Below are 57,002 nucleotides of genomic sequence, written 5' to 3' on the forward strand. Positions count from 1 at the left end.
AACACCGCGTGAAGGCTGTTGTCGTTCTCGTCCCGCTTCAACCGCTGCCCCGAAGTGCAGCCCGTCAAGCGGGGCGCGAATTATGCATAGATGCAATCGGTTTGAAAAGAGGCTGACACACATTTCTGTATCAGCCTGTTAAACGCAGGCGCCTGTTCAGCGAAATCGCCGCAGTGGCGCTACTCGACAGTCACCGACTTGGCCAGGTTGCGGGGCTTGTCGACATCGGTGCCGCGCGACAGGGCAGTGTGGTACGCCAGCAACTGCACCGGAATGGTGTGCACGATGGGGCTGAGCACGCCGACGTGTCGTGGCGTGCGGATCACATGTACGCCCTCGGAGGCGCTGAAGTTGCTGTCCGCATCGGTGAATACGAACAGTTCGCCGCCACGCGCGCGCACTTCCTGCATGTTCGACTTCACCTTCTCGAGCAGCGCATCCTTCGGTGCGATCACCACAACCGGCATGTCGGCGTCCACCAACGCCAAGGGACCATGCTTGAGCTCGCCGGCCGGATAGGCCTCGGCGTGGATGTAGGAGATCTCCTTGAGCTTGAGCGCGCCTTCCAGCGCGATCGGGTAATGCACGCCGCGACCCAGGAACAACGCGTGATGCTTGGGGGTGAACTTCTCCGCCCAGGAGGTGATCTGCGGCTCCAGATTGAGCGCGTGCTGCACGCTGCCGGGCAACTGGCGCAGATCTTCGATGTACGCGGCTTCCTGCTCTTCACTGAGGCGGCCATTGAGCTTGGCCAGCGTGACCGCAAGCGCGAACAAGCCGACGAGCTGCGTGGTGAACGCCTTGGTCGATGCCACGCCGATCTCCGCCCCGGCGCGGGTGTAGAAGACCAGACCACTGGCGCGCGGGATCGCGCTTTCGGGCACGTTACAGATCGACAGCGTGCGCGTATGCCCGAGCGACTTGGCGTACTTGAGCGCTTCCATCGTGTCGAGCGTTTCGCCCGACTGCGAGATTGTGACGATCAGGTGCTTCGGATTCGCGACCGCCTTTCGATAACGGTATTCGCTTGCGATCTCGACCGAGCACGGCAGGCCACTGATAGCCTCGATCCAGTAGCGCGCGACCGAGCCGGCATAGAAGCTGGTGCCACAGGCAAGGATCTGTACGCCTTCGACCTCGCGCAGCACGTCGCCTGCGTCTTTTCCGAACAGCGTGGGTTCGAAGGCCGCCGCGTCGATGATCGCCTCGATGGTGTCGGCCAGCGCGCGCGGCTGTTCGTGGATCTCCTTCTGCATGAAGTGGCGATAGGGGCCGAGCTCCAGCGAGGCCAGCGAGACGTCCGACAAATGCTCGTCGCGAGAGACACTCTGGCCATTGCCGTCATAGACCTGCACCGCGGCGCGGGTGAGGACGGCGGTGTCGCCTTCCTCGAGGAAGATCACGCGGCGCGTGGCCTGCAGAATTGCCGAGACATCGGAGGCGACGAAATTCTCGCCCTCGCCCAGGCCCACCAGCAGGGGGCAGCCCATGCGCGCGACGACCATCCGGTCGGGCTCGCGACGGTCGATGACCGCGAGCGCGTAAGCGCCTTCGAGTTCTGCGGTAGCCGCCTGCAGCGCCGCCAGCAGGTCCAGCCCCCGCAGCTGGTGGTGGTGGATCAGATGGGCGATGACCTCGGTGTCGGTCTGCGACTCGAACACATAGCCAAGTTCCATCAGGCGCTCGCGCTGCGCCTCGTGGTTCTCGATGATGCCGTTGTGCACCAGCGCCAGGGTGTCGTGACTGATGTGGGGATGCGCATTATGTTCCGTTACCCCCCCGTGCGTGGCCCAGCGCGTGTGGCCGATGCCGAGCGTCGCGTGGAAATCCTCGCTGGCGGCGGCGGCTTCCATCTCGGAGACGCGGCCGGTGCGACGCACTCGGCGCAGCCCGTGGTCGACGGCGACAGCGATGCCCGCCGAATCATAGCCACGGTATTCCAGCCGCTTGAGCCCTTCGATCAGGACCGGCACTACATTCCGCCCCGCGATCGCACCGACGATTCCACACATGAACGACAGACCTGCTGGAGAGTTACGGCGCATTGTAGGTCATCGCTGCTTGGAGGCCGGCGTCGAATCGGCGGGCCTGAAGCCAAAATGCTGCACTGTTCGCGTCCCCGCTCCGCACCTAGAATCGGGGCTCGGCAACACGAGGGGAATTGGGTGAGTGACTCGCTGCAGACCTTGATCGCTGCCGCTGGCCAGGCGGCGGCAGAGCGGCGCTGGGCGGACGCCGAACGCGCGTGGATGCAGGTCCGCATGGCGGACCCCGCGAACGTCCAGGCGCTGTACAGCTTGGCCGTTCATGCGCACCAGCGCGGCGCGGCCCAAGAGGCGATCGCACTGCTGCAGGCCGCGCGCAGCGCAGCGCCGCGCGATCCGATGATTGCGGCGACGCTTGCCGTGGTGCACCGCGACCTCGGTGACAGCGGGCAGGAATGGGCGGCCATCCAGGCATCGCTGTACCTCGATCCCTACTTCCTGCCCGGGCTGCTTGCCAAGGCGGAGTTCCTGCAGCGCCAGCGCCGCCCACGGGCCGCCGCGGCCGTGTTCCGGGATACGCTGAAGATCGCGCCGCCCGAACCGGAATGGCCACCGGTGCTGCGACGGCGCCTCACAGATGCGCATCAGGCGGTCGAGCGTGATGCAGCGGCGCTGGCAGACTTTCTCACTGGTCAGGTTGCGGGTGCCCGTGACGCTCTGGACCCCTTGCGGGCAGGCCGCTGGGACGAAGCGGTGGCGATCGCAGCAGGCCGGTCACGACCGCAACTGCCGCAATGCAACCAGCTGTACGTGCCGCGGCTCCCCGCCCTTCCGTTCTACGACCCCGCGATGTTCCCCTGGATTCCCGAGCTCGAGGCGCGGACTGACGCGATCCGCACGGAGCTGCAGTCGCTGGTGGCCGACCGCTTCCAGAGTTTCCAGCCTTACATCGCCTACCGGCCCGGCGAGCCGGTCAACCAGTGGCAGGCTCTCAATCACTCCCGGGACTGGAGTTCGTTCCACCTGTGGGCGCACGGGCAGCCTGTCGAGGCCAATCTCGCCCAGTGCCCGGTGACCGCCGAAGCCCTCAGAGGCGTCGAAAAGGCTCATCTCGCGGGGCTGTGCCCCAACGTGATGTTCTCGGCACTCGCCCCACACACACACATCCCCCCCCATCACGGCGAGACCAATGCGCGGCTGGTGGCCCACCTGCCCTTGGTCGTGCCGCCGGACTGCAGTTTCCGGGTGGGGTTCGATCATCGCAGTTGGGAGACCGGCAAGGTCTTGGTCTTCGACGACAGCATCGAGCACGAGGCCCGCAACGACAGCGATGCGCTGCGCGTGGTGCTGATCTTCGATGTCTGGAATCCGCTGTTGTCCAGCGAAGAGCGCGAGCTGGTCAGCACGCTGGCGGGCGCCCTACGCAACTATCGCAACAGCGCCGAAAACTGAGTCCACGAGGAACCTTACCCGTGCAGATCGACTCCGGCGGCGCGCAGCGCAGCCTCCAGCGGCGCCAAATGCGCACGATAGCGGCGCCATCGTCCGGACGCGTCGGTGTACAGGGGACGCCTGACCTGCCAGTAGCTCGCCGTCTTCACCGTTGTCGCGCGGGTATGGAACTGCAGGCAGGCGGGTGACCACGCCAGACCCAGGTGCGCAAGCAGGGGGCGCAGCGTGGCCTCAGGATTGACGACGAAGGCGTCGTAATCGAAAGACACGATGTCGTCAGGATACAGGGACCGCCAGTGCGCCACCAACCGCTGGTGGACCCCGATCTGGTGACCAATGCCCGCGAGCGTCGCAGCGTAAGGAAACGCGCGCGGGTTCAGGTGCTGCATGAAGATCGACAGTGCAACGTCGCGCGGGTCGCGGACGGTATGCACGATGCGTGCAGCGGGAAACAGCTGCTTGATCAGGCCGATCAACCGGTAGTTGTCGGGTCGCTTGTCGGTGGCCAGCCTGCAACCGGCACCTCCGTCGGGCAGGCGGGCGCAGAGCGCCGCGTGATACTGCGCCGCCAGCGCACCGCATCGCGCCGGGTCCAGCGACGCGGCCCGGGCGGGAAACGGTGCCAGCGCCTGCGCCGCCAGACGTGGCAGCAGATCCAGTTCGCCGACAGCGGCGACGTCCGGATGTGCACCCAGCACCTGTTCGAGCAGCGTGGAGCCGGAACGGAACATACCGCAGATGAAGAGCGGCTCGGGCGCATGCACGCCGGGCCGCGGCGGCGCCGGGGTCGGATACGCGGCGATCATGGCTTCTGCCTGCCGGTCCGCGACAGCCGGGTCGTACTGTCCATGCCCCCGATGCGCGGCCTGCTTGCCTGACGCGAACGACTCAAAGGCGGCATCCGTTGCGTCGAGCGTGTCCAGCGCACGGCCCAGGGACAGCCAGAGGGTGGCCCGGAGGCCGTCCGGCCGCGATGTCCCGGACCGCGCGGCCGCCCACAGGCGCGCCAGCAGGGGATCGTCCACATGCGAAGGTGGCACCAGATGCGTGAGCCGCGCGAGCGCCTCGCCCGCCGCCCCGGTCTGGTCATCGTGGTGCGCGAGCACCTGCCGATAGCGGGCGATTGCCGCGTCCCGATGGCCACGCTCTTCGTGCAGGTTGCCCCGATTAAGCAATGCGCCCGGATGCCGGGGATCCACCGTCAACGCCAGGTCGAGCGCCGCCTCGGCCGCCGCGTCGTCCCGGAGGTGGTCGGCAAGAATGACGGCCCGGTTGACATGGACTGTCGCCTCGTCGGCAACGCCGTATCGCAGCGCCTGCGCGTACGCCTGCAGGGCAGGGACATACGCGCCGCTGTGGCGCAGCGCGTATCCGAGGTTGAACCAGCCATCGGCGAACGTGGGCCGAAGCGCCAGCAACCGGTGGCAGGTGGCCGCGGCTGCAGCCCATCGCTGCTGCCGCAGCTCGATGTCCGCGCGCCGCCGCAACATTTCGAAGTCCCCCGTGTCCGCCTGCGCCAAGTGCCTGCCTGCCCGCGTCATCAAGTGCTTACTATGGAAGTATCGCCCGAGTGGATGCGCCGATGAAGAAGCGTGCAATGTCAGCGCGGATCGCCGTCCGCTTCCTCCTGCCGCTGGCCGGTATTCTGGCAGGGACAGCGCAGTCCGCCGATCCAGGCCATCCCTGCGCAGTGACGCCGGACCCGGCCAAGCGGCTCGCCTGTTATGACACCGCCTTCCCGCCCCCCCCTACCGTGCGCGAGGCGACGGCTGCCCAGGCCATACAGGAGTTCGGCCTGGCAACGCCCCCGCCGCCACTCCGCAACCCGGGGCAGCCAGAGCGCGAGGCGGATCCCGACCGGATCGATGCGCGCGTGGCCGAGGTGGTGCACGGCAGCGGAGGACGTCGCACTGTGGTGCTCGAGAACGGCCAACGCTGGACGGTCCAAGCAGGAACCATCGGTCCGATGTCGCCAGGCGATACGGTGCAGCTGCGCAAAGGAGCACTGGGCGCTTACCTGCTGCGTACCCAGGCAGGCGTCTCGCTGCGCGCCCGTCGTGTGCGCTAGGCCTTGACCCGGACCGGCACCGTTCACGCGCTGACCAGGGCACAGGCCGAGCGCGCCAACCGAGCGCATGCATTGCTGGCGCGGGGCGCCAAGGCCGAAGCGTTCGCAGTCGCGCGTGCACTGCTGCAGGAATCGCCGAACGCCCCAGATGCACACCAGCTGCTCGGCATGTGTCTGGCAGAGGCCGGCAAACCGTACGAGGCCGATATCGCCTTTTCGCGCGCGTGGTCGCTGGCACCGGACAACGAAGTGATCGCACTGAACGTGGCCGCGTGGCTGCGCCGTCGCGGCCGCCTTGAGGACGCGCTCCAGTTGCTGCGATCAGCGCCCGCCACAGCGCGCGTCGAGCGGCAACGCGGCGGGCTGCACTTGGAATACGAGGAGTGGGCCGCCGCGCGCGCGGCCTTCGAGAAGTCGCTAGTCCTCGACCCCCGGTCGGTCGAGGCCTGGCATGGCATGGCCAATGCCCTGCAGGGGACAGGCGCGCTCGAAGACGCCGATGCCGCGTTGCAGCGCGCGATCGAGCTCGATCCCGCTTACGCGCCGGCCTGGGTCAACCGCGGAGCGTTGCTGCGGCTGCTCGGTCGGATCGAGCCTGCACTGGCATGCTTCCAGCGCGCTGTGGCACTTGGCCATGACACACCGGAAACGGCGAACGCGGTCCACGGCGTGCTGCAGGATCTGGGACGCCCAGCCGACGCGCTCTCGGGCGCCCGCGCACTGATCGAACGGCATCCTGACTTCGTCCCCGGTCACGAATCGCTGGCCCACCTGCTGTGGGAGTACGGGGCGATGCGCTCACGCGGAGAAGATCCGCTCGGTGCATTCCGCGCCGCAGCGCTTGCGCGCCCCGGGCACCGGCCGATGCAGCTGGCATTCGTGCGCGCGCTCGTCCAGACCCAGCGGGTGGACGAGGCCCTCGCCTGGTTGCATTCGCTTCGGCGCCGCGCGCCGGAAGATCCAGTTCTCGACTGGCTGACCGCGGACGCCATGGACAGGCTGGGACATGACGGCGCGTCAGCCCTGTTCGCCGCCGCGCATCGACACCTGGGCAACCGGAGTACGGAGTTCCTCAACGCGCATGCGCGCCATGCGTTTCGGACCGGCCGCATGGAGCTGGCACGTGACTGCGCCCAGCGCGCGCTGCGGCTGGATCCCGCGAATCAGGAAGCCTGGGGACACCTAGGGATTGCCTGGCGGCTGGCAGGCGACGCGCGCGAACACTGGCTGTTCGACTACGCGCGGTTGATCGCGGACCTGGAGATCGAAACACCGCCGGGCTATGCCGACCTGGCGGCGTTCCTGTCCGCATTGCGGGTCACGCTCGATACACTGCACCTGACTGCGGGGCAACCGATGGGACAGAGCGTACGGAACGGATCGCAAACCCCGGGCCGTCTGTTCGGACGAGACGACGCTGTCCTGCGCGCAGCAGAATCCAGCCTGCGGGCCTCGGCTGAGGACTGGCTCGCGGGCCTGCCGCACGACCCACGCCACCCCTTCCTCCGCATCCAACAGCGGCGTGTCCGGATCGTCGGTGCATGGTCGGTCCGTCTCAACGCCTCGGGACGTCACGCCAACCATATCCACAACGAAGGCTGGATGAGCTCGGCGTTCTACGTGGCGCTGCCGCCTTCGGTGTGCGCCCCGGCCAGGCCATCGACCGCTGGCTGCCTGCAATTCGGTCAGCCGATGGACGAACTAGCACTCGATCTGCCACCACGACGCATCGTGCACCCCAAGCCTGGTCGTCTCGCGCTCTTTCCGTCCTACATGTGGCACGGCACCGTGCCATTCGACGACAGCGCGCCGCGCCTGACCATCGCCTTCGACATCCAGCCAGCCAGCTGACGCTGCCGGGGCCACGACGTCAGTCCACTGCGATACCCGCTTCCTGCAGCCGGCGGACCAGGGTCGCCAACCGTTCTGCATGCTTGCGGGAGTTGTGGACCGAACGCGTGTGTACCGGTTCCCGCACCTGCGCGGCACTGGCGGTCACGAATGCGGGTGTTCCGACGGGTGGATCCGACACGGCACCTGCGCGATGCGCCAGTCCGCACCACTCGAGGATGCGCCGCGTCTCGCCGCTGGCATCGGTGACCAGATCCTCGTAACGCACATCTAGGATCTCGCCCGGCATGACCTCGTGCCAGTGCGCCATCATCCGCCGGTAGCCGATGTAGTACTCGGCCAGTTCATCGAGATCGTAGGAGAAATGATAGGCGTTGAAGAACAGCGTCTTGAAGACCGCATAACAGCTGTCAAGCGGATCCCGCGAGAGATGGATGATCCTGGCATTCGGCAGCGCCTTGCGGATGAGTCCGCAATAGAGATAGTTGACCGGCATCTTGTCGATGAAGACGGCCCGGTCGGCTGCCGCACCGCGTACGCCCTGCAAGTAGTCGCGGCCCATTACATCGAAATCTATCCACAGGGAAGCCTCCGACGCCGACAGCCCGGCCTGCGTCTCGAGGACGCGCTGGGTATGGGACGCGACCAATTGCCTGAGATCCAGCGGCTCGCCAGCAGACTGCACATTCCCGGTCTGTACCAGCATGCGTTCGACCAGAGTGGTGCCGCTACGCGGCATTCCAACGATGAAGATGGGACTGTCCGCCGCGCTTCCGCTCGACAGCGCCGCCATCGTCTCGGTGCTGTAGCTTTCGCAAAGCGCATCGATGGCTGCGCGCTCCGTAGACACGTCGTACTGCAGCGTGGCGCGCTTGATCCTGGCACCCTTTCTCAGGGCAGCGAAGGATTTCTCGTCCTCCCCCAGATCTTCCAGCTCCTTGGCCAACGCGTAGAACGCCGCCGCCTGCCAGTCCGGTTTCTGAATGCCGGACGCGATGCGCCTAGCAATGTCGTCGACATGATGGCGATCGGGGCGCTGACGGCGGAGCGTCGCCCGCAAGTAGAGGGCGTGGCCCGCCTGCGGCACGAGTGCGAGCATGCGATCGAGATTGACCTCGGCAGCGTCGAAGTCGCCGGTGAAGAACTGCGCCACCGCCAGATCGTAGAGCAGACCGGGCACATCGCCGAGCAGCACCTGTGCCTGTTGATAGCGCGGTATCGCGGCCGCGGGCTGATTGCAGTTGACGATCATGCTGGCCGCCTGCCACACAGCCTGACCATCGCCGAGCGCGTGCGCCGCATCAGCGGCGTCATTGGCGACAGCCAAGGCCTCCTGCCTGCGTCGCATCTGGATCAGAAGTCCTGCCTTGCGGAGCTTGAGTGCAGCGTTGCCGGCGCTTGCCTCCACGGCCCGACCGGTCAGCACGAGCGCCTCCTCGAGCGCACCGGCGGCGAACTGCGTTTCGCTGGCGAACACCAGCACATGGACCTCGTCTGGATACGCGGCGACCAGATCCACGCCCAGCGCGACGGCGTCCTGCGTGTGTCCATCCCGAAGCATTGAATACCCCAGCTGCACGCGCTGGGACGGGCATTGCACCTGAGTTTCTTCGGGAATCCGAGATTGCGTTGCGTTCATGCACATCCTGTCATGACATCTGGAATAGAGCAGCACGGACGCGTTGCGTCCTTCACCTGCCGTCGTGGTTCGAGTCTAGCCAAAGCGCGGCATGCGCCGCAGGAGTTGAGCGCGAAAACAGAAAAGGGCGGCAGTTGCCCGCCGCCCTCCGGACTGCCGAGCGGTGGATCAGAATGCGAAAGTCAGGCTGCTGAAGATGTAGCGGCCCGCCTGATCGTAGCCACCCAGCGCATTGCCGTTGAGCGGCGTCAGGCTACCACCCACCATGGGCGGTGCCTTGTCGGCGATGTTGTTGACGCCTGCCGTCCAGGTGATGTTGTCGCCTAGCTGCAGGGAGCCCGAGACATCGATGTAGTTGAATGCCTTCTGCTTGCCCGGACCACTCAGGAAGTAGTCCCCGCTGAGGTCCTGTCCATCCGTGCCCCGGTAGTCCATCTCGCCGATGTAGCGCCAGCGCAGACCGATGGAATAACGGTCGAACGCGTAACGCGCACTGGCAATGTGCCGCCATTCGGGCGTCGAACACTGGGTGTTGATCAGGCCTTCGCAGCTGTAATCGGCAGAGGTGTCACCAGGCACCGGCTGGAACGAGCGTTCCAGGATGCGGCTGCCGGTGAAGGATGTCGACAGACTGCCCGGGCCCAAGTCCATGCGGTAGCCGGCAGTCAGGTCGATGCCGCGGAAACGACGGCCGCCGAAGTTGCCGTTGGTGTTGACCACCAGTCCTGAGGTTTCGGGATCGCTGCCGCGGAACAGGTCGCCGGTCACCGCATTTCGCTGGATGAAATCGCACATTGCATCCTGGCCGTTGGCGCACAGCGTGATGATGTTGAGCGCGCCCAGCGTGCCGATCTGCTCCTCAAGCTCAATGTCGTAGTAGTCGACGCTGACGTCGAGATTGTCGATCGGGGTGGCCGCAAACCCGATCGTCCAGGTATTGGCGGTTTCCGGGTTGAGGTTGGGATTGCCGCCGACGAGCTGGTTGTTCTGATTGGCGGCGTTGGCGGCGACGCTGCCGTACTGGTCCGGCCTGACACCGGTCCGCACGCACTGCTCCAGCGTGAACTCAGGGTCCGCGCCGGCGCAGGGATCGCTGCCACCCCACAGGGCGATCGACTGGTCGGAATACAGTTCATTGATGTTGGCACCGCGGATGGCGCGGTTGAAACCCGCGCGCACACGGAAACGGTTGTCGAGGAAGCTGGCGCCGAGGCCCGCCTTCCAGGTGTTGACGTTGCCGGAGGTGCTGTAGTCGGTGTAGCGGTAGCCGAGCTGCAGATCAAGGCTGTTCAGCGCCCCCGCGTCGGCCAGAAGCGGCACGTTGCCCTCAAGGAACAACTCGTCCACGTCGAAGCCGCCATCGAGGTTGGTGGTCGGTCCACCCAGACCGGTGAAGTTGCCGGTCTGCATGTTGCTGTCGGCGATGCGGCTGAAGCGTTCGCTACGCTTTTCCCAACCGACCACCGCGCTGATCGGGGTGTCGTTGGTCCACGGAAGACCGAAGCCAAGGTCACCCGTCGCGTAGACATTGAACACCTTCATGTCGGTTGCGTAATTGACGATGCCCACGCCCTGCAGGGCCTGCGCCTGTTCCGGGGTGATCGAGTCGGTCCAGACCTCGTAAGGAATGCAGCCGTCGAACGAACCCGTCGGGCAGCCGAGGATGCCGTCACGCACGCGTGTGGTGAGGAAGTCGTTCTGGTTTTCGGTCTTGACGCTGGTGCGGGCGTACTGCAAGGACGCGTCATAGGTCCAGCTGGACGAGAACACCGCGCCGCGGGTACCTGCCGTGATGCTGTAGTTGGTGGACTCTTCGTTGGTGATGCGCGGGCCGCCCTCGACGTTGCGCTTGGCGACATACACGGTGAATTCGTCGTCGACGATCCCGATATCCGAACACATGGAGCCGATGACATCGGTATCGCAGTTGACGGTGACATCCGTGAAGAAGGCACCGGACGCCGCGATCTGGGTGCTGCTCTTACGGTTGACGAACATCGTCTCGATGTAGGGCTCGAAGTATTCGTTGACCTCGTACTTCAAGCTGGTGCCGGCAGTGAAGCGGCTGTCGGGGCGCTGGTAATAGTTCACCGGCGCGTAGTTGTACAGCGTGGGGCCGTCCGGCACGAACCAGCCCGAGTCCGATGGCGACACGTAGGTGTACAGGCCCGAGCCCGGCGCGACGATGTAGAAGTTGCCCGGGTCCGCGGTCGGAGAGCCACCACAGGCCGTGCCTGTCGCGTTTAGGGCACACGAGGAGTAGTCGCGCTGGCCCTGCAGCATTGCGTCGTTCTTGCGCCAGGTCGCCCATGCCACGGCGTGACCGCCTGCGCCGAATGCACCGCCGATCGCGACATCGACATTCTTGGCGATGCCATCGAAGCCCGAACCGCCGGTTGGATAATCGAAGCCGGCCGTGTCCATCAAACCCTGGATGTAGCTGTCCTCGTTCTTGTGCTGGTAGGCCGAATAGCCGACATTCACGCTGACGCCTTCGAAGGTGTCATCGAGGATGAAGTTGACCACGCCCGCGATCGCGTCGGAGCCATATACCGCCGATGCACCGCCGGTCAGGATGTCCACCCGCTGCAGCAGCGCAGCCGGAATGATGCTGATGTCGGCGGTCTCGCCAAGGCCCTTGGGAATCCGGCGTCCGTTGACCAGTGCCAAGGTGCGGTTGGCACCCATGCCTCGCAGATCGACGGTCGCATAACCCTGCGACCCGTTGTTGGCGAAGTTGTCGAAATCCAGAGACAGCTGCGGGTACTGGTTGATCAGGTCTTCGACCGTCGTGGCGCCGGAATATTTGAACTCTTCTGCCGAGATCTCGGCGACCGGGCTTGACGCCGTCATCGTCTGGCTGCGGATGCGCGTGCCGGTAACGGTGATGGTGTCCAGGCTGGTGGCCTCAGGCGAGGATGCCGTGGACGTGTCCTGCGCCATCGCAGAGCCACTTGCGGCAACGGCGCCGCCAGTGACAAGTGCGAGGACGATCGCGTTACGCAGTTTCGTTTTCTTCGGGGTCATTAGCTATCTCTCTCCAGATGAAGGTGCAAACAAACTTCACAACACCGCAACCCACCCAAACCCAAACGCCAAGTTCTGTAAAGAATCCTGATGCTATGCCGCTTTGCACAAAAAATAAACAAATGCTTAACACATGAAACTATTTCCTGATTGCGACGCCGTGGGGGTCACAAAGACAAGCTCTGCTCAGCGAAAACAACCTAGGTGATTTCTCACAAACCTTTGAAATAGATGGAATTTTTAAGATTTTTCGCCGATCACAAGGCGGCCCGCTCGGCTAATGCCGCTAGCTCCCCCAGTTGTTCTTCTCCACTGCGCGTTTGAATTGATCTCCCGCCACAGCAGATAGGTTTCAGCTGATAGGCGGTCAACATCCGGGGCCCGCGACCGCACGCCGCCTGTCCGCTCGGACGTCCGCAGTCGGCCCGGACACTCGATACGGGTTGCAAATCAATTAAAATCAGTTACTTGCAGTTGGCACGGCTCATGCATTGACTGCCCTGTCTTCCGCAAGCGACTGCTGCCCATGTCCTCAGACATGCCCGACGCCCCTCCCCGCCGCGCCGCCGGCATTCACGACACATCCGCGCAGGACACCGCTCGGGCAGACACACGGCCGGGACGGTCGCGTTGGCTGCTCGCTGGCGGGGTCGGCTTCGCCCTGCTGCTGGCGGCTTGGGTCGTGTCGGGCTGGGCGGGCAGTGGCCGCTCTGTCGACGCGCAACGCCTGCGCTTCGCCGAGGTCACCCGCGGTGATCTGGTCCGCGACATCGCAGCCGAGGGCCGGGTCATCGCGGCCAACAGCCCGACGCTCTATGCGATCTCCGGCGGCATGCTCAACCTGAAGGTAGTGGCCGGTGATCGGGTCGAGCGCGGCCAGGCGCTAGCCGAGATCGACAGCCCGGAATTGCGCAGCAAGCTGGCACAGGAAGAAGCCACCCTCGCCAGCTACGAGGCCGAAGCCGGACGCGCCGCGCTCGACGCGCAACTGCGCCGCGCCGAAGCACGCAAGGTGCTTGACCAGGCGCAGGTCGACCGCACCGCGGCGGAACGCGATCTGCAGCGCTACCAACGCGCGTACGAGGGCGGCGCGGTGGCGCAGGTCGATCTGGCGCGCGCGCAGGACACCTTGAAGAAGACCGAGATCGGCGTGTCGTCCGCCACGGAAGACTTCGGCCTACAAGGGCGCGGCGCTGGCCTCGACACGCGTAACAAGCAACTGGTGGCCGAGCGCCAGCGCAGCGTGGTGATGGAAGTGCGTCGCCAGGTCGACGCGCTGACGCTGCGGGCGCCGTTCGACGGCATCGTCGGCCAGGTGCAGGCGGTGCAGAGCAGCAACGTCGCCGCGAACGCGCCGGTGCTGTCGGTCGTCGATCTGTCCGTTTTCGAGGTCGAGATCAAGGTGCCGGAAAGCTTCGCGCGCGATCTCGAGATCGGCATGCCGGCCGAACTGCGCAGCGTCGGCACGACGTATCCGGCGAAGGTCTCGGCGGTTTCCCCCGAGGTGGTCAATGGCGAGGTCGTCGCACGGCTGCGCTTCGACGCCAACAGCCAGCCGCCGGGCCTGCGCCAGAGCCAGCGCCTGACCGCGCGGATTCTGCTCGACACCCGCAAGGACGTGCTGATGGTGGCGCGCGGTCCGTTCCTCGATCAGGAAGGCGGCAGCGCGGCCTATGTGATGGATGGCAATACGGCGGTGCGCAGGCCGATCACGGCCGGCGCCAGCAGCCTGTCGGCGGTGGAAATTGTCGACGGCCTGCAACCCGGCGAACGCGTCGTCGTCGCCGGCACCGATCTTTTCGACAACGCGGACCGCATCCGCATCTCAGGACTCTGATCATGCACACACGCCTCGATTGCCCATTCCCCGTCGCCTGGACCGCCGACGAACTCGCCAGCGCGGTGCCGCGCCGGCTGTCGTCCGCATTCGACGCTGGCATTCCGTCCGACACATCGCCCGGCACGCACATGCCCGCGTTCGCACGCGCACGCCGGCGCACCGTCGACCACGGCCTGCCGAGCCTGTTCCGCGTCCGCTGAGCGAGACGCGCCCTTTCTCTTTCCAGTTCACGTCACAGGACACATTCCCATGCTCGACATGCGCCAGGTCGCCAAGGTCTACCGCACCGAACTCGTCGAAACCCATGCGTTGCGCTCGCTCGACCTGCATGTCGCCGAGGGCGAGTTCGTTGCCGTCACCGGTCCGTCCGGCTCGGGCAAGACGACCTTCCTCAACATCGCCGGCCTGCTGGAAACCTTCACCGGCGGCGAATACCGGATCGACGGTGTCGAGGTACGCGGGCTGGGCGACGATGCGCGCTCGAAGCTGCGCAACGAGAAGATCGGCTTCATCTTCCAGGGCTTCAACCTGATTCCCGATCTCAACCTGTTCGACAACGTCGACGTGCCGCTGCGCTATCGCGGTATGGCGGCGTCCGAGCGTCGCCTGCGCATCGAGGAATCGCTGTCGCTGGTGGGCCTGGGCTCGCGCATGAAGCACTTCCCGGCCGAACTGTCGGGCGGTCAGCAGCAGCGTGTGGCGATCGCGCGTGCGCTCGCAGGCAGCCCGCGTCTGCTGCTCGCCGATGAACCCACCGGCAACCTCGATTCGCAGATGGCGCGCAGCGTGCTGGAACTGCTCGAGGACATCAACGCACGCGGCACGACCATCGTAATGGTGACGCACGATCCGGAACTCGCCGCGCGCGCGCATCGCAATGTGCACATCGTCGACGGCATGGCGACCGACTTGCAGGCGCTGCACGCCTCACCTCTGTCCGGGGCCGCCTCGCGCGTTCCCGCAGACGCCTGAGGAGACCCGGCATGTTCGGTTATTACCTGCAGCTCGCGCTGCGCAGCTTCCGCAACAGCAAGGTGCTCACCGCGTTGATGGTGCTGGCGATCGCGCTGGGCATCGGCGCCAGCATGACCACGATCACGGTATTCCACGTGCTGTCGGGCGATCCGATTCCCGACAAGAGCGATCGTCTTTTCTATGTGCAGCTGGATGCGGCCAGCATGCACGGCTACGCATCCGCCGAAGAACCGGACCGGAACATCACCCGCTTCGACGCAGAAACCCTGCTGCGCGAGGCACGCGGCGCACGTCAGGCGATGATGAGCGGCGGGTTCGTCGCGGTGGCGCCAGACGATGCGCGTGCGCCCTTCTTCACCGATGCGCGCTACACATCAGCCGACTTCTTTCCGATGTTCGACGCGCCTCTGGTGCATGGCCGCGCCTGGACTGCGGAAGACGACGCTTCCCGCGCGCGCGTGGCGGTGATTTCGGCCGAGACCAACCAGAAAGTGTTCGGAGGCGGCGACAGCACCGGCAAAACCCTTCGCGTCAACGGTGCTGACTTCCGTGTCGTCGGCGTGCTCGGGCCCTGGATGCCGACGCCGCGGTTCTGGGATCTGTCGCTGGACAGGTTCAATTCAATCGAATCAGTGTTCGTCCCGTTCTCGACTGCGATCGAACAGAAGCTCTCGCGCATGGGCAGCATGAACTGCTGGGGCGACTCGGGTAGCGATCCGACTGCCCTCAATGCACCTTGCACCTGGGTCCAGTACTGGGTGGAACTGCCCGCGGCCACTGACGCCGGGGCCTATCGCGATTATCTGGCGAGCTATTCCGACCAGCAGCGCACGGCCGGACGCTTCGAGCGCCCGACCAATGTGCGTCTGCGCGATGTGCCGGCGCTGCTCGACCACCACCAGGTCGTCCCCAGCGACGTGCGTCTACAGCTGTGGCTTGCGATCGGCTTCTTGCTGGTGTGCCTGGTCAATACCGTCGGTCTGCTGCTCGCCAAAAGCCTGCGCCGTGCGACCGAGATTGGAGTGCGGCGCGCACTCGGCGCGTCGCGCCGCGCGATCTTCTCCCAGTTCCTGGTCGAAGCCGGCGCGATCGGCGTGGCCGGCGGCGTGGTGGGTCTGGGCCTCGCCCTGCTCGGCCTTTGGGCCGTACGCCAGAACCCGAGCAGTTACGCCGCGCTCGCCCAGCTCGACATGCCGATGCTGCTGACCACCTTCGCCCTGTCGATCGTCGCAAGCCTGCTGGCCGGCCTGCTGCCTGCATGGCGCGCCATGCAGGTGACGCCGGCGATCCAGCTCAAGTCGCAGTGACCCAGACTTCTTCGAGGACTTCCATGGACATTCGCCCCATCTTCTCGACACTGCGCCGGCACAAGACCGCAGCCGCATTGATCGTGATCGAGATCGCGCTCGCCTGCGCGATCATCTGTAACGCGATCTACCTCATTGATCGCCGGATCGACCATATGTCGCGCGCCAGCGGCACGGTCGAGGACCAGATCCTGCGCATCCAGATGCCGAGCATCGACGAAACCGCCAGCGTGGACCGCCGCGCCGCCGTCGAGCGCGATCTGGCCGCCCTGCGAACGCTCCCCGGCGTTCGCCACGTGGCGACGGTCACCCAGATCCCCTATGGCAACAGCAGCTCGACCAGCGGTGTACGACTCAGCCCCGATCAGCCCAACAACACCATCGTGGCCTCGGGTTACCTGGGCAGCGAGGATCTTCTCGATACGTTCGGTCTGCAGCTGGTGTCCGGACGCCGATTTAATCCGGACGAGTTTCTCAACATGGTCGACGTTGAAAAGGCTGGCGATTCGGCGCGCGTACCTGCCGTGATCGTCAACCGCGCGATGGCCGAGCGTCTGTTTCCGGGCGAGGATGCGATCGGCAAACATATCTACAGCTGGGGCAATGCACCGATTCCGATCGTCGGCGTGGTCGAAACCCTGGCAATGCCGACGGACGAAACCGGCCCGGGAAACGCGACGATGCTGCTGCCGATCCGTGACGATTACAACGGCATCAACTACGTGATCCGCACCGATCCCGCCCAGCGCCGCCAGGTCCTCGATGCCGCAGTCGCCACGCTCAAGCAGATCGATCCCAACCGCGTCGCCGTCAATGCCGACCTGATGTCCGACCTGCGCGAGACGTACTACCGCGAGGATCGCGCGATGGCGATGCTGCTGGTCGTGGTGTGTATCGCGCTGCTGGTCGTGACCGCGCTCGGCATCGTGGGCCTGGCCAGCTTCTGGGTGCAGCAGCGGACCAAGCAGATCGGCATCCGCCGCGCACTCGGCGCGACGCGCACCCAGATCCTGCGATACTTCCAGGTCGAGAACTTCCTGCTTGCCACGATCGGCATCGCGCTCGGCATGCTGCTGGCCTACGGACTCAATCAGCTGCTGATGTCGCGCTACGAGCTGGGCCGCCTGCCGCTGATGTATCTGCCGATCGGCGCCGTCGCGTTATGGGTGCTCGGGCAGATCGCGGTGTACTGGCCGGCCAGACGCGCGGCCTCGGTGCCGCCGGCCGTGGCGACGCGCAGCATCTGATCGCGCGCACCGACGTGTCGCCGGTTGCGTCTATCGCGGCCGCCGACGACCATGCCTTTCGCTCACGCACGTTCCAACCGGATGTCCAGCGCCTGATGCCCACGATCCTCGTCATCGACGACAACCCCGCCGTCGCCACCGCGCTGGAGGTGCTGTTCTCGTTGCACGACATCGCCTGCGAACACGCGGCGACACCCGAGGCCGGCATCGCCCGCTTGCAGGCGGGTGGGATCGACCTGGTGGTGCAGGACATGAATTTCCATGCCGACACCACGTCCGGCGACGAAGGCATCGCGCTGTTCCATGCGATCCGGCGTTTCGATCCGGATCTGCCGGTCGTCCTGCTGACCGCGTGGACGCGTCTGGAATCGGCGGTCGAACTGATCCGCTCCGGCGCTGCCGACTATTTGGGCAAGCCCTGGGACGATGGCAAGCTGCTCGCCACGGTCAACACACTGCTGGAGCTGTCGTCGACGCGCCGGGCGCTTGAAGCGCGCACGCGCGACGATCGCCGCCGCCGCGACGCACTCACGCAGGGCCGCGATCTGCGCGGTCTGGTCTGGGACGATCCGGCCAGCGAGACGACGCTGTCGCTGGCGCTGCAGGTCGCGCGTTCGAATCTGCCGGTGCTGATCACCGGACCGAATGGTGCCGGCAAGGAGAAGTATGCGGAGATCCTGCATGCGAACTCGGCCGTGCGCGAAGGCCCGTTCGTCGCCGTCAACTGCGGCGCATTGCCCCATGATCTGATCGAGGCCGAACTGTTCGGGGCCGAAGCCGGCGCCTACACAGGCGCAACCCGGGCCCGCGAAGGCAAGTTTGAAGCGGCTGACGGCGGCACGCTGTTCCTCGACGAGGTCGGCACGCTGCCGTCCGCCGGGCAGGTCAAGCTGCTCCGCGTGCTCGAGACCGGGCGTTTCGAACGGCTCGGTGGCAACCGCGAGCGCAGTGTGTCGGTGCGCGTGCTCAGCGCGACCAATGCCGATCTGCCGGCGATGATCGCCGACGGCCGGTTTCGCGAGGATCTCTATTACCGCCTCAACGGCATCGAATTGCGCCTGCCGCCGCTGGCGCAGCGTCCACGCGACATCCTCCCGCTGGCGCGGCACTTCCTCGATGGGCGCAGGCCGTTGTCGGCCGGTGCGGAGCGCGCCCTGCTGCAGCACGGCTGGCCGGGCAACGTGCGCGAACTGCGCAATGTGATCCAGCGGGCGGAACTGCTGGCGCGCGATGCGCAGATCGACGCGCGCGATCTCGCACTGCCAGCCGCAGCTGTTGCGACGGTCGACGTCGATGCCTACGAACCCGGCCGTGCGGAGATCGAGGCCGCACTCGCACGCAGTGGCGGCGTGCTGGCACAGGCCGCCACCGAACTCGGGCTGTCGCGCCAGGCGCTGTACCGCCGGCTCGACCGACTCGGCATCCGTCGCGACTGACATGCGCTGGCAACAGCGGCTGCCGTTGACGGGCGTGGTCATCGTGATCGCAGTGATGCATGTCGCGCTGAGCGCGGGAGCCGCGGTGTTGCTTCTGCGCTGGTGCCCGCCGTGGATGGCAGTTGCCGGCGCGACGCTGTGTGCATTGCCCTCGCTCGTGTGGTCGCTGCAGCGCGCGTTCGCGCCGTCGCATGCGCTGTTCCGTGCGCTCGCTGGCACCGTGGCGAGCTATCGCGACAGCGACTACGGCTTCGGCGTGTCGTGGCAGGGCAGTGGCGCACTGGGCGACCTGGTCGCTGCGCACAACGAACTGGGCGAGACGCTGCGCGCGCAACGCCTGTCACTGGTGCAGCGCGAACTGCTGCTCGACACGATGGTGCAGAACACGCCGGTCGCCATGCTGCTGCTCGATCCGGCGGATCGCGTCGTGCACGCAAACCTCGCCGCGCGTCGCGCACTGGGTGGCGGCCGCAAGCTGGAAGGCCAGGCATTCTCCAGCCTGCTTGCCGATGCGCCGCCTGCGCTGGCGGATGCGTTTGCGCGCGGCGGCGACGGACTGTTCACCATCGGCGATGGCGAGAACGAGGAGATCCACCATCTGTCGCGCCGGCATTTCCGGCTCAACGGGCGGCGCCACGAACTGCTGCTGCTGCGGCAGATGACCACCGAATTGCGGCGCCAGGAGGTGCAGACCTGGAAGAAGGTCATCCGGGTCATCAGCCACGAGCTCAACAATTCGCTGGCGCCCATCGCGTCACTGGCGCATTCGGGCGCCGAGCTGCTGCGTCGCGGCCAGACCGCGCGATTGCCCGACGCGTTGCGCACGATCGAGGAACGCGCGCGCCATCTGGAAGGCTTCATCCGCGGCTACGCGCATTTCGCCAAGCTGCCGGCGCCGCGTCGCGAACCGATCCGCTGGCGTGCGTTCCTCGACCAGCTGCGTTCGCAGGTGTCGTTCGTGGATGTCGGCCCCATCGACGATGCATTCACCGCGTCCTTCGACGCCGCCCAGGTCGAACAGGCGCTGTTGAATCTGCTGCGCAACGCCCACGAGACTGGTGGCGATCCCGATGCGGTCGCGGTCGGGCTGCGACGTGCCGTGGACGGCTGGCGGATCGACGTGCTCGATCGGGGGCCCGGCATGAACGAAGCGGTACTCGCCAACGCGCTGCTGCCGTTCTATTCGACCAAGCGCAACGGCACGGGTCTTGGTCTGGCACTCGCGCGCGAGATCGCGGAAGCACACGGCGGTCGCATCGCCCTGCTCAACCGCGAGGGTGGCGGGCTCTGCGTGTCGCTGGTGCTGCCGGACTGAGCCAGACGGCGGCCGCCGGCGCCGCGATGCGGCAGAATCGGAGATCCGGCTCCAGGCAACCTACCGATGCGGCTCCGATCCCTCGCCCCTGCACTGCTTGTGCTGTGTCTTGCCACTGCGCCTGGGTGGGCGCAGCGCGCCGGGAGTCTCGATGCGATCACCGCCCTGCTCAAGAGCCCGGAAGCGAAAGCCGTGTGGGCCGAACAGATGGAAGGCCGCCCGGCGCCCGATCACTTTGGCACCGGCGATCTTGCCGGCCTCCAGGCCGACGCGCTGCGCACCCTGCTGGTGCCCGGGATCCCCGCCGAGCGCATCGTGCTGCTCGGCGCGCGGCGCTGGCCGCAACATCCCGGCCACGTGGTCGCACTCGTCTGCTATCGCGACGACACCCCCACAACACATCCGCAGTGGCGAGCTGCGAAACCAATGAGACCGCGCAGGTACTTGGCGTCCTGCGCATCGACGCTGCAAGCGGTGCACAGCTCGTCGCGCGTTTGCGACTCGATATGGACGTGACTTGGCCGCTGCTGTCGTGGGGCGGCGGCCAGCAGCCGCTCCGTATGGAAGACGCCGGCGCGGCCGCGATGCCCGAACGCTGGGAGCGCTTCGATCTTGCCGCCTATCGACTGTCGGATGGACCACCCGCGCTTGGCCTGCGGGGCGGCTGGTCGGAAGGCTATGCCGGCGGCGGCGCGTTCTATTCGGCGCTGTATCTGTTCGAGCTGCACGGTGACACCCTGAAGCAGGTGTTCGGCGCGGACATGTCGATGTATCGCGACATCGCAGGCAACTGGAACGATGACGGCACCCGCGAGCACCACATCGAGGAATGGGCCGGGGTGCTCATCGTCGAACCCAGCACCCACCACGGCTACCGCGATCTGCGCCTGCGCGAGCGCGGCGGACGCGGTGGCGATCTCTACCGCTGGTCTCCGACGGCGGGTGGCTACCGCCGCGTGGAATGAGGCTCAGCGCTTCTTCGGCCGCTCCCAGCCCTCGACGACCGTCTGCCGCCCGCGCGCGACGGCGAGCTTGCCGTCCGGCACGTCATTGACGATCACCGAACCGGCTGCGGTCGTGGCGTCGTGGCCGATGCGCACCGGCGCGACCAGCGCGGCGTTGGAACCGATGAAGGCGTGATCGCCGATCACTGTCTTCGACTTGTTCACGCCGTCGTAGTTGCAGGTGATGGTGCCGGCGCCGATATTGCTGCCGGCGCCGATCTCGGCATCGCCCAGATACGTCAGGTGATTGGCCTTGCTGCCGACACCGAGTGTCGTGTTCTTGGTTTCGACGAAGTTGCCGATGTGCACGCCGTCGGCGAGCACGGTGCCGGGACGCAGACGCGCGAACGGACCAATGGTCACCGCACCTTCCGCGCGCACGCCTTCGAGGTCGCAATGCGCGCGCACTTCAGTGCCCCCACCCAGGCCCACGTTCTTCAGACGACAGAACGGACCGACGCGCACGCCGTCGCCGAGCGCCACCCGTCCTTCGAAGACCACGTCGACGTCAATCTCGACATCGCTGCCCACGATGACCTCACCGCGGATATCCACGCGCGCGGGATCGGCGAAGCGCGCACCGGCCACGCATAGCGCGCGCACCGCGCGCAGTTGCCACGCACGTTCGAGTTGCGACAGCTGCCAGGGATCATTCGCGCCTTCGGCCTCCAGCGGATCGTCGACCAGCACGATCTGCGCAGCGCTGTACTCGTCGGCGGCCATCGCGAATACGTCGGTCAGGTAGTACTCGCCTTGCGCGTTGTCCGACGACAGCCGCGCCAGCCACGCCTTGAGCGCGGTGGCTTCGGCGGCGAGGATGCCGGTGTTCACCAGATCGATGCGGCGCTGTTCGTCGCTCGCGTCCTTGTGCTCAACGATCGCACCGACGTGCCCCTCGGGATCACGCACGATGCGGCCGTAGCCCGTGGGATCCTCGAGCTGCGCGGCCAGCACCGCCAGCCTGCCCTCGATTGATACCAGATGCTGCAGCGTCTCCGCGCGCAACAGCGGCACGTCGCCGTAGAGCACCAGCACCTGCGCGCCGTCGGGCACATCGGGCATCGCCTGACGCACCGCGTGGCCGGTGCCGAGCTGCTCGCGCTGCTCCGACCAGTGCAGATCGGGCTGGTCGGCGAACGCGGCCTGCACCTGCTCGCCGCGATGGCCGTAGACGACATGGATCCCCGCAGGCTCCAGCGCACGCGCCGCTTCGATGACATGCCACAGCATCGGCCGCCCTGCGATCTTCTGCAGCACCTTGGGCAGCGACGATTTCATGCGCTTGCCCTCGCCTGCGGCGAGGATGACGACGTGCAGCGGTGCGCTCATGGGACTCGAAAAGCGTGACGGCGTTCGATGATAATGCACACTTCACGTCAGGATCGACGATGGCCCGCATCGAACCGAACATACATCCGGCTGCCGGGTCGCGCTGGAGGCTCGCATTGTGGCTGCTCGGGCCTGCGCTCGTTCTGTTCGGGCTTACGCTGCACGGTGTCTGGCGGTTACTGCCGTGGGAGCGCTTCGCGCTGTCGCTCGCGCTCGCCGCTATCGCAACGCTGGTCGCGTGGCCTCTTGCGCGCTTCGCGCGATGGCGCTGGGCGTCCGCGCTCACGACGGTGTGGTGCGCGGCGCTGGTGCTGTACGTAGGGCCCTTGCCGGTCCTGGCGGCCGCGCTGATCGCGACTGCCAGTCTGGCGCTGGGTCTTCGCTGGATTCCCGCCGAAGTGCCGGGGCGAATCGCGATCGCAGCGGTGTCTGGTTATGCGGTGATCGCTGGCATCGCGGGTTGGCTGGTCTCCCTGCCGCTCCATTTCGCGGTGGTGTGGCTGCTTGCATTGGGGCTTCCGATCGCCTGGAACCGCAGCGCATTGAAGAACCAGTATCGGGCCGCTCGCAGCGACTGGCGCGCATTCGTTGACGCATCTCCGCAAGGCGTTACTGCCGCGGTGATGCTGCTGGGACTGGCCTCGACCGGTGCATGGCTGCCCACCATGCAGATGGACGATCTGACCTACCACCTCAATCTGCCCGCACAGCTTGCGCATCACGCGCGATACCTCGCCGATCCCGCCCACAGCGCATGGGTCTACTCACCTTGGATGGGTGATATCGGACAAGGTCTGGCCTGGCTGCTGGCCGGTCGCGAAGCACGCGGCGCGATGAACACGTTCTGGCTGGTGAGCGCAGCGATCGCATTGACCGGATGCGCACGTGCACTCGGCGCGGTGCCGGTGGAGCGCATTGCAGTGGTTGCGCTCTTTGCATGTTTTCCGCCGCTGGTCTGGCTGATGGCTGGCATGCAGACCGAGCTGCCCGCGATGGCGGTGCTTTTTTCGCTGGTGGCGCTGGTCCTGCACGACCGCACCGGACGTCATCTGGCAGCGATGACGCTCCTGATGGCGGCACTGGCCGCCCTCAAGCCGATGCACGCACTCGCCGCACTGCCGTTGCTGGCGTATGCAGCGCGTTATGCGTCTGGCCGTGTGTTGCGAAACCTGCCGCGGTTGGCCGCACTGTTCGTGGTGATCGCGGGTTCGAGCTATGCGCACGCGTGGTGGCATACGGGCAATCCGGTCTTTCCGCTGTTCAACGCGGTCTTCCAGTCGCCGCACTACCCGCTCGAGAACATGTCCGACCTCCGCTGGCTCACGGGCTTCGGCCCGACGCTGCCATGGCATATGACCTTCGAGAGCAGCCGGTTCGTCGAAGCCTGGGATGGCGGCATCGGGTTCCTGTGGCTCGGTCTCGCTGGTGCTTGGTTGCTCGCGCTGCGCCGGCGTGCCACGCGGGCGTTCGCATGCATCGCGATCTGCATCGCGCTGTTGCCGCTAGTGCCGATGCAGTACGCGCGCTATGCGTTTCCGGGCCTGCTCCTGCTGTTACTCCCCGCGCTGAGCGGTAGCCAGGCAGACATCGGGGGGCGCATCTGGCTGTGGCCGATCGTCATGCTGTGCGTGCTCAGCGTGGCCTATCAAGCCAATAGCGGCTGGACGCACCACTCGGCCGCGCTCAAGCGTGTCATTCGTGCGCCAGGCACGCCGGACGCGGTACTGCCCTATTACGTCGCCGAACGTACGTTGATCTCGCGACTGCCCGCTGGGGACACGGGCGTGGTGCTGGCAACCGATCCCCAGCGTGGTCACGTCGCCGAACTCGCTGGGCGTGGCCGGCTGATGTCCGTGCATGCGCCCGCGCTTGCTGCTGCGCGCGAGGCGGCCGACCGCGACAGCGAGGGTGAAGCGTGGCGGGCGGTGTTCGAGCAACTCGACGCACGCTGGATCCTCGTCACCGAGGACATTGCGTCGGCAGCGCTGATGCGGGCATTGGCGGTCGACCCGTCCATCGAGCAGGTCGACTCCCTGCAGGGGATCGCGATGTGGCGACGGACGCCGCCAGGCGACGAAGCAGTCGATCCATGACCCTGCCAGCATTCGGCCTGGCATCGCGCTCCGCGCACATGCGCGCAGACCGCAATCTGCGCGGCGTCGATAGCGCCTTGCCTGCCGTGTGCGCAGGAAAATCTAACGGGCGCCTGCGTACGATTCCGATGCCGTCGCGTCATGGATCTCGCGACGCTCTCTATCCGTAACTGGAACCGTGATGAGCCTGACCCGACAGGGGCGCGACTACCTGGCCATCGGTCTGCTGCAGTGGCTGATCGACTGGGGCGTGGTGGTCGGCCTGACACATCTGGGACTGCCTGTGGCGCCCTCGAATGTCGTCGGCCGGATCAGCGGGGCGCTGATCGGCTTCTGGCTCAACGGCAAGCTGACCTTTGCAAACGACTGCAACACTGTCGGGGCCACGCAGTTCCAGCGCTTCATGCTGATGTGGGTGTCCACGACCCTGTTCAGCACCTGGGCCCTGACCCAGATCGATGACGTGCTCGGTCTGCGTTGGGTGTGGGTGGCGAAGCCGGCGATCGAACTCGCGCTGGGCGCGGTGGGGTTCGTGCTGTCGCGCTACTGGATCTACAAGCGCTGAGTCGCGCTTGGCTGCAAGGCTGTGCGCGTCCCACGACCTACAGACCGATGCCGTGATCGAAAACTCGCCGACGGACGCACGCCACGGTGCGACTGCGTAATCACCAGCGTGTGACCCGCTGCGAATTCGCTCGCAAGGACCCGCGTTTCTTCCAACACCCAAAAGCGACGACCCCACCGGAGCGGGGTCGTGCGGTTCACGGCAACCGGGCTTGGCGCCCGGCGGCCGTCAGTGCTTGAGGGTCTTGCGCAGACGCTCGAGCGCCTGCAGCTGGACTACGGCCTCGACCAGCTTCTGCTGCGCTTCGGCGATGTCCATCGCCTCGCCGCGACCGGCCAGGATGCGCTCGGCTTCTTCCTTGACTGCTTTCACGGCTGCTTCGTCGATATCGTCGGCGCGGATCGCGGTGTCGGCCAGGATCGTAACCACCTGCGGCTGCACCTCGAGGATGCCGCCGCCGATCGCGAAATCGAGCACTTCGCCGTTGGCCTGGGTCACGACGACCTTGCCCGGCTTCAGGCGCGTGATCAGCGGGGCATGACGCGGCGCGATGCCGAGCTCACCGAGCTCGCCGGTGGCCACGACCATGGTCGCCTCGCCATGGAAGATCTCGGCTTCTGCGCTGACGATGTCGCAACGGATGGTGGTGGTCATAGGGTTCGCTCGCTCTGCTCGCTCAACGTGATTCGTGATGCGTGATTCGTGATTGGGAGAAGCGGGGCGTCCGCTACTTCATGAAGCCGGCGCCCTTTCGAATCACCCATCACGAATTCACGAATCGCGAAGATTGCCGCTTAAGCGGCGATCTTCTTTGCCTTCTCGACCGCTTCGTCGATGCTGCCGACCATGTAGAACGCCTGCTCGGGCAGGTGGTCGTATTCGCCGTCGACGATGCCCTTGAAGCCGCGGATCGTTTCCTTCAGCGGCACGTACTTGCCCGGCGAGCCGGTGAAGACTTCGGCCACGTGGAAGGGCTGCGAGAAGAAGCGCTCGATCTTGCGCGCGCGCGACACGGCCTGCTTGTCTTCTTCCGACAGCTCGTCCATGCCCAGGATCGCGATGATGTCCTTGAGCTCCTTGTACTTCTGCAGCGTCGACTGCACGCGCTGGGCGGTGTCGTAGTGCTCGTTGCCGATGACGTTCGGGTCCATCTGGCGGCTGGTCGAGTCCAGCGGATCGACCGCCGGATAGATGCCGAGCGAGGCGATGTTGCGGCTCAGCGTCACCGTCGAATCGAGATGGGCGAAGGTCGTCGCCGGCGACGGGTCGGTCAGGTCGTCCGCGGGCACGTAGACGGCCTGGATCGAGGTGATCGAGCCGGACTTCGTCGAGGTGATGCGCTCCTGCAGCACGCCCATTTCCTCGGCGAGCGTCGGCTGGTAGCCCACGGCCGACGGCATGCGGCCGAGGAGCGCCGACACTTCGGTACCGGCCAGCGTGTAGCGGTAGATGTTGTCGACGAACAGCAGCACGTCCTTGCCGCGACCCGATGCGTCCTTCTCGTCGCGGAAGTACTCCGCCATCGTCAGGCCGGTCAGCGCGACGCGCAGGCGGTTGCCCGGCGGCTCGTTCATCTGGCCGTAGACCATCGCCACCTTGTCGAGGACGTTGGAGTCCTTCATCTCGTGGTAGAAGTCGTTGCCCTCACGGGTACGCTCACCCACGCCCGCGAACACCGACAGGCCTTCGTGCGCCTTGGCGATGTTGTTGATCAGTTCCATCATGTTGACGGTCTTGCCGACGCCGGCGCCGCCGAACAGGCCGACCTTGCCGCCCTTGGCGAAGGGGCACATCAGGTCGATGACCTTGATGCCGGTTTCCAGCAGCTCCGTGGCCGACGACTGGTCTTCGTAGCTCGGCGCCGCGCGGTGGATTTCCCAATGGTCGGTCGCTTCGACCGGGCCAGCCTCGTCGATCGGACGACCCAGCACATCCATGATGCGGCCGAGCGTGCCGGCGCCGACCGGCACCGAGATACCGCGGCCGGTGTTGGTCGCGATCAGGTTGCGCTTCAGGCCGTCGGTGGAACCGAGCGCGATCGCGCGCACGATGCCGTCACCGAGCTGCTGCTGCACTTCCAGCGTGATCTCCGTGCCTTCGACCTTCAGTGCGTCGTAGACCCTCGGTACTTCGTTGCGCGCGAACTCGATGTCGACGACCGCGCCGATGATCTGAACGATCTTGCCCTGACTCATTTGAGTGACTCCACTGATGTCTGTTGAATCTGGTGTCGGGAATGGGGATTCGGGATCCAGGGATTGGGAAGAGCGCAATCTGCTGCCTGCTCGAATCCCGAATCCCGAATTCCCAATGCCTCGGCGGTCGTCAGACCGCCGCAGCGCCGCCCACGATCTCGGAAATTTCCTGGGTGATCGCCGCCTGGCGGGCCTTGTTGTAGACCAGCTTGAGCGTGTCGATCAGCTTGGTGGCGTTGTCGCTCGCGGACTTCATCGCGACCATGCGCGCGGCATGTTCGGACGCCACGTTCTCCATCACCGCCTGGTACACGAGCGATTCGATGTAACGCGTCAGCACGTGGCCGAGCACCGATTCGGCGTCCGGCTCGTAGATGTAGTCCCAGTCGTGCTTGACCACTTGGGTCTCGGCGGCCGGCAGCGGCAGCAGCTGGTCGAAGCTGGCCTTCTGGACCATCGTGTTGACGAAGTGGTTGTAGGCCAGGAACACCCGGTCGACGCGGCCGTCGTTGTAGCCGTCGAGCATCACCTTGATGATGCCGACCAGCTGCTCGACTTCCGGCGTGTCACCGATGTGGGTGACGCTGCCGACCATGTCCACCTTCAGGCGGCGGAAGAACACCGTCGCCTTCTGGCCGATGGTCACCACGTCGACCTGCACGCCCTTGTCCTGCCAGGCGCGGATCTCGCCCAGCAGCTTGCGGAACATGTTGTTGTTCAGACCGCCGGCCAGGCCGCGATCCGAAGACGCGACGATGTAACCGACGCGCTTGACCTCACGCTCGACCAAGTACGGATGCTGGAACTCGGAGCTGGCCTGGGCGAGATGCCCGATCAGCTGCTTCATCGCGTTCGCATACGGGCGCGATGCCTTCATCCGATCCTGCGCCTTGCGGATCTTCGACGCGGAGACCATCTCGAGCGCGCGCGTCACCTTGCGGGTGTTCTGCACGCTCTTGATCTTCGTCTTGATTTCTCTGCCGCCGGCCATCTCATATCCCTGCTTGGGGCGGGTGGAACCCGCCTTGGCTTACCTGTGCTCACCGCATCGGGCGGACGAACGTCCGCCGCGATCGCTTTACCAGCTGCCGGTGGTCTTGAAGTCGGAGATGCCCTGCTTGAAGGCGCCTTCGATCTCCTCGTTCCAGCCGCCGGTCTGGTTGATCTTGCCGACCAGCTCGCCCGCGGTGTTGTCGAAGTGCGCGTGCAGGCCTTCTTCGAACGCGAGCAGCTTGGCGACCGGCACGTCGTCGAGGTAACCCTCGTTGACGGCGTAGATCGTCAGCGCCTGGTGCGCGATCGACATCGGCTTGTACTGCTTCTGCTTCATCAGCTCGGTGACGCGCTGACCGCGCTCGAGCTGCTTGCGGGTGGCTTCGTCGAGATCCGAGGCGAACTGCGCGAACGCCGCCAGCTCACGGTACTGAGCGAGCGAGATGCGGATGCCGCCCGAGAGCTTCTTGATGATCTTGGTCTGCGCCGCGCCACCGACGCGCGACACCGAGATACCGGCGTTCACGGCCGGGCGGATGCCGGCGTTGAACAGGTCGGTTTCGAGGAAGATCTGGCCGTCGGTGATCGAGATCACGTTGGTCGGCACGAACGCGGACACGTCGCCAGCCTGCGTTTCGATGATCGGCAGCGCGGTCAGCGAGCCGGTCTTGCCGGTCACCTTGCCTTCGGTGAACTTCTCGACGTACTCCTCGGACACGCGCGCGGCGCGCTCGAGCAGACGGGAGTGCAGATAGAACACGTCGCCCGGATAGGCTTCGCGGCCCGGCGGACGCTTGAGCAGCAGCGAGATCTGGCGGTAGGCGACGGCCTGCTTGGACAGATCGTCGTACACGATCAGCGCGTCTTCGCCGCGGTCCATGAAGTACTCGCCCATCGTGCAGCCCGAGTAGGCGCTGATGTACTGCATTGCCGCCGATTCGGACGCGGTCGCGGCGACGACGACGGTGTGGGCCATCGCGCCGTTCTCTTCGAGCTTGCGCACGATGTTGGCGACGGTCGAGGCCTTCTGGCCGATCGCCACGTAGACGCACTTGATGCCGGTGGTCTTCTGGTTGATCACGGCGTCGATCGCCATCGCGGTCTTGCCGGTCTGGCGGTCGCCGATGAGCAGCTCGCGCTGGCCGCGGCCGATCGGGATCATCGAGTCGACCGACTTGTAGCCGGTCTGGACCGGCTGGTCGACCGACTTGCGCCAGATCACGCCGGGGGCGACGCGCTCGACCGGCGCGCTGAGCTTGGCGTCGATCGGGCCCTTGCCGTCGATCGGCTCGCCGAGCGCGTTGACCACGCGGCCCAGCATTTCCGGACCGACCGGCACTTCGAGGATGCGGCCGGTGGTCTTGGCGACATCGCCTTCGCGCAGGTGCTCGTAGTCACCCAGCACCACGGCGCCGACGGAGTCGCGCTCGAGGTTGAGGGCGAGTGCGTACGTGGCGGAACCGTCCGCCGCGAGCGGCAGTTCGATCATTTCGCCCTGCATCACGTCGGCCAGGCCGTGCAGACGCACGATGCCGTCCGCGACCGAGGTCACGGTGCCTTCGTTGCGCGATTCGGCGCTCAGCTTGACCTTCTCGATTCGGGACTTGATCAGCTCGCTGATTTCGGAAGGATTGAGTTGCGTGGTAGCCATCGGGGGTTCCCTTGAGCCGGCGTTGCCGCCGACGTTGCAATTGAAAATCGTGTCAGTGCGTCAGAGCGGACTGCAGGCGCGCCAGCTTGCCCTTGAGCGAGCCGTCGATCACCACGTCACCGGCCGAGATCACCGCGCCGCCGATCAGCGATGCGTCCACGGCCGTTTCGACCTGGACCTCGCGACCGAAACGACGCTTGAGCGCGGCACGGATCTGCTCCACTTCTGCGTCCGGCAGTTCGGCTGCCGACGTCACCGTCGCCAGCACGATGTGCTCGGCCTCGGCACGCAATTCCTCGTACTGGCCGGCGATCTCCGGCAACTGTGCGAGGCGGCCGTTGGTCGCCAGCAACGCGAGGAAATCGGCGAACTTCGCGTCGACGCCCTCCGGTGCGAGCAGCGCGACGGCATCGTCGTGCGACAGCGCAGGATGGCCGAGCAACGCGGCCGCCTGCGGATCGGCAGCGACGCGGGCCGAGAACGCGAGCGCGCCCGACCACGGCGCGAACTGGCCGTCGTCACGCGCGATCGCGAACGCGGCGCGGGCATACGGACGGGCGATCGTCATGGCCTGGCTCATCGGACTCAGATCTCCGCGGCGAGTTCGTCGAGCAGCGCCTTGTGGGCGTTGGCGTCGATCTCACGCTTGAGCAGACGCTCGGCGCCGGTCACCGCCAGGCTCGAGACCTGACGACGAAGCTCTTCGCGTGCACGGGTGGCCGAGGCCTGCAGTTCGGCGTCGAAGATCGCCTTCTGGCGCAGGCCCTCGGTGACCGCTTCGGCCTTGGCGGCCTCGACGATCTGGAGACCGCGCTGGTGCGCCTGCTCGATGATCTCGTTGGCCTTCGCACGCGCGGCCTTGAGTTCCTCGTTGGCGGTTTCCTGCGCCTGTGCCAGCGCACGCTGGCTGTTGTCGGCCGCGGCCAGACCTTCGGCGATCTTCTTCTGGCGCTCTTCGATAGCAGCCAGCAGCGGCGGCCAGATCTTGGTCGCGATGATCCAGATCAGACCGGCGAACGCCAGTGCCTGGGCAATTAGGGTCAGACCGATATTCATGGGCTTGTGACTGCCTGTCGTGAAGGGATGGGCGCGCACGCGCGCCCCCTGTCATCCACCGGTGCGGTCATGCGCGAGGCACGCACCGCACTGGAAGCGTCAGCTGGATCAGCCCGCGAGCTGCGCGGCGACCGGGCCGATGAACGGCGAAGCGAACGCGAACAGCAGGCCGACGGCGACCGAGATGATGAACGCGGCGTCGATCAGGCCGGCGGTGATGAACATGCGGACCTGCAGCACCGGGATCAGCTCCGGCTGGCGCGCGGCCGACTCGAGGAACTTGCCGGCCATGATGGCCAGGCCCAGACCCGCACCCAGTGCAGCCAGGCCGATCATGATGCCGATGGCCAGAACGGTCGAAGCCTGGATCTGGGCGAACGAGGTCAGTGCGATTTCCATTGTTTTCTCCGGAGCGGATTGCTTGGTAAGGGTGAGACGGATGGGGTGGAACGAAACCGGTGTCGCGTGATGCTGCCGATCAGTGGTCGTCCTCGGCCAGGCTGAGGTAGACGATCGACAGCATCATGAAAATGAAGGCCTGCAGCGGAATGACCAGCAGGTGGAACAGCATCCAGCCGAGGCCGAGTACGCCGCCGCCGAGCACGCCCAGCAGGCTCGCGCCGCCGAGGACCCAGATCAGCAGGAACACGATCTCGCCGCCGAACATGTTGCCGAACAGTCGCATCGCCAGCGAAATCGGCTTGCTCAGCCATTCGACGATGTTGAGGATCAGGTTGAACGGCACCATCCACTTGCCGAACGGCGCAAACAGGAATTCCTTGGTCATGCCGCCCAGGCCCTTGGCACGCAGGGCGAAGAAGACCGTCAGGAAGAACACGCTGATCGACAGGCCGAGCGTCGCGTTGACGTCCGCGGTCGGCACCGGCTTCCAGTACGCCACGCCCAACAGTTCGAGCGGCTTGGCGATGAAGTCCGCCGGAATCATCTTCAACAGATTCATCATCAGGATCCAGAAGAACAGCGTGATCGCGATCGGCGTCACGAGCTTGCTGGAACCGTGGTACGTGTCGCGGGCCTGCTTGTCGACGAACTCCAGGCAGATCTCGACGAACGCCTGCCACTTGCCCGGCACACCGGCCGTGGCCTTGCGGGTCGCCATCCAGAATGCGAACACCATCAGGCCGCCCATCAGCAGCGCGGTGATCAGCGTGTCCACGTGCAGCGTCCAGAAGCCGCCTTCGCCGGTCGACGCGGTCAGGTTCTGCAGGTGGTGCTGGATGTAGCTGGTTGGGGTCAGTTCCGCATCAGCTGCCATAAGATCGAAAACCCTGCCTGTGATTGGTTCAATCCCTGGCCAGAGGCCGGGACATTGCGAGCAACTGCGCGAAGAGCGCGACGATGACCCCGGCGAGCATCGGGACCGGCGACAAACCCGCCATTCCCACGCCCAGCAGCAGAACCGCCACCACCACGACCCACTTCAACGCCACCCCTGCCAGCAGCCGCGCAAGCGCGCCTGTCGACGGATTGACCCCACCCCCCAGCGCGATGACGCTCGACAGCCAGCCCCCGAGTGCGATCGCCGCACCGCCGAGACCCGCCGCCAGCGCCCAGTCGGCTCCCTTTGCGAGGAAGGCGAGCGCTGTCACCGCGACCGCGACCGCCTGCCAGGCGATTGCGCGCTGTGCCAGCCGCCGACCCACTGCGACGGACGTCAACACTTCAAAGGATTCCACTGTCTGGAGGACACGGGGCGCATGAATCGGCCCCGTCGAGCCGCAAAAGTATAGCAGTGGGGCCATTTGCCCCACAACCGGCGGAGGTCCTGTTTCGCGAAGACCGCGAGCGGGCCGTCCGTGAACTCGTCCCGGTTCGCGCATTCACAATTTTGTGCGGGTTTTTTCGCATTTCCCTGGAACTTCGTTGGGCAGCGCCTTGTCGTAACGATGTGTCCGATCTGCCGCCTTTCCTCGTCGGTCCCGTCTGCAGATCGCCACCCCCGAGCCCCGGCCCGCCGCCGGGGCTCTTTTTTTGCGTCGCCGGCTGCGCGCCGTCTGTCGGGCCATGCACGACCGGAAATGAGAGCCGGCCAGGTGACGACTTCACGTCGGAAAGACTGCGGGTTAACGAACATCCTTCGCCTCTCACAGGAAGACTCCCCCGATGTCACGACCCGCGTCCCGCCTTGCCCTCGCCCTGTTATCGACCGCCATCCTCGCCACGTTCGCCACTGCAGCGCAGGCGCAGAGCCGTGACGACCGCTTCGTGCTGCGTCTGAGCGCGTTCAATCCGGAAGCCGAGCTCGGCTTCTCCGGCAATGGCGTCGTCACCGACGGCACCGACGACGCCACCTTCGGCTTCAATGAAAGCTTCGACACCGGCCGCGAATGGCGTCCGCGTGGCGCGATCGGCTTCCGCATCAGCGAACGTCAGGCGCTGATCGGCAACTTCTACGACTACCGCCGTGACGAGACCTGGGAGTACGGCGGCAATGTGCTCGACACCGGCACGATCATCCCGGGCGGCGAAGCGATCGAGATCCCGTCGGCGCGTATCGACGGCCGCCTGTCGTTCCGCCTGGCGAACCTCAACTACGAGTACGCCGTCGTCAAGAACGACAGCTTCGAGTGGGGTCTGGGCCTGGGCGTGACCTACGCCAAGCTCGAAGCCACCGCCAACGGCAGCACCACCGGCACCGATCTGCTGGATCCGGAATTCGAGAGCGTGGGCTGGGAGCGCGACGGTGTCTCGCCGGGCCTGCATACGCGCCTGACCTGGACGCCTGCCGAGCGCTGGACCGTGGGTCTCGAAGGCCAGTATCTCGATACGACCTGGGGCAACATCCTCGACGAGGAAGGGCATTTCGAGCGCGGCGGCCTGCTGGTCGAATACATGGTCAGCGAGCGCGTCGGTATCCATGTCGGTTACGACTGGTTCCGCCTGAAGCTCAAGGACCAGTACCGCGGCACCGCGCGCGCGCCGTCGGGTATCGATGCGGGCCCGTTCCCGTACTCGGGCGAGATCACCGGCGACCTGAAGGTCCATGGCCCGATGGCCGGTGTGACCTTCCGCTTCTGATCGCGGCCGGTCCACGCGTCTTTACGGGCGTGTAGACCCGCATGAAAAAGCCCCGGCATGCCGGGGCTTTTTCGGTCTGGCGCGACTGGCGTGCAAGCGCGCTCGCGCGCAATGACGCTTTCCCGTCAAGCCATCGCGCGCGAGCGCGCTCCTACGGCAAGCCGATCTGCCGCGCTTACTTCTTCTTCGGGATGTAGAGGTCGGTGATCGTGCCGTCGAACACTTCCGCCGCCATCGCCACCGACTCGCTGAGTGTGGGATGCGGATGGATGGTGTGGCCGATGTCGGCGACTTCGGCGCCCATCTCGATAGCCAGACCCGCTTCGGCGATCAGGTCACCCGCGTGCACACCGACAATGCCGGCGCCGACGATGCGATGCGTGGCCTCGTCAAAGATCAGCTTGGTGAAGCCTTCGGTACGGCCGATCCCGATCGCGCGACCGCTGGCTGCCCACGGGAACTTGCCTACGCCGACCTTCAGGCCCTTGGCCTTGGCCTCGGTTTCAGTAATGCCGACCCACGCGATTTCCGGATCGGTATAGGCGACCGACGGAATCACCCGCGCCACCCACTCCTTCTTCTCGCCGGCGGCGACTTCGGCCGCGAGTTTGCCTTCGTGCGTGGCCTTGTGCGCCAGCATCGGCTGGCCGACCAGATCACCGATCGCGAAGATGTGCGGCACGTTGGTGCGCATCTGCGCGTCGACGGCGATGAAGCCGCGCTCGGACACGCGCACGCCGGCCTTGTCGGCTGCGAGCTTGCCGCCGTTGGGCGTGCGTCCCACGGCGACCAGCACGCGGTCGAAGGTCTTGGTCTCGGGAATGCTCTCGCCTTCGAACACGACATCGATGCCGGTCTTCGCGGCCTTGGCTTCGACGACCTTGGTCTTCAGATGCGCGGACACGCCCTGCTTCTTCAGGCGGTCGGCAAGCGGCTTGACCAGGTCCTTGTCGGCGCCGGGCATCAGTTGGTCGGCGAGTTCGACGACGGTCACCTCACTGCCGAGCGCGTGATAGACCGTCGCCATCTCGAGGCCGATGATGCCGCCGCCGACGACGAGCAGCTTCTTCGGCGTTTCCGCGAGTTCCAGCGCGTCGGTCGAATCCATGACGCGCGGGTCGTCCCACGGGAAGCCAGGCAGCTTCAGCGCCTGCGAACCGGCGGCGATGATGCATTGCTCGAAACGCACGAGCTGGGTCTTGCCGTCGCTACCGGTGACTTCGATCTCGTTGGGCGACACGAACAGGCCTTCGCCGGTGACCACGCGCACCTTGCGCTGCTTGGCCATGCCGGTCAGGCCCTTGGTCAGTTGACCGACGACTTTTTCCTTGTAACCACGCAGCTTGTCGAGGGCGATCGTCGGCGTACCGAAATCCACGCCGTAGTCGCTGGCGTGCTTGGCCTGGTCGATGACCTCGGCCGCGTGCAACAGCGCCTTCGACGGAATGCAGCCGACGTTGAGGCAGACGCCGCCGAGCGTCTCATACCGTTCGATCAGCACGGTATCGAGGCCGAGATCGGCGGCGCGGAACGCGGCGGTGTAGCCACCGGGACCGGAGCCGAGCACGACGACGCGGCATTCGACATCGGCGGTGCGGCCCGACGACGGTGCGGCCTTGACCGCATCCGGCTCGGCCGGCGCCGCGTGCGAACGCGCGACCGGCGGATTGCTGCCGGGCGCTTCGCTCTTCTTCGCGGGCGCCGCTTCTGTCTTCTCGGGCGCAGCGGTCTTCGTGTCGGCGACAGGCGCATCGCCCTCGCCTTCAGCCTCGATCACCGCAACCACGCTGCCTTCCGACAGCGTGTCACCGACCTTGACCTTCAATTCCTTGATGACGCCCGCGCTCGAGGCGGGCACTTCCATCGTCGCCTTGTCCGATTCCAGCGTGACCAGGCTCTGGTCCTTGGCGACGGTCTCGCCGACCGCGACCAGCACCTCGATCACCGGCACGTCGTCGTAGCCGCCGATGTCGGGGACTTTCACTTCGAGGGTCTGGGCCATCACGGGTTCTCCGGAGTCTGTTGCGTGGGGTCCGACGCCGCGATGCGCGACGCCGGGCGACGCGCCCAGGTCAGCGAATACAGATCGTGGCGGCGGTCGTTGAGGTTCTGCACGGTGCCGTCGTTGCGGGCGACGACGAGATCGTTGAGACGCAGATCGGCGAACGCGACCTGCTCGACGTTCGGCGTGGTGTCGGCCGCGATGCCGTCACGCGCGAACGGGAAATCGCAGGGCGTCAGGATGCAACTCTGCGCGTACTGGATATCGAAATTGTTGACGCCGGGCAGGTTGCCGACGTTGCCCGACAGCACCACATAACACTGGTTTTCCACAGCGCGCGCCTGCGAGCAGTAGCGCACGCGCAGATAGCCTTCGCGGGTGTCGGTGCAGAACGGCACGAACAGGATCATCGCGCCCTGGTCGACCAGGTGCCGGCCGAGTTCGGGGAACTCGCTGTCGTAGCAGATCATGACGCCGATCGGCCCGCAGTCGGTCATGATCGCCCGCGCACTGTCGCCGCCGCCGATGCCCCACCAAGTGCGCTCGTTGGGCGTGGGATGCAGCTTGTCGCGGGTGTGTAGCGAACCGTCGCGCAGCGCGACGTAGCAGATGTTGCGCACGTTCGCGTCGGGGCCGTCGCTGGTCCGCGTGGGATGCGAGCCGCCGATGATGTTGATGTTGTGCCGCACTGCGAGCTCGCTGAGCAGCGTGGCGAAACGCTCCGTGTAACCCGTCAACGCCAGCAGCGAATCCTGCGGCGACAACGGCTTGTTCTCGACCGACAGCAGCTGCAGCGTGAAGAGTTCCGGGAACACCACGAAATCGGCGCGGTAATCGGCGGCGATGTCGACGAAGTATTCGACCTGGGTCGCGAACTCCTCGAAGGAGGCGACGCGCCGTTGCTGGTACTGCACCGTCGCCACGCGCACCGAATCGGGCAGCTGGCGCGCGGTTCCGGTCGTGCGCACATTTGGGTCGATCTTCGGGTTGCGCCAGACCAGATGCGCCGCGTAACCGCGCGATTCACGGTCGGCCGGTTGGTAGTTGCGCAGCAGGCCGATGAATTCGAAACCGTTGCTGAGCTGGAAGCTCAGCGCGCGATCGCGGATCCGGCCCGCGCGCACGTCGGCGACGTAGGCGTGCGCGTCGTTGCCGTAGGCCTTCGCGCGGCGCGAGAAGCCCGGCAGGCGCCCGCCGAACACGATGCCCTTGAGGCCCAGTTCCTGGCATAGCCGCTTGCGCAGTTCGTACAGACGGCGGCCGATGCGCAGCCCGCGGTAGGCGGGATCCACGCAGACTTCCATGCCGTAGAGCCAGTCGCCGGTGGTCAGATGGCGCGCGCCATAACCGCCGCCCGAAATCTCGGTCCAGCGGTGCGGCGCCATCGCGCTCGCCTCATCGATCCGGAATGTGGCGCAGTAACCGACCGCCACATCCTCGTAGCAGGCGACGAACACGCCCTGCGGAAACTGCGCGATCTGCCCGGTGAGCATCTCGGCCGTATAGCCGCCTTCCTCGCCGTAGACCGTGTCCGACAGCGCGACGATCGCCGGGATGTCGGTGACCGTCGCATGCCGGACGGTCAGCCGCGCTTTTTCCCGCGTGGTGTCGCTGGTCACCGGCACGCTTACAGCAGCACGCGACGCATGTCGCCGAGCAGCTGCGCCAGCGTCGCGGTGAACCGCGCGGCCGCCGCGCCGTCGATGACGCGGTGGTCGTAGGACAGCGACAGCGGCAGGGTCAGACGCGGCTGGAAGGCCTTGCCGTCCCAGACCGGCTTCATCGCCGACTTCGACACACCGAGGATCGCGACTTCCGGTGCGTTGACGATCGGGGTGAAGCTGGTACCGCCGATGCCGCCGAGCGAGCTGATCGAGAAGCAGCCGCCCTGCATGTCGGCCGGGCCGAGCTTGCCGTCGCGTGCCTTCTTCGCCAGCGCGGACATCTCCTGCGAGATCTCCATGACGCCCTTCTTGTCGGCGTCGCGGATCACCGGAACGACCAGGCCGTTCGGGGTGTCGGCGGCGAAGCCGATGTGGAAGTACTTCTTGAGCGTCAGGTTTTCACCAGACGCGTCGAGCGAACTGTTGAAGCGCGGGTACTGCTTGAGCACCGCGACCGAGGCCTTGATCAGGAACGCGAGCATGGTCAGCTTGATGCCGGCCTTCTCGTTCTCCTTGTTGAGCTGCACGCGCAGCGCTTCGAGATCCGTGATGTCGGCATCATCGTGCTGCGTGACGTGCGGGATCATCGCCCAGTTGCGGGCGAGGTTCGCCGCCGAGATCTTCTGGATGCGGCCCAGTTCCTGGACCTCGATCTCGCCGAACTTGGCGAAATCCACCTTCGGCCACGGCAGCAGGTTGAGACCGCCGCCCGCCGCTGCCGGCGCGCCGGAGGCGGCCTTCGCACCACCGCCCTGCAAGGCACTCTTGACGAAGGACTGCACGTCCTCGCGGATGATCCGGCCGCCCTTGGCGCTGCCCTTGAGCTGGGTCAGATCCACGCCGAGCTCGCGTGCGAACAGACGCACCGCTGGACTCGCGTAGGGCACCTTGTCGGGGAGGATCGCATCGGCATCGAAGCGCACCGGCGGGTTGCCGCCGCCCGGCGCGCGATGCTCGATCGAGGCTTCGGCGATCTTGTCGGGCTTGGCCTGCGCCGCGACCGGCTCGACCGCATTGTCGTCGGTGCCTTTGGCCGGCGCTGCAGCCGGCTCCGAGGCCGCGGCAGGTGCATCGCCCGCGGCTTCGATGATCGCGACCACGGCGCCTTCAGACAGCGTGTCGCCGACCTTGACCTTGAGTTCCCTGATGACGCCGGCGACCGCGGCCGGCACTTCCATCGTGGCCTTGTCCGATTCCAGCGTGATCAGCCCCTGATCCTTCTCGACCGTGTCGCCGACCGCGACCAGTACTTCGATCACCGGCACGTCGTCGTAGCCGCCGATGTCGGGGACCTTGGATTCCTGCGCCCCGCCACCGCCGGACTGTGCCTTCGGCGCCTCGGCCTTCGCAGCCGGCGCGGCTTTCTCGGCGGCAGGCTTTTCGGCCTTCGGGGCTTCGGTCTTCGCAGGGGCCTCGGCCTTGGCCGGGGCTTCGGCCTGGGCGTCGCCGCCCTCGGCTTCGATGATCGCGACCACGCCACCTTCCGACAGGGTGTCGCCGACCTTGACCTTCAGTTCCTTGATCACGCCCGCGAACGGCGCCGGCACTTCCATCGTGGCCTTGTCCGATTCGAGCGTCACCAGCCCCTGGTCGACCGACACCGTATCGCCGACGGCGACCAGCACCTCGATCACCGGGACATCGTCAAACCCGCCAATGTCGGGAACGCGTGCTTCTTTCAGGTCGGCCATGCGGCCCTCCGGGCAGGTCGTGACCGGCTATTGTGCGGCCCAGCCGGATTTGCGCCAACTGTTGCGTCGCGTACGGCCGCGCATGGGACGGTCAACTCGTTCTGACCACACGCGACGCGCGCATGCACCAGACGCCGTGCGCGGAACGCTGCGTCACGAACGCGACGTTCGTCTTGCATACATCGATTTTCAGGCCCTCTTCCTACGCGCCCAGCCCATTGACAGCGGCTTACCGATGAACCGCTGAAGCAGGTTTCAGAAGGCACTGTGAAGCGTTGTGCGCGCTTCAGGAAGCGCAAATCGTCTATTCAGGTTCTGATTGCGAGCATGGCGCCGCCTTCCCGCAGAGGAAGGTCGCAGCGCCGCCCCCGCACGCTGCGACATGCCGCAACGCTGGCCCCCACGGTCCAGCCTTCAAGCCTTCAAGAAGGAGCACACCCCATGCTGAAGTCCAACAAGCGCGTTCTCGCGCTCGCCACCCTGGCCAGCCTTGCCTTTTCTTCGGTCGCGTTCGCCCAGGACGCTGGCGACACCGCCTCCGGCAAGCGCTTCTCGGTCGTCGGCGGCGCCACCCTGCTGCAACCGACCAAGAGCAGCAGCAACGACGGCATCGAAGTCGACGGCGGCCCGGCCCCGACGGCCTCTGTGTCTTACAACTTCACCGACAACATCAGCGCAGAGCTGTGGGGCGCGCTCGACAAGTTCGACCACCGCGTCCGCAACGATGCCGGCAAGGTGGGCATCGTCGAGCAGCAGCCGATCGCGCTGAGCGGCCAGTACCACTTCGGCCAGGCCGACAACACCTTCCGCCCGTTCGTGGGTCTGGGTTACCACCACTCCAACATCAGCGGTGAAGACCTCAATCCGGGTGGCGAGCACGTCAGCCTGTCCACGCCGAAGGGCGCGATCGGCACCGTCGGCGTCGACATGAACATCACCCCCACCTGGTTCGCCCGCGCGGATGCGCGTTACCTGCGCAGTCGCGCTGACGTGAACCAGGCAGGCGTCTCCACCGGTCAGGAGCTCAAGCTCGACCCGTGGACCGTGGGTGTCGGTATCGGCGCACGTTTCTGACCTCTCTCCCAGAGTCGTGCACCAGGGAAGACCCGCTTCGGCGGGTCTTTTTTTGCCTGGAATTCCACGATCTCGCCTCAGGCGCGTGATCAGGACCCAATTACAGCCAGCGCCCCAGCCGCCACTGCAGCAGCACCGCATACATCGCGTGGTAGCCGACCACAAGCCCGGCGACCGCGAACAAGCCAGCCGGCTCGCCGAGCGGACCCCATGCGGCGAGTGCCGCGGTGTCGCCGCGCATGCGTTCCCACGCTTGCCAGATGCCGGCGAACACGCGAGCCACGACGACCAGCGTCAGCGCCAGCACCAGCCAGCGGTTCGGCGTGTACCAGACCTGGCCCGGGCGGTGCTCGACGCGCGTGAGAGCCCAGCCCAGCCCACCCAGCGCCAGTCCGGCCAGCACGCCGAGCGCGGCATATGGAAACGCGTGGGTGACGAACAGCTGGGCGATGCCCATGCCGCCGAGGAATATCAGCGCTGAAACAGGAATCAGCCAGGCATTGAGCCGCGTCAGCCAGCGCGGCGGACGCCGGCGCGAGGTGCCGATGCGATAGCGGTTCCACAGCGCCAGCGGCCACAGTAGAAGCAGCAGCGCGAAGATGGCGAGCAGGACCACGGCGAGCAGCAGAAGAGGCATCGAGGTATCGCAGATTCCGGTGTATCGAGGACAGCATGATCCGCGATCCAGCGCGCGACCATGATGAAAGGGACACGCTCTACGGCGGCGGCGTGCCGTCGAGGCGCTTGATCCCTGTGTCCACCGTGCCGGTTTCGGACAGCACTTTTTCGCGGCGGAACATATAAAGGCCGCTGGCGACGATGATGCCGGCGCCCAGCCACGTCATGCCGTCGGGCAACACCTGCCAGACGAACAGATCCAGCAGCACGACCCACAGCAGCGCGGTGTATTCCAGCGGTGCGACCTGACTGGCTTCACCGAGCCGGAACGCGTGCGTCAGGCCCACCTGGCCCAGCGCACCGGTCACACCGATCAGCGCGAGGACCCACCAGTGCCCACGCTGCAGCGGCTGCCACTCCGGCCATGCCAGCGCGCCGGCGAACACCGCCATCAACACCAGGAACCAGAACACCAGCGCTTCGGGACTGTCGCGCTGGGCGAGCTTGCGCACGGTGATCGACGCGATCGCGTAGCACAGCGCGCCACCGACGACCGCCAGCCCGGCCAGCGTCGCCACGCCCTCGCCAGTGGGCCGCAGCACGACCAGCACGCCGACGACCCCGAGCGCGATCGCGGTCCAGCGTCGTGGTCCGACCTTCTCGCCGAGCAGCGGCACCGCCAACGCGGTGACCATCAGCGGCGACACGAAGACAATCGCGTAGGCGGTCGACAGCGGCATCCGGGCCAGGCCGTAGACGAAACCGGCGATCATGCCCACGCCCAGCACGCCGCGCAGTAGATGCAAGGGCCAGTGGACGCGCAACAGAGTGCCCGCGCGCCCGCGCAGCAGCAGCCAACCAACGATCAGCGGCAGCGTCGCCAGGCTGCGGAAGGTCGCGACCTGGAACGCGGAATAGTCGTTGGCGATCCACTTCATGCCCGCGTCCATGCCTGCGAACGCGAGCACGGCGAACAGCATCCACAGCGCCGCGGCGCGGGCATTGGTCCGGGGTGCGGCGGCAGGGCGTGACATGTGGCGACTCGGCGGACGGGCCGCGCATCCTCGCATGGACGCGCGCACCGGGCATCCGGCGCGCGGCGGTGAATCAGCTCTGGAGCGTGGCGGTATCGATGACGAAGCGGTAGCGCACATCGCCCTTGAGCATGCGCTCGTAGGCGGTGTTGATGTCGGCGATGCCGATGCGCTCGATGTCGGAGACGATGCCGTGCTCGGCGCAGAAGTCGAGCATTTCCTGGGTTTCGCGGATGCCGCCGATCAGCGAACCGGTCAGGCGACGCCGCTGCATGATCAACGAGCCGGCAGCGACCGGCGCGGGCTGGTCGGGCACGCCGAGCAGGATCATCGTGCCGTCGACCTTCAGCAGCGACAGGTAGGTGTTGTAGTCGTGCGGCGCGGACACGCTGTCGACGATGAAGTCGAAGGTCTTGGCCAGCGTCTTGAACGTGGCCTCGTCACGCGTGGCGGCGAAGTCGTGCGCGCCGAGCTTCAGCGCGTCGTCGCGCTTCGATTCGGACGTGCTGAGCACCGTCACGCGTGCGCCCATCGCGACGGCGAACTTCACCGCCATGTGGCCGAGGCCGCCCAGGCCGACGACGGCGACCGCATCACCCGGCTTGACGCCGAAGTGGCGCAGCGGCGAGTAGGTGGTGATGCCGGCGCACAGCAGCGGCGCCGCGGCGTCGAGCGGCAGCGATTGCGGCACGCGCAGCACGTAGTCCTGGTCGACAGTGATGCGGGTGGAATAGCCGCCGTAGGTCGGGGCACTGCCGTCGCGCTCCATCGCGTTGTAGGTGCTGGTCATACCCTGCTCGCAGAACTGCTCCTCACCCGCCTGACATTGAGCGCAGGACCGGCAGGAGTCGACGAAACAGCCGACGCCGACGGCGTCGCCGATCTTGAACTTCGTGACCTCGCTGCCGACTTCGGCGACATGGCCGACGATCTCGTGGCCCGGGACCATCGGGAAGATCGAGCCACCCCACTCGTCGCGGACCTGGTGCAGGTCGGTATGGCAGACGCCACAGAACGCGATGTCGATCAGCACTTCGTGGGCGCGCGGCGCGCGGCGCTGGATCGTGGTCGGCGCCAGCGGCGAACTGGCGTCGGCGGCAGCATAGGCGGGGGTGTCGAGCATGGCGGCGGCCTCGTCTTGGAGAAATGGGGAAACCATCCATCTTGCGCCCTGCCGAACGCCACCAGCGCGGCACTGGCGGAACAGCCCATACCGCCCGTGCGGTAATCTGCGCGCCTTCGTCATACCTGCAGGTGCCCCATGCCTTCTTTCGATATCGTCTCCGAAGTCGACACCCACGAGCTGACCAACGCCGTCGACCAGGCCAATCGCGAGTTGACCACGCGCTTCGACTTCAAGGGCGTCGAGGCCTCCTATGAACTCGATGACGCGACCATCAAGCAGTCGGCGCCGAGCGACTTCCAGGTCCAGCAGATGACCGAAATCCTGCGTCAGCGTTTGGCCGCGCGAAAGATCGACGTGAAGTGTCTGGAGTTCGGCGACATCGAGACCAACCTCGCCGGCGCGCGGCAGACCGTCACGGTCAAGCAGGGTATCGAGCGCGACCTGGCCAAGAAGATCCAGAACACGCTCAAGGACGCCAAGCTCAAGGTCGACAGCCAGATCAACGGCGACAAACTGCGTGTGAACGGCAAGAAGCGCGACGACCTGCAGGCCGCGATGGCGCTGCTGCGCGGCGCCGAGTTCGACCTGCCGTTGCAGTTCGACAACTTCCGCGACTGATCCGCGTGTTTCCGAGCGCCGACCCGATCGCCGACACCCGCCTGTGGCTGGAGCGCGCGGTGATCGGGCTCAACCTGTGCCCATTCGCGAAGGCGGTCGTGGTCAAGGACCAGGTGCGCTTCGTCCTGAGCGATGCGACCACGCCCGAGGCCCTGCTCGAAGCGCTCGGCGAGGAACTGTTGCGCCTGCGCGACACGTCGGCCACCGAGATCGACACCACGCTGATCGTGCATCCACAGGTGCTGGGCGATTTCCTCGACTACAACGATTTTCTCGACGAGGCCGATGGTCTGGTCGAGGCGCTGGAGCTCGACGGTGAGCTGCAGGTCGCGAGCTTCCATCCCGACTACCAGTTCGCCGGCACCGCCCCCGACGACATCGGCAACTACACCAACCGCGCGCCATATCCGACGCTGCACCTGTTGCGCGAAGACAGTGTGGCGCGCGCGGTGGATGCGTATCCAGAACCCGACAGCATCATCGACCGCAATCTCGCCACGCTCGAAACGCTGGGGCACGCCGGGTGGGCGCGGTTGTTTACCGAAGCGAACTGAGAACGGCGCGGCACCGCGCCGCCGCGGGGGTCCGCTCAGTACGCCGGGGCCGCCTGTTCGGCAGGGCCTTGCGGCACCTGCCGATGTGGCGCGTGCTGCTCCGCGGCCTCTGGGCTGACCGCAGCCGCCTGATCACGCGCCGACAGTTTTGCCTGCCCATCGGCCAGCCAGGCCTGCGCGCCCGGCGCTTGCAACAACGCATGCGACGCCTGCTTCGCAGCGCCGGCATCGCCTTGCCGCACTGCGGACAACAGATCCTCCAGCGCGGCGCCTACCCCGCCTGACCGCAATGCGGAAGGCGTCTGCAGCGTCGGCGTTTCGCTCCCACGGTCCCGTTCGCGCAGCAGCGCTTTCGCGGCCGCTTCCTGCTCCGCGATATGGCGTTCCATGCTCGCCAGCACAGCCGTGTCCATGCCATGGCGACCGACGGCTTCCGACAGCGCCGGACCGCCTTCACGCACCAGCTCGATGGCACCGGACCAGTGCTGGCGACCATGCGGCGTGCGCGGGTCGAACGTCAGCGTACCGCCGACGACCACACCGCTCAGTCCGCCGAGCCCGGCGCCTGCAGTCGGCGCGTGTGCAGTCACCCGTGTGAGTTGCGCGCCAGCGACCTCAAGACCGGCATCCAGGCGTTCGCCGACGTACACCAGTTGGTTGCGCGCCTGCGCGCCGAACGCATCCGCCCCCACCTGGACGCCGGCGGCGATGGCACCAGCCACATCACGCCTGGCCTGCGCCGCAGTGCGCCCCTGCTCAAGGGCGGCTGCAGCCTCGCCGCGATTGCGATCGAGCATTGCGTCGCCCGCAGCCTCGACACGCTCCGCATGTGCGTGGAGGCCGTCGCGCCACGCTTCGGACCACACGCCCGCCGCATCCCCCGCACTGCGCAGCAGGCTTCCCCGGGCGCTTGCGATGCCTGCGCCCGCCAGACCCTGCGCATGGTCAATGGCCGCTGCGCCATGCGCGCCCACCAGCCGCGCCTGCGCGCTGAACTCGCCCATGGCCTGGGCGCTTCGACTCAGTACGAGGCCGGCGCCCGACCAGCTCCGGTCGAGGTGCTCACCAGCCACCCCCGTGGCGGCGCGCGCCGCGTCGCCGGAAGTCGCGAGCCCCTCGCCCAGCACACGGCCGCCGTCGGCAATCACGCCGCCCATCTGCGCGCCAGCATTCGCACCGCGCGCGCCCATGGCGAGCACGGTCAGGACTGGGACGCTCAGTTGATGCAGTTCGGCCATCGAGGCCCGATCTTCGCGCGCGACGAGCATCTGCTCGTGGTGGGTCATCGCCACCAGCGGGGGCATGCGCTTGCCAGCGGCTTCGGGCAAGTCCCGGATCATGGCAATAGCATCGCCCTGCTCGAGTTTCGCGAGAAATGCACGCACCGCAGGATGCGACACTTCGGGAATGCCGGGCAGGAGCCGCTGCTCCAGAAAATCTCGGCCGGCCGGCGTGCCCTGCATCGCAGCCACAGTGTTGGTGAGCAGCATCGCCACCCGCTCGCGCTGCACTTCGCTCATGCCGCGGATGTCGCGCTGCAGGCCGTCGTTGAGCACGTCGCCCTGGACCTGCCAGGCCGTGACGGTCTGATCGATGTCGAAAAGAGGGAGATTTCCGCTTGCTTGCGCGAAGTTCTTCGCCGTGTCGGGGTGCAGGCCAGCCGCATTGAACGTGACCGCCTGCATTCCGGTCACAGCAGAAGCAGCAGATGCCTTGCCTCCCGCAAGACTATGCCCAGCAATGTCGAACTCCAGACCCGCGCGCTGCAGCGCGAGGGCCAGTTCCATCGCACGATCGTAGTAATCCGTCGCTAGGCCGATCGACTGGGGGAAATTGTTGGCGACGAAATCCTCGATCGTCGTATCACGGAGCTTGCCGTTCTCGATCACCTCGCCGGTTGATCCTTTGAACACAAGCGTGGGCTTGTATCCGGGTCCCAGCACCGCGGGATCCGGAATATAGATCTCCGCGCGGAATCCGGAGTTCTTGGGGTGCAGTAGTTCCAAGATCTGCCCGTCGTCAAGATCAAGCCCGGGAAGCAACTCGCGTAGGAGGGCAGGCGTCGCGCTGACGCGCGTCCAAGGAGACGGTGACTCCCCGACATTCTTGGCAGCGTCATAGACATCATGGGACAACTTGGCCATCTCCTGAGCGTGATAGGCCACCTCAAGCCTGTCCGCTTCATCTGCCGCCTCATGCAATCCACTGGACCGCAATGCCGACAACAGACGCTGCCGCTCCTCATGTTGGATTGTCACATCTCACCTCCGTCGTCCCTCGATGCGGGAAGGGGAATCTGATCCTCGGTATGCGGAAAACCGAATGTTTCCCGCATCTTGCGGAAGTACTCCGGCATCGACGGACGTTCGAAGCCGTTCGCCAACAGCCAGCGTTGGCATCTGACCTGCCAATCCGGATCGCTCGAATTGCCCGGGTGCCAGAAGATCGCTTTTATGGCGTGCGAGTCCGAGCGTTGTATCGGCTTGCCAAACGAGAACTGCAAGGAGGGATCCGCTCCATGCTCCAGAAGCCAATGCGCCATCCGAAAGCCCCCTCGGCCGGCGTAGCTTGTGAGGATGGTGCTGCCAGGTGACGCCTGTACGTTGACGTCCGCCCCCCGCTCGACCAGCAACTGCACGTTCTGCCACTGGTTGCCATGGATGTAGGACTCGAACAGCAACGCCTCCCGATTGGGGTTGCGTGTATCCGGATCCCCGCCATGGTCCAGCAGGATCTGCAGATAAGCCGGATCCTTCTGCCGCGCGGCCCAGACCATCGCGTTGCTGTGGTAACGGACGATTCCGTCATTCGAGGGGTAACGCGTCTTGGCATTCGGATCCGCGCCGTTTTCCAGCATTGCGCGCAGACCCTCGGGATTGCCGCGATAGATCGGCCACGCGAGCATCGGGGTGCCGCCATCGCGCCCCCAGAAGACACCGTCGGGATCGACACCTTCGTCGCGCATCAGCCGACGGACCGTCTCCGCATCACCCGAACCGGCGGCGATTGCAAGCGCCTGCAGATTCGGATCCTCGAAAACACGCGCCGCCGCGGCACGCTCGCCCGAGCTGTCGGCGGACGGCACTGCCAGCACGCAACCGGAGAGGGCGACGATCGACGCCGCCAGGAACAGGGCCATCCACCATCTGATCGCCGGTACAAGCCACGGCGGTGTGCGGGCATCGCGAACTGATTGACCCATCGTGTCCATTCCGACCCCGGCGCTTCCGTACGCGATCGGGTCGAGGTTAGCGCAGCCGCGGGACAGGCGCTGCCCGCAACGGTGCAGGGAATTCCTGACCCGTTCGCTGACACTGCGGGCCACCGGCGCCGCAGAGTGTCAACTTATAAAAATATGTTTATATAATAGCGTCCCGCCCGGCTCCCCTGCCCCCATGTCGCACGACCACCACACCCACGAGCACGGCCACAGCCACGCGCCCCTGGTCTCCACCGCCAACGAACGCGTGGTGTTGACCGGCTTCGTGCTGACCGCGGGCTTCATGCTGGTCGAGGTGGTCGGCGGCGTGCTGTCGGGTTCGCTGGCGCTGATCGCCGACGCCGGCCACATGCTCACCGATGCCGCCGCGTTGCTGCTGGCCTGGGTGGGCTTCCGCATCGGGCGCCGCGCCTCTGACGCACGGCGGACGTTCGGCTACATGCGCTTCGAGGTGCTCGCCGGCCTGGTCAATGCAATCACGCTGTTCGCGCTGGTGATCTGGATCGTCTGGGAAGCGATCCAGCGGCTACGCAGTCCGGGCGAAGTGCTGGCCGGGCCGATGCTCGCGGTCGCGGTGGTCGGCCTGCTGGTGAACTGCCTGGTGTTCTGGATCCTGCATCGCGGCGACCAGTCGCACGTCAACATCAAGGGCGCGACGGTGCACGTGCTCGGCGATCTGCTCGGCTCGGTCGCGGCGATCATCGCCGCGCTGGTGATCCACTTCACCGGCTGGATGCCGATCGATCCGATCCTGTCGGTACTCGTGTGCCTGCTGATCCTGCGCAGCGCCTGGGCGTTGCTGCGCAGCGCGTTCGACATCCTGATGGAAGCCGTGCCGCCGGACATCGACATCGCCGTGCTGCAGGACCATGTGCGTGACAACGTGCCGGGCGTCGCCGCCATCGACCATGTGCATGTTTGGTCGATCACGTCGGGCAAGGTGCTGGCAACGCTGGAACTCACGTTGGCCGAGGGCGCGCAGCCGGCGCAGGTAGTGCCCGAGGTCAAGCGCGCGCTCGCCGAGCGGTTCGCGATCGGGCATGCGACCGTCGAAGTCGTGCACATGCCGCAGGCGCAGTGCGCGCTGGAGCGGCAGGACAGCGAAGACGCGCATACGCATGATCACGCGCATCACCACGATCACGACCATCCGCACGACACGCCGCAAGCGTCCGGACCTGCGCGATGACCGCTGTCGACGATGCGCGGCTGGCGATCCTCGCCGAGACCTTCAAGCTGCTCGGCGATCCCACACGGCTGCGCGTGCTGCTGACCTGTCTCGACGGTCCGGTCGCCGTCGGCGAAATCGCACGTCGTACCGGCGCCTCGCAGCCATTGGTCAGCCATCACCTGCGATTGCTGCGCGGCGCGCGGCTGGTGCGCGGCGAACGTCATGCGCGTCAGGTGCTGTACGAGGCCGACGACGCCCACGTGCAGGACATGCTGCGCGACATGCTGGATCACACCGGCGAGCACGTCTGATCGCCGACGCAGCAGCGAACCCGGATGCCTGCGATCGCAGACGCGAGTGGGTGTGGTCGACTGCGTATGCTGCGCTTTATCCGTCCTGCGGACGGGTCATGCGCGCGTCGTAGGGCGGAGTGTCAACGAACCCCATCTGATCATTCTGCCGTGGCTGTCGACAGCCACGGCACGATCAATGCCTGCGCATCGGCAAGCGATCCGACGATGCGATGTCCGAGCGCACGCGCTTCCTCGTCCGGCGCCAGCAGATCCGGCACCTGCACCGCGGTCATGCCCGCTGCAAGCGCGGCGCGCACGCCGGTCGGCGAATCCTCCAGCACCAGGCACTGCGACGGCGCCACACGGAGGCGTTCGGCAGCGAGCAGGTAGACATCAGGCGCAGGCTTGGGCTGCGCGACATCACTGCTCGTGCAGACCACATCGAAATACTTGAGGAGACCCGCCGCTTCGAGCTTGCGCTGCGCCAGCGGTGATCGCGTAGAGGTCGCGACCGCGCGCGGCATGTCGTGCGCGGCAAGCAGATCCAGCAACGCGACGATGCCCGGCCGATGAGGCAGGCCGCGTTCGGCGATCGCGACATAGCGCGCATGAACGTCATCGAGCAGCGCCGCAGCCGCGCTGTCGCCGATGTGCGTGCGCAGTCGAGCGCGGCAGACGGCATCGGTGTGGCCGATCAGGCACAGCCACCAGTCCGGATCGATCTCCGCGCGATGATCCACCGCCGCGGCGCGCAACGATTCGAGAATCGCGCGCTCGCTGTCGAGCATCAGCCCGTCCATATCGAAGATCACCGCCGCGGGCCGCGACGGCAGCGGTGCGATCTCAGCCATGTGCCGCCATCAGTGTCTCGATATCGCCGGCATCGAGCGCGCGCCATTCGCCTTCCGGCAGCGCCCCGAGCCCGAGCCCGCCGACGCGGCTGCGATGCAGCGCGACGACATGGTTGCCGACCGCGGCGAACATGCGCCGCACCTGGTGATAGCGGCCTTCGGTGATCGTGAGTCGCGCCTGCGTCGGCGACAGGACTTCGAGCACCGCGGGTTTGAGCGGCGTGTTGTCCGCCTCCAGCAGCATCGCGCCACTGGCGAACAGCACGGCCTCGTTGCCGCGCAACGGCTCGGCGAGCGTGGCCTCGTAGACCTTCGGCAAGGCGGCCTTGGGCGAAATGATCCGATGCAGCAGCTGGCCGTCGTCGGTGAACAGCAGCAGGCCGCTGGTCTCGCGATCGAGTCGACCGACCGTGGACAACACCGGCGAGCGCAGCCGGTAACGCGGCGGCAGCAGATCGTAGACCAGGCGCCCGGTGTCCTTGGTCGAACAGGTGTAGCCCGACGGCTTGTGCAGCAACAGCGTCAGGCCCTGCGGCGGATCCAGCGGTTCGCCGTCGACGCGCACGTCGTCGTGGCCGACCTGGTCGTCGGCGTACAGCACGTCGCCCGTCGCATCGGTCACCCGGCCTTCGCGGAACATCCACGCGACCTGCTTGCGGCTGCCGTAGCCGAGATTGGCCAGTAGTTTGACCAGCTTCATGCGCGGTGCCTCGCCGGCGTGGCGCGGGCGCGCACTGCGTGGATCACCTTGAACGCACCGCTGGAGGCGATCTCGCTGACCTCGCTGAAACGCGAGTCGAGCACCTCTTCGTAAGGCAGATGCCGGTTGGCGACCAGCCACAACGCGCCGCCCGGCTTCAGCGCGACCGCGGCGGCGCCGATGAACGCACGGCCGATGTCGGGCCGGCCTTCGCGGCCGTGCGCATGGAACGGTGGATTGCTGACGATGAAGTCATAGCCCTGCGGCACGCCGGTGGTCACGTCGTGCCAGTGGTAGGCCAGTGTCGCGCCCGCGCCGAGTGCGGCCAGGTTTTGGCGGGCTAACGTGAGCGCGCGGCCTTCTGCTTCGAAGACGTCCAGCGCGGTGATGCCCTTGCAACGTTGCAGAAGTTCCGCGGACAGATAGCCGTAGCCGGCGCCCAGATCGGCGCCGAGCCCGGCCAGCGTCGTCGGCAGGTGCGAGGCCAACAGCGCGGACGCGGGATCGATGCGGTCCCAGGCGAACACGCCCGGGCGACTGTGGAACCGGCCGCCGAGCACCTCGCGCGGACGGTCCAGCCTGGCCCAGCTCTCGACCAGCGCGGTGTCCACGGTGTCGCCGGTCCTCGCCCAGAACACGCGGCATTTGTGCTTCGACAGCGCACCGATGTTGCCGGCGAGCTTCGCGAGATCGTCCTGCGCGGACTTCGCACCTTCATCGTTGGACACGCTGGCCAGCACCCATCCGCCCGGCGTCACCGACTGCAGCGCGCGCGCCAGCACCGCGCGCGATTCGTCGCGCTGGCGCGGTGGCAGCACGAGCACCAGCGGCTTGCGCGGCAGCGCAGCATTGCCGCTGTCGCCGGGCAGCGCGTCGAGGCCGGCGCGCTGCAGCGCCGCATGCAGCGGCTTGAAGCTCTGCTCGCAAACCAAACCCGGCCAGCGACCGCCGGTCGTCGGCACGCCCGGACGCGCGCGCAGGAACAGCGCGCCGTCAGCGGGCCAGGCGAGCTGGCGCTGTTCGAGCGGCAGGAACAGGGCGTCGAGGGCGGGATCGGACATCGGCTCGGACAGGGCGGGACGGCCGTGGATTCTACCGGCCCCGCCGGTTCACCGGCCGCACCGGCTCCGCACGCGACGCGAACGCGAGATTGATGAAACCACAACATCACCGTCTGCACGATGGCCACGCACCCCACAGAGGAGACCTCCATGCCCATCCATGCCCTGTTCGTTGGCGGCACGATCGACAACAGCGAGCTCGATCTCGACGGTACCGAGCCGCCGCACCGCTATCCGCCCGACACCGGCGGCGGCCAGTCGCGGTATCGCCTGCATGCGATCGGCAAGCGCGACGACGAGGTCGTCTACGCGGTCTACGGCGGCCCGGACATCGCACACGAAGACGTGCAGCGGGTCAGCGAGGAGCGCGAGTACGCGCGGCGGTTCGAGGCCGAGGAAACCATCGTCGGCTGAATCCGATGCGCGCCCGACATGCGATGCCGGGCGCGTGTGATGCGCCGCGGAGCGACTGGAGTGCGTGTGGGATGAGGTGGGCCATCGCGTCGCCCCTGGCCTCGAAGAAAGCATGTCCCTGAAACCAGCGCATCTTCAAGTGCCCTGCGGGGAATCAAGCCCATACGCGCCGCATTGAGCCGCTCGCGAATCTGCTGATTGACCTCAGCCGCCGTGACCCACGCGCCTTGTATGTGCGAGAACGCCAGCCCATGGCAGAACTGAAACGGAGACGCACAGCCCTCCTAGGCCTGCCCATTGCAGCGCGTTCTCTCCGAGGAGTGACACGGCGGTTGTCGCGATTGCATTGCCGTATACGAACGCACAGATCACGGCACTACCCGCCATTGCAGCGCCGAGCATTTTCACGAGGATTTGATCGTTGCGATCGGCCTTCGCATTGCTGGCCCTGACCTGCGTGGCGGCGTGCGCGACACCCGCTGCAAAATCGGTGGGTGGCAAAGACGACGGCAGCGTGCGCAGGGCGTGCTGCAGAAGTGCATCGCCTGCGTCCGATGACACGCCGGTCAGCGCGCGCTCCTGCGCCTGCCAGCGCGCGTCATTCGATTCGAGACCCGGTACCCGGTTCATGCGGCGAAGACTCCCAGTCGCGGTTCCAGCAACTCTCTCAACAGCTTGCGGCTGCGGAACAGGTGGCTTTTGATTGTGCCATCGGCGAGCCCGGTGATGGTGGCGATCTCGCCAATCGGCAGTTCGTCGAGGTGATAGAGCGTCAGCAAGGTGCGTTGCAGCGGTGGCAGCCGATCGATCGCGGCATGCAGGCGCGCGGACATTTCGTGGTCGGACGCCGCCTGTTCGAGATCGAAGCCGTCGGCGACGCGCTCCGCCAGCGACAGGCCGTCGGCATCATCGGGCACATCGGCCAGCGGAATACGCCGGCGTTCGAGGTGCCGCTTCGCCACCGAGTACGCGACCTGCGCGATCCATGACTTGAGTGCGCTCTCGCCCCGGTACTGGTGCAACGCCTGGTGTACGCGCAGAAACGCTTCCTGGCACAGCTCACGGGTGTCTTCCGGGTGGCGGACCATGCGCTCGATCACGTGCCAGCACAGGCCCTGATGCAATCGCACCAGACGCTCGAACGCACCCGGCGCGCCGGACAGCACCTCGGCGACCAGCGCGCGGTCGGCGCGTCTCACGTCCTCGGATGTCGGTTCGTCAGGCGGCATTGCAGACAGGGATACGCCGGGCGGGCCGGCGGTTGCAAGACAACCGGGGCACGGACGGGCGACGCCAACTGCAACCGCCTGCGCGTTCGCCGCATCCCAGTCTTCGAACCCCGCACCCAATCAACGGAACCCGCCCCATGGACTTCGCCATCCTGATTCCAATCACCCTGTTCGTCTGTGTCTATCTCTCCATCAAGGCGGTCGTCGATGCGCGCACGCGGCGGCAGATGGTCGCCGCCAATGGCTCGGAGGACATGCTGCGTTCGATCCTCGAAGGCGAGGAGAGCCGACGCCGCCACGCCTCGCTGCGCTGGGGCACGATCCTCGTCGCGTTGGCGCTCGGCTTCGCCGGCATCGAAGCGCTCGGCTGGACCGAAGTCAGCCCGGGCGTGGTCGCATTGCTGCTCGGCGCCACCGGCATCGGCAATCTCGTCGCCTTCGCGCTGGCGCGCCGCGTCCGCTGATCGCGCACCGCGCCCGGCCTGCGGGCCGGGACAGAGCCTTTATCTTCTGATCGCCCGATCGCGAACACCAAGCGACGCGGTGGCCGACCATCGAGCACACCTTCATGACCCTGTCTGCTTCCGCCGCACGCGCCGGACGCTTCTGCCACGCCCGCGATCTCGCATTCGCTGTATGTGCGCTGTTCGGCGCATGCGCCGCGCATGCCGCGGCGCCCCTGCACGATGCCTGCGCATTGGCGCTGTCTGCGTCGGACGCGCTGGTCGATGTGCCCTTCGACCTTGTCGACGGACGCGTCTATGTCGCGGCGCAGGTCGACGGCGCTGGCCCGTTTCGTTTCGCGATCGACACCGGCGCCAGCGGGGTCGCACGGGCGGACACGCGACTGGCCGAGGCGCTCGGCCTGCCGCGCGAAGGAAGCGCCGCCAATTCCGACGGCGTCAGTACCGCACAGGCCGACACGTTCCGTCTGCGCAGTCTCACGCTCGGCACATTGCGCCACGAGGATGTCGTCGTGATCACGCGCGACTACAACGCGCGCCAGTCCGCGGATGCGACGTTCGACGGCATCCTTGCGCGCGAATTCTTCGCCGACGGCCTGCTGGCGATCGACTACCCGAGGCGGCGATTGTCTTTCAGCCGGGTCCAGCGCCTGACGGTCGACCAGCCCGGCACACTCGCCTATGAGCGGCCGTTCCGCATTCCGGTGTCGATCGGCGATCTGCAGCTCGAAGCACAGCTCGACACCGGGGCCAACGTCACCCTGGTGCTGCCGCAGGCGCACTACGACGTGATGCCCGACGCTGCGGCAATGACCCAGGACCGCCTGACGCTCAGCAATGGCGACATCGACGGCGGGCGCGCACGGCTGCGCGGACCGCTGCGGATCGGGGCACTCTCGCTATCCGATTTCGAGGTGCGGGTCTCGACACGCTTCCCCGAAGCGCTGGTCGGCGCGCACGCCCTCCAGGACAGCGTCGTGCTGATCGACCAGCGCAGTCAGCGCGTCGCGGTATGCGCACCGACACCAGGCACCCCATGAGTCACGCGCGCACCGGCTACGCGAGGGACGATGTGTCCCCTCACGCGCGGTGTCGAGCACTCACTCCTGCAGCGCGCGCAGCGTTACCGACGGCGGCGCATCCAGCACCTTGCGCGTCGCCCACAAGCCGGCGAGCAATGTCATCAGCACGCCGATGCCACCGCCGGCCGCGGCCAGCGCCCAGTTCGGCGTCCACGGCAGGTCGAAGACCTGCACCGCGATCACGCCGGCCAGTACCGAGGCCGCGATCGCCGCGACCAGGCCCGACAGCAGGCCGATGGCCGCGAATTCCGAGGCCTGCGCCAGCCGCAACTGCGCCCGCTTGCCGCCGAGCACGCGCATCACGCCGCCTTCGAGCAGACGCTCGTCCTGGCTGGCGCTGACCGCCGCGAGCAGCACCAGCACGCCGGCCGCGATCGAGAACCAGAACACCACCTGCACCACCGTCGACACCTGGTCGGCGGTGCTGCGCACCTGGGTCAGCACCGCGTCGATGTCGACCACCGACAGGTTCGGGAACTGCTGCACCAGGTCGGCGGTGAAACGTGGTTTGTCGCTTGGGACGCGGACCGCGGTGATGTGGCTCGCCGGATACGCATCCAGCGCGCCGGGTGAGGCGACGACGAAGAAGTTCGGCCGGAAACTCTCCCACTCGATGCTGCGGAAACTCGTGATTGGCGCTTCGAACCGCTGGCCGGCGATGTCGAAGACGATGCGGTCGCCGAGCTGCCAGCCGAGATCCTTGGCGAAGCCTTCCTCGACCGAGATCTCCGGCGCGGCCGGCGGCGTGTCGCCCCAGAACGTGCCGGCGGTGACCCGGTTGTCGTCGCGCAGATCGCTCTGCATCGACAGATTGAACTCGCGTTCGGCGCGGCGTTGCGCCTGACGGTCCTCCGCTTCGTCGCCGCTGCGGCCGACAAAGTCCTCGCCGCGCACGGGTTCACCGTTCCGCTCGACCAGACGCGCGCGGATCATCGGGAACAGCACCGGCGCATCCACGCCCTGGTCGGCGATGAAGGCGCGCACCGGATCGAGCTGGTCGGGCTGCACGTTGATGATGAAGCGGTTGGGCGCGTCCTGGCCGATCGCCAGCTGCCAGCGGTCGAGCAGATCGGTGCGGACAAAAGTCAGCAGCAGAAGCGCCATCAGACCGAGCCCGAGCGCCGTGACCTGGGCGACGCTGGTGCCCGCGCGCCGGCTCACATTGGCCAGGCCGTAGCGCAGGCTGCCGCGCAGCCGCGTGCGCAGCGCGCGCACCAGCAGGATCAGGCCCCAGGCGAGCAATGCGAGCACCGCAAAGGTCGCTGCGATGCCGGCGAGCATCGCGCCGCCCAGCGTCGCCGAGCCAGCCTTCCACCACAGCAGCGCGGCGAGGCCGACGAAACCGGCGCCGCCGACCAGCCACGCACTCGGCTCGAAACCACCGAGATCGCGACGCAGTACGCGCAAGGCCGGCACACGGCGCAGCGCGAGCACCGGCGGCGCACCGAAGGCCATCAGCACGACGAGGCCGACACCGTAGCCCTGCAGCGCCGGCATCCATCCCGCTGACGGAATCGACAGGCCCAGCAACGATTCCAGCCAGCGACCGATGCCCCATTGCAGGCCGAAGGCGATGACGACGCCGAGCGTGCAGGCGATGACACCGAGCAGCAGCAGTTCGCCGACATGGATGCCGACCAGCGTGCGTTGCTGCGCGCCCATGCACCGCATCACCGCAACGGAGGTCAGATGCCGCGCCGAGTGCTGGCGCGCGGCCATCGCCACGGCGACCGCGGCCAGGATCACCGACACCAGCGCGGCGAGGCCGAGGAAGCGACCGGCGCGATCGAGCGAGGAGCGCACTTCCGGGCGCGCATCGCCGATGGTTTCCACGCGCTGGCCGCGGCCGAGATTCGCGCGCGCGGCCGTTGCGAAGCCGTCGACCGCATTCGCGTCACCGGCGATCACCAGGCGATAGCGGATGCGGCTTCCCGGCTGGATCAGGCCGGTGGCCTCGAGATCGGACAGATGCAGGAACACCTTCGGCGCGACATTGAAGTAATCGATCGACGCATCCGGTTCCTGCAGCACCAGAGCGGTCAGTCGGAAGCTGCGGTCGCCGAGAAATA

Annotated in this window: 51 protein-coding genes (1 of these 51 running past the window's edge); 22 read left to right on the top strand and 29 right to left on the bottom strand. The window is 66.5% G+C overall.

The genetic code is table 11. The features are described 5' to 3' along the window. Positions 1–179 precede the first annotated feature (179 nt). Complete coding sequence (gene glmS, locus J2W68_RS17235; protein WP_310238432.1) at positions 180–2,012, bottom strand: glutamine--fructose-6-phosphate transaminase (isomerizing); 1,833 nt, start codon at positions 2,010–2,012, stop codon at positions 180–182. Positions 2,013–2,099: 87 nt separating this feature from the next. Between glmS and J2W68_RS17240 the strand changes: the two genes are divergently transcribed. After that, on the top strand, positions 2,100–3,437 hold the full coding sequence (locus J2W68_RS17240; protein WP_310238434.1) for an aspartyl/asparaginyl beta-hydroxylase domain-containing protein: 1,338 nt from the start codon (positions 2,100–2,102) through the stop codon (positions 3,435–3,437). A gap of 14 nt (positions 3,438–3,451) precedes the next feature. Here the strand turns inward: J2W68_RS17240 and J2W68_RS17245 are convergent, their stop codons facing one another. Further along, positions 3,452–4,957, bottom strand: coding sequence for a tetratricopeptide repeat-containing sulfotransferase family protein (locus J2W68_RS17245; RefSeq protein WP_310238437.1), 1,506 nt, complete (start codon positions 4,955–4,957; stop codon positions 3,452–3,454). 62 nt (positions 4,958–5,019) lie between these two features. On the opposite strand from J2W68_RS17245, the gene J2W68_RS17250 reads away from it, so the two are divergent. Further along, a complete protein-coding gene (locus J2W68_RS17250; protein ID WP_310238440.1) occupies positions 5,020–5,505 on the top strand; it encodes a hypothetical protein in 486 nt (161 codons plus the stop codon). Positions 5,506–5,769: 264 nt separating this feature from the next. After that, positions 5,770–7,356: a putative 2OG-Fe(II) oxygenase gene (locus tag J2W68_RS17255; RefSeq protein ID WP_310238441.1), complete on the top strand. Its 1,587-nt coding sequence runs from the start codon at positions 5,770–5,772 to the stop codon at positions 7,354–7,356. A gap of 19 nt (positions 7,357–7,375) precedes the next feature. Here the strand turns inward: J2W68_RS17255 and J2W68_RS17260 are convergent, their stop codons facing one another. Together J2W68_RS17260 and J2W68_RS17265 are read right to left on the bottom strand one after the other, a co-directional pair. Continuing rightward, the gene (locus J2W68_RS17260) at positions 7,376–9,031 is read right to left on the bottom strand and encodes a tetratricopeptide repeat-containing sulfotransferase family protein (RefSeq protein ID WP_310238443.1); all 1,656 of its coding nucleotides are present in this window, start codon (positions 9,029–9,031) and stop codon (positions 7,376–7,378) included. Positions 9,032–9,163: 132 nt separating this feature from the next. Beyond that, positions 9,164–12,022: a TonB-dependent receptor domain-containing protein gene (locus tag J2W68_RS17265; protein ID WP_310238445.1), complete on the bottom strand. Its 2,859-nt coding sequence runs from the start codon at positions 12,020–12,022 to the stop codon at positions 9,164–9,166. Between the two features lie 538 nt (positions 12,023–12,560). Here J2W68_RS17265 and J2W68_RS17270 point away from each other — a divergent pair. The 7 genes from J2W68_RS17270 to J2W68_RS17300 all read left to right on the top strand — a co-directional run bounded on the left by J2W68_RS17270 (position 12,561) and on the right by J2W68_RS17300 (position 20,142). Continuing rightward, the gene (locus J2W68_RS17270; protein ID WP_310238448.1) at positions 12,561–13,859 is read left to right on the top strand and encodes an efflux RND transporter periplasmic adaptor subunit; all 1,299 of its coding nucleotides are present in this window, start codon (positions 12,561–12,563) and stop codon (positions 13,857–13,859) included. Positions 13,860–13,861: 2 nt separating this feature from the next. Next, complete coding sequence (locus J2W68_RS17275) at positions 13,862–14,062, top strand: hypothetical protein (protein WP_310238451.1); 201 nt, start codon at positions 13,862–13,864, stop codon at positions 14,060–14,062. A gap of 49 nt (positions 14,063–14,111) precedes the next feature. Continuing rightward, complete coding sequence (locus tag J2W68_RS17280; RefSeq protein ID WP_310238454.1) at positions 14,112–14,834, top strand: ABC transporter ATP-binding protein; 723 nt, start codon at positions 14,112–14,114, stop codon at positions 14,832–14,834. Positions 14,835–14,845: 11 nt separating this feature from the next. Continuing rightward, the gene (locus J2W68_RS17285; RefSeq protein WP_310238457.1) at positions 14,846–16,144 is read left to right on the top strand and encodes an ABC transporter permease; all 1,299 of its coding nucleotides are present in this window, start codon (positions 14,846–14,848) and stop codon (positions 16,142–16,144) included. A gap of 23 nt (positions 16,145–16,167) precedes the next feature. Continuing rightward, complete coding sequence (locus tag J2W68_RS17290) at positions 16,168–17,391, top strand: ABC transporter permease (RefSeq protein WP_310238460.1); 1,224 nt, start codon at positions 16,168–16,170, stop codon at positions 17,389–17,391. A gap of 95 nt (positions 17,392–17,486) precedes the next feature. Beyond that, complete coding sequence (locus J2W68_RS17295; RefSeq protein WP_310238577.1) at positions 17,487–18,827, top strand: sigma-54-dependent transcriptional regulator; 1,341 nt, start codon at positions 17,487–17,489, stop codon at positions 18,825–18,827. Position 18,828: 1 nt separating this feature from the next. After that, positions 18,829–20,142, top strand: a complete 1,314-nt coding sequence (locus J2W68_RS17300) for a sensor histidine kinase (RefSeq protein WP_310238462.1) — start codon at positions 18,829–18,831, stop codon at positions 20,140–20,142. Positions 20,143–20,202: 60 nt separating this feature from the next. On the opposite strand, the gene J2W68_RS17305 is transcribed toward J2W68_RS17300, so the two are convergent. After that, positions 20,203–20,499, bottom strand: coding sequence for a hypothetical protein (locus tag J2W68_RS17305; RefSeq protein WP_310238465.1), 297 nt, complete (start codon positions 20,497–20,499; stop codon positions 20,203–20,205). A 50-nt stretch (positions 20,500–20,549) separates the two neighbouring features. Between J2W68_RS17305 and J2W68_RS17310 the strand changes: the two genes are divergently transcribed. Next, a complete protein-coding gene (locus J2W68_RS17310; RefSeq protein ID WP_310238468.1) occupies positions 20,550–21,107 on the top strand; it encodes a hypothetical protein in 558 nt (185 codons plus the stop codon). 3 nt (positions 21,108–21,110) lie between these two features. Here J2W68_RS17310 and glmU read toward each other — a convergent pair whose 3' ends face one another. Continuing rightward, positions 21,111–22,475: a bifunctional UDP-N-acetylglucosamine diphosphorylase/glucosamine-1-phosphate N-acetyltransferase GlmU gene (glmU, locus tag J2W68_RS17315; RefSeq protein WP_310238470.1), complete on the bottom strand. Its 1,365-nt coding sequence runs from the start codon at positions 22,473–22,475 to the stop codon at positions 21,111–21,113. Between the two features lie 59 nt (positions 22,476–22,534). On the opposite strand from glmU, the gene J2W68_RS17320 reads away from it, so the two are divergent. Together J2W68_RS17320 and J2W68_RS17325 are read left to right on the top strand one after the other, a co-directional pair. Then, a complete protein-coding gene (locus J2W68_RS17320) occupies positions 22,535–24,568 on the top strand; it encodes a hypothetical protein (RefSeq protein WP_310238473.1) in 2,034 nt (677 codons plus the stop codon). 181 nt (positions 24,569–24,749) lie between these two features. After that, on the top strand, positions 24,750–25,133 hold the full coding sequence (locus J2W68_RS17325; protein ID WP_310238477.1) for a GtrA family protein: 384 nt from the start codon (positions 24,750–24,752) through the stop codon (positions 25,131–25,133). A 228-nt stretch (positions 25,134–25,361) separates the two neighbouring features. On the opposite strand, the gene J2W68_RS17330 is transcribed toward J2W68_RS17325, so the two are convergent. The 9 genes from J2W68_RS17330 to J2W68_RS17370 form a co-directional block, all read right to left on the bottom strand. Next, positions 25,362–25,787, bottom strand: coding sequence for a F0F1 ATP synthase subunit epsilon (locus J2W68_RS17330; RefSeq protein WP_310155914.1), 426 nt, complete (start codon positions 25,785–25,787; stop codon positions 25,362–25,364). A 140-nt stretch (positions 25,788–25,927) separates the two neighbouring features. Further along, the gene (atpD, locus tag J2W68_RS17335) at positions 25,928–27,328 is read right to left on the bottom strand and encodes a F0F1 ATP synthase subunit beta (protein ID WP_310155917.1); all 1,401 of its coding nucleotides are present in this window, start codon (positions 27,326–27,328) and stop codon (positions 25,928–25,930) included. Positions 27,329–27,458: 130 nt separating this feature from the next. Beyond that, the gene (atpG, locus tag J2W68_RS17340; protein WP_310155921.1) at positions 27,459–28,319 is read right to left on the bottom strand and encodes a F0F1 ATP synthase subunit gamma; all 861 of its coding nucleotides are present in this window, start codon (positions 28,317–28,319) and stop codon (positions 27,459–27,461) included. A gap of 87 nt (positions 28,320–28,406) precedes the next feature. Beyond that, positions 28,407–29,972 (bottom strand): F0F1 ATP synthase subunit alpha, encoded by a 1,566-nt coding sequence (gene atpA / locus J2W68_RS17345; RefSeq protein WP_310238480.1) that lies wholly within the window; start codon positions 29,970–29,972, stop codon positions 28,407–28,409. A 52-nt stretch (positions 29,973–30,024) separates the two neighbouring features. Then, complete coding sequence (locus tag J2W68_RS17350) at positions 30,025–30,552, bottom strand: F0F1 ATP synthase subunit delta (RefSeq protein WP_310238482.1); 528 nt, start codon at positions 30,550–30,552, stop codon at positions 30,025–30,027. Between the two features lie 5 nt (positions 30,553–30,557). Next, positions 30,558–31,028 (bottom strand): F0F1 ATP synthase subunit B, encoded by a 471-nt coding sequence (locus tag J2W68_RS17355; RefSeq protein WP_310155929.1) that lies wholly within the window; start codon positions 31,026–31,028, stop codon positions 30,558–30,560. Between the two features lie 108 nt (positions 31,029–31,136). Further along, positions 31,137–31,427: a F0F1 ATP synthase subunit C gene (gene atpE, locus J2W68_RS17360; RefSeq protein WP_159681455.1), complete on the bottom strand. Its 291-nt coding sequence runs from the start codon at positions 31,425–31,427 to the stop codon at positions 31,137–31,139. A gap of 79 nt (positions 31,428–31,506) precedes the next feature. After that, positions 31,507–32,304 carry a F0F1 ATP synthase subunit A gene (gene atpB / locus J2W68_RS17365; protein WP_310238484.1) on the bottom strand — a complete coding sequence of 266 codons (798 nt, stop codon included), beginning with the start codon at positions 32,302–32,304 and terminating at the stop codon, positions 31,507–31,509. A 28-nt stretch (positions 32,305–32,332) separates the two neighbouring features. Further along, entirely contained in the window at positions 32,333–32,710 is a 378-nt protein-coding gene (locus tag J2W68_RS17370) for an ATP synthase subunit I (RefSeq protein ID WP_310238487.1), read from the bottom strand. Positions 32,711–33,152: 442 nt separating this feature from the next. On the opposite strand from J2W68_RS17370, the gene J2W68_RS17375 reads away from it, so the two are divergent. Next, a complete protein-coding gene (locus J2W68_RS17375; RefSeq protein ID WP_310238490.1) occupies positions 33,153–34,067 on the top strand; it encodes a hypothetical protein in 915 nt (304 codons plus the stop codon). 175 nt (positions 34,068–34,242) lie between these two features. Here J2W68_RS17375 and lpdA read toward each other — a convergent pair whose 3' ends face one another. Genes lpdA through aceF form a run of 3 tightly spaced genes read right to left on the bottom strand, consistent with a single transcriptional unit; the run spans position 34,243 to position 39,424 of the window. After that, on the bottom strand, positions 34,243–36,069 hold the full coding sequence (gene lpdA / locus J2W68_RS17380; protein WP_310238492.1) for a dihydrolipoyl dehydrogenase: 1,827 nt from the start codon (positions 36,067–36,069) through the stop codon (positions 34,243–34,245). Continuing rightward, complete coding sequence (locus J2W68_RS17385; protein WP_310238495.1) at positions 36,069–37,688, bottom strand: GNAT family N-acetyltransferase; 1,620 nt, start codon at positions 37,686–37,688, stop codon at positions 36,069–36,071. Before J2W68_RS17385 ends, lpdA begins: the two co-directional genes overlap by 1 nt. A gap of 8 nt (positions 37,689–37,696) precedes the next feature. Then, positions 37,697–39,424: a dihydrolipoyllysine-residue acetyltransferase gene (gene aceF / locus J2W68_RS17390; protein ID WP_310238498.1), complete on the bottom strand. Its 1,728-nt coding sequence runs from the start codon at positions 39,422–39,424 to the stop codon at positions 37,697–37,699. 441 nt (positions 39,425–39,865) lie between these two features. Between aceF and J2W68_RS17395 the strand changes: the two genes are divergently transcribed. Next, the gene (locus J2W68_RS17395) at positions 39,866–40,498 is read left to right on the top strand and encodes an OmpW/AlkL family protein (protein ID WP_310238501.1); all 633 of its coding nucleotides are present in this window, start codon (positions 39,866–39,868) and stop codon (positions 40,496–40,498) included. A gap of 100 nt (positions 40,499–40,598) precedes the next feature. On the opposite strand, the gene J2W68_RS17400 is transcribed toward J2W68_RS17395, so the two are convergent. The 3 genes from J2W68_RS17400 to J2W68_RS17410 all read right to left on the bottom strand — a co-directional run bounded on the left by J2W68_RS17400 (position 40,599) and on the right by J2W68_RS17410 (position 43,273). After that, a complete protein-coding gene (locus tag J2W68_RS17400; protein WP_310238504.1) occupies positions 40,599–41,135 on the bottom strand; it encodes a DUF1453 domain-containing protein in 537 nt (178 codons plus the stop codon). A 79-nt stretch (positions 41,136–41,214) separates the two neighbouring features. Continuing rightward, positions 41,215–42,150, bottom strand: a complete 936-nt coding sequence (locus tag J2W68_RS17405) for a DMT family transporter (RefSeq protein WP_310238507.1) — start codon at positions 42,148–42,150, stop codon at positions 41,215–41,217. A gap of 73 nt (positions 42,151–42,223) precedes the next feature. Further along, on the bottom strand, positions 42,224–43,273 hold the full coding sequence (locus tag J2W68_RS17410; protein WP_310238509.1) for an NAD(P)-dependent alcohol dehydrogenase: 1,050 nt from the start codon (positions 43,271–43,273) through the stop codon (positions 42,224–42,226). Between the two features lie 138 nt (positions 43,274–43,411). Between J2W68_RS17410 and J2W68_RS17415 the strand changes: the two genes are divergently transcribed. Together J2W68_RS17415 and J2W68_RS17420 are read left to right on the top strand one after the other, a co-directional pair. Continuing rightward, positions 43,412–43,894 carry a YajQ family cyclic di-GMP-binding protein gene (locus J2W68_RS17415; RefSeq protein ID WP_310238511.1) on the top strand — a complete coding sequence of 161 codons (483 nt, stop codon included), beginning with the start codon at positions 43,412–43,414 and terminating at the stop codon, positions 43,892–43,894. A gap of 5 nt (positions 43,895–43,899) precedes the next feature. Continuing rightward, positions 43,900–44,448 carry a DUF1415 domain-containing protein gene (locus J2W68_RS17420; protein WP_430539770.1) on the top strand — a complete coding sequence of 183 codons (549 nt, stop codon included), beginning with the start codon at positions 43,900–43,902 and terminating at the stop codon, positions 44,446–44,448. A gap of 35 nt (positions 44,449–44,483) precedes the next feature. On the opposite strand, the gene J2W68_RS17425 is transcribed toward J2W68_RS17420, so the two are convergent. Both J2W68_RS17425 and J2W68_RS17430 read right to left on the bottom strand, forming a co-directional pair. Then, a complete protein-coding gene (locus tag J2W68_RS17425; protein WP_310238513.1) occupies positions 44,484–46,706 on the bottom strand; it encodes a hypothetical protein in 2,223 nt (740 codons plus the stop codon). Continuing rightward, complete coding sequence (locus J2W68_RS17430; RefSeq protein ID WP_310238515.1) at positions 46,703–47,587, bottom strand: ankyrin repeat domain-containing protein; 885 nt, start codon at positions 47,585–47,587, stop codon at positions 46,703–46,705. Before J2W68_RS17430 ends, J2W68_RS17425 begins: the two co-directional genes overlap by 4 nt. Positions 47,588–47,843: 256 nt before the next feature. Here J2W68_RS17430 and J2W68_RS17435 point away from each other — a divergent pair, with 256 nt between their 5' ends. Further along, a complete protein-coding gene (locus tag J2W68_RS17435; RefSeq protein WP_310238518.1) occupies positions 47,844–48,857 on the top strand; it encodes a cation diffusion facilitator family transporter in 1,014 nt (337 codons plus the stop codon). Then, positions 48,854–49,150: an ArsR/SmtB family transcription factor gene (locus tag J2W68_RS17440; protein WP_310238522.1), complete on the top strand. Its 297-nt coding sequence runs from the start codon at positions 48,854–48,856 to the stop codon at positions 49,148–49,150. Before J2W68_RS17435 ends, J2W68_RS17440 begins: the two co-directional genes overlap by 4 nt. 140 nt (positions 49,151–49,290) lie before the next feature. Here the strand turns inward: J2W68_RS17440 and J2W68_RS17445 are convergent, their stop codons facing one another. The 3 genes from J2W68_RS17445 to J2W68_RS17455 are packed head-to-tail and all read right to left on the bottom strand — an operon-like array spanning position 49,291 to position 51,744. After that, positions 49,291–49,983, bottom strand: a complete 693-nt coding sequence (locus tag J2W68_RS17445; protein WP_310238525.1) for an HAD family hydrolase — start codon at positions 49,981–49,983, stop codon at positions 49,291–49,293. Then, positions 49,976–50,683 carry a pseudouridine synthase gene (locus tag J2W68_RS17450; RefSeq protein ID WP_310238528.1) on the bottom strand — a complete coding sequence of 236 codons (708 nt, stop codon included), beginning with the start codon at positions 50,681–50,683 and terminating at the stop codon, positions 49,976–49,978. The genes J2W68_RS17445 and J2W68_RS17450 overlap by 8 nt, the downstream gene beginning before the upstream one ends. Beyond that, positions 50,680–51,744, bottom strand: coding sequence for a class I SAM-dependent methyltransferase (locus J2W68_RS17455; RefSeq protein WP_310238531.1), 1,065 nt, complete (start codon positions 51,742–51,744; stop codon positions 50,680–50,682). The genes J2W68_RS17450 and J2W68_RS17455 overlap by 4 nt, the downstream gene beginning before the upstream one ends. Positions 51,745–51,900: 156 nt before the next feature. Here J2W68_RS17455 and J2W68_RS17460 point away from each other — a divergent pair, with 156 nt between their 5' ends. Continuing rightward, positions 51,901–52,158: a hypothetical protein gene (locus J2W68_RS17460; protein WP_310238583.1), complete on the top strand. Its 258-nt coding sequence runs from the start codon at positions 51,901–51,903 to the stop codon at positions 52,156–52,158. A 204-nt stretch (positions 52,159–52,362) separates the two neighbouring features. Here the strand turns inward: J2W68_RS17460 and J2W68_RS17465 are convergent, their stop codons facing one another. After that, positions 52,363–52,788 carry a hypothetical protein gene (locus J2W68_RS17465; protein WP_310238536.1) on the bottom strand — a complete coding sequence of 142 codons (426 nt, stop codon included), beginning with the start codon at positions 52,786–52,788 and terminating at the stop codon, positions 52,363–52,365. Then, positions 52,785–53,387, bottom strand: coding sequence for an RNA polymerase sigma factor (locus tag J2W68_RS17470; RefSeq protein WP_310238539.1), 603 nt, complete (start codon positions 53,385–53,387; stop codon positions 52,785–52,787). The genes J2W68_RS17465 and J2W68_RS17470 overlap by 4 nt, the downstream gene beginning before the upstream one ends. Before the next feature lie 137 nt (positions 53,388–53,524). Between J2W68_RS17470 and J2W68_RS17475 the strand changes: the two genes are divergently transcribed. Next, positions 53,525–53,851: a hypothetical protein gene (locus J2W68_RS17475; protein ID WP_310238542.1), complete on the top strand. Its 327-nt coding sequence runs from the start codon at positions 53,525–53,527 to the stop codon at positions 53,849–53,851. Between the two features lie 104 nt (positions 53,852–53,955). Continuing rightward, positions 53,956–54,891, top strand: a complete 936-nt coding sequence (locus J2W68_RS17480) for a pepsin/retropepsin-like aspartic protease family protein (protein WP_310238545.1) — start codon at positions 53,956–53,958, stop codon at positions 54,889–54,891. Between the two features lie 60 nt (positions 54,892–54,951). Here J2W68_RS17480 and J2W68_RS17485 read toward each other — a convergent pair whose 3' ends face one another. Beyond that, a protein-coding gene (locus J2W68_RS17485) for an ABC transporter permease (RefSeq protein WP_310238547.1) crosses the window boundary here: on the bottom strand, positions 54,952–57,002 show its 3' portion. It continues 478 nt past the right edge of the window; only the last 2,051 of its 2,529 coding nucleotides appear in the window; its start codon lies beyond the right edge, outside the window; its stop codon occupies positions 54,952–54,954.

Source organism: Luteimonas terrae, assembly GCF_031457535.1.
Classification (GTDB): domain Bacteria; phylum Pseudomonadota; class Gammaproteobacteria; order Xanthomonadales; family Xanthomonadaceae; genus Luteimonas; species Luteimonas terrae_A.

Bases quoted from the DNA above. Each gene is read 5' to 3' on its own strand.
- glmS (WP_310238432.1), bottom strand. From the start codon at position 2,012: ATGTGTGGAATCGTCGGTGCGATCGCGGGGCGGAATGTAGTGCCGGTC.
- J2W68_RS17240 (WP_310238434.1), top strand. From the start codon at position 2,100: ATGCTGCACTGTTCGCGTCCCCGCTCCGCACCTAGAATCGGGGCTCGG.
- J2W68_RS17250 (WP_310238440.1), top strand. From the start codon at position 5,020: ATGAAGAAGCGTGCAATGTCAGCGCGGATCGCCGTCCGCTTCCTCCTG.
- J2W68_RS17265 (WP_310238445.1), bottom strand. From the start codon at position 12,022: ATGACCCCGAAGAAAACGAAACTGCGTAACGCGATCGTCCTCGCACTT.
- J2W68_RS17270 (WP_310238448.1), top strand. From the start codon at position 12,561: ATGCCCGACGCCCCTCCCCGCCGCGCCGCCGGCATTCACGACACATCC.
- J2W68_RS17275 (WP_310238451.1), top strand. From the start codon at position 13,862: ATGCACACACGCCTCGATTGCCCATTCCCCGTCGCCTGGACCGCCGAC.
- J2W68_RS17280 (WP_310238454.1), top strand. From the start codon at position 14,112: ATGCTCGACATGCGCCAGGTCGCCAAGGTCTACCGCACCGAACTCGTC.
- J2W68_RS17285 (WP_310238457.1), top strand. From the start codon at position 14,846: ATGTTCGGTTATTACCTGCAGCTCGCGCTGCGCAGCTTCCGCAACAGC.
- J2W68_RS17290 (WP_310238460.1), top strand. From the start codon at position 16,168: ATGGACATTCGCCCCATCTTCTCGACACTGCGCCGGCACAAGACCGCA.
- J2W68_RS17295 (WP_310238577.1), top strand. From the start codon at position 17,487: ATGCCCACGATCCTCGTCATCGACGACAACCCCGCCGTCGCCACCGCG.
- J2W68_RS17300 (WP_310238462.1), top strand. From the start codon at position 18,829: ATGCGCTGGCAACAGCGGCTGCCGTTGACGGGCGTGGTCATCGTGATC.
- glmU (WP_310238470.1), bottom strand. From the start codon at position 22,475: ATGAGCGCACCGCTGCACGTCGTCATCCTCGCCGCAGGCGAGGGCAAG.
- J2W68_RS17320 (WP_310238473.1), top strand. From the start codon at position 22,535: ATGGCCCGCATCGAACCGAACATACATCCGGCTGCCGGGTCGCGCTGG.
- J2W68_RS17325 (WP_310238477.1), top strand. From the start codon at position 24,750: ATGAGCCTGACCCGACAGGGGCGCGACTACCTGGCCATCGGTCTGCTG.
- J2W68_RS17330 (WP_310155914.1), bottom strand. From the start codon at position 25,787: ATGACCACCACCATCCGTTGCGACATCGTCAGCGCAGAAGCCGAGATC.
- atpD (WP_310155917.1), bottom strand. From the start codon at position 27,328: ATGAGTCAGGGCAAGATCGTTCAGATCATCGGCGCGGTCGTCGACATC.
- atpG (WP_310155921.1), bottom strand. From the start codon at position 28,319: ATGGCCGGCGGCAGAGAAATCAAGACGAAGATCAAGAGCGTGCAGAAC.
- atpA (WP_310238480.1), bottom strand. From the start codon at position 29,972: ATGGCTACCACGCAACTCAATCCTTCCGAAATCAGCGAGCTGATCAAG.
- J2W68_RS17350 (WP_310238482.1), bottom strand. From the start codon at position 30,552: ATGAGCCAGGCCATGACGATCGCCCGTCCGTATGCCCGCGCCGCGTTC.
- J2W68_RS17355 (WP_310155929.1), bottom strand. From the start codon at position 31,028: ATGAATATCGGTCTGACCCTAATTGCCCAGGCACTGGCGTTCGCCGGT.
- atpE (WP_159681455.1), bottom strand. From the start codon at position 31,427: ATGGAAATCGCACTGACCTCGTTCGCCCAGATCCAGGCTTCGACCGTT.
- atpB (WP_310238484.1), bottom strand. From the start codon at position 32,304: ATGGCAGCTGATGCGGAACTGACCCCAACCAGCTACATCCAGCACCAC.
- J2W68_RS17375 (WP_310238490.1), top strand. From the start codon at position 33,153: ATGTCACGACCCGCGTCCCGCCTTGCCCTCGCCCTGTTATCGACCGCC.
- lpdA (WP_310238492.1), bottom strand. From the start codon at position 36,069: ATGGCCCAGACCCTCGAAGTGAAAGTCCCCGACATCGGCGGCTACGAC.
- aceF (WP_310238498.1), bottom strand. From the start codon at position 39,424: ATGGCCGACCTGAAAGAAGCACGCGTTCCCGACATTGGCGGGTTTGAC.
- J2W68_RS17395 (WP_310238501.1), top strand. From the start codon at position 39,866: ATGCTGAAGTCCAACAAGCGCGTTCTCGCGCTCGCCACCCTGGCCAGC.
- J2W68_RS17400 (WP_310238504.1), bottom strand. From the start codon at position 41,135: ATGCCTCTTCTGCTGCTCGCCGTGGTCCTGCTCGCCATCTTCGCGCTG.
- J2W68_RS17405 (WP_310238507.1), bottom strand. From the start codon at position 42,150: ATGTCACGCCCTGCCGCCGCACCCCGGACCAATGCCCGCGCCGCGGCG.
- J2W68_RS17410 (WP_310238509.1), bottom strand. From the start codon at position 43,273: ATGCTCGACACCCCCGCCTATGCTGCCGCCGACGCCAGTTCGCCGCTG.
- J2W68_RS17415 (WP_310238511.1), top strand. From the start codon at position 43,412: ATGCCTTCTTTCGATATCGTCTCCGAAGTCGACACCCACGAGCTGACC.
- J2W68_RS17430 (WP_310238515.1), bottom strand. From the start codon at position 47,587: ATGGCCCTGTTCCTGGCGGCGTCGATCGTCGCCCTCTCCGGTTGCGTG.
- J2W68_RS17435 (WP_310238518.1), top strand. From the start codon at position 47,844: ATGTCGCACGACCACCACACCCACGAGCACGGCCACAGCCACGCGCCC.
- J2W68_RS17440 (WP_310238522.1), top strand. From the start codon at position 48,854: ATGACCGCTGTCGACGATGCGCGGCTGGCGATCCTCGCCGAGACCTTC.
- J2W68_RS17445 (WP_310238525.1), bottom strand. From the start codon at position 49,983: ATGGCTGAGATCGCACCGCTGCCGTCGCGGCCCGCGGCGGTGATCTTC.
- J2W68_RS17450 (WP_310238528.1), bottom strand. From the start codon at position 50,683: ATGAAGCTGGTCAAACTACTGGCCAATCTCGGCTACGGCAGCCGCAAG.
- J2W68_RS17455 (WP_310238531.1), bottom strand. From the start codon at position 51,744: ATGTCCGATCCCGCCCTCGACGCCCTGTTCCTGCCGCTCGAACAGCGC.
- J2W68_RS17465 (WP_310238536.1), bottom strand. From the start codon at position 52,788: ATGAACCGGGTACCGGGTCTCGAATCGAATGACGCGCGCTGGCAGGCG.
- J2W68_RS17470 (WP_310238539.1), bottom strand. From the start codon at position 53,387: ATGCCGCCTGACGAACCGACATCCGAGGACGTGAGACGCGCCGACCGC.
- J2W68_RS17475 (WP_310238542.1), top strand. From the start codon at position 53,525: ATGGACTTCGCCATCCTGATTCCAATCACCCTGTTCGTCTGTGTCTAT.
- J2W68_RS17480 (WP_310238545.1), top strand. From the start codon at position 53,956: ATGACCCTGTCTGCTTCCGCCGCACGCGCCGGACGCTTCTGCCACGCC.